This window comes from Pseudomonas sp. P4_D7 (assembly GCF_056401755.1).
Map to the genome: position 1 here is coordinate 56,116 of NZ_JBFUIR010000011.1, position 57,671 is coordinate 113,786.

Consider the following 57,671-nt stretch of genomic DNA (forward strand, 5'->3'; position numbering starts at 1 on the left):
TCTGCCGCTTGCAGTGGCGGACGGCGAGTTCGCCTTGCAGGTCGGCGAGCAGGGTTTGCAGCTGCAACAGCTCGGCCCTGACGCACCCGGGCCGGTGCGGGTCGACTTTGTTGAGGGCGGCGCTGCGCATCGTCGGCTATACGGCGGCGGCAGCGGGCAGATGATCGCCAAGGCTGTAGGCATCGCTCAGGGCGTGCGCCCGCGGGTGCTGGATGCCACGGCGGGATTGGGCAAGGATGCGTTCGTGCTGGCGAGCCTCGGTTGCGAGATGAGCCTGATCGAACGCCAGCCGCTGATCGGCGCCTTGCTGGAGGATGGTCTGGCGCGCGCGGCGGAAGATTTCGACGTGGCGCCGATTGTGGCACGGATGAAATTGCTCAAGGGCAACTCCATCGAGGTCATGCAGAACTGGGAGGGTGAGGCGCCGCAGGTGATCTACCTCGACCCGATGTTTCCGCACCGTGAGAAGACCGCGCTGGTGAAAAAGGAGATGCGTCTGTTCCGGCCGTTGGTGGGCGATGATCCGGATGCCCCGGCGTTGCTCGAAGCCGCGTTGGCGTTGGCGACGCACCGGGTGGTGGTCAAGCGACCGCGCAAGGCGCCGTGCATTGCGGGGCCGAAGCCGAGTCATGCGCTGGATGGCAAGTCCAGTCGATACGATATCTACCCGAAGAAAGCGCTCAAGCCTTAAACCGAGTTGCCCCCATTCGCGAGCAAGCTCGCTCCCACATTTGAAATGCATTCCAATGTGGGAGCGAGCTTGCTCGCGAAGGCGTCCCCTCAGACACCTTAAAAGTCAGGACCTGTAAGCACGCATAAACAAAGCCACCACTTCCTGAATATGGCTCTCCGAAGCCTCTTCGCTCAACGGTTCACCACAGCCATATAACAAACGAAAATTCCCCGCGCCCTTGATCAGGCAGAAGAAATGCTCAGCAGCATTGCGCGGCAGATCGATGCTCAGCGCGCCGGTCTCGTGGATGCGCGTCAACAGCCGTTCCATGCCCTGCACCATGCGCTGCGGACCCGCCTCGAAGAAGATCAGCGACAGCTTCGGATCCTGACTGCCGAGCGCCATGATCAAACGGTGCAGATTCACCGATTCATCGCTGTTGATCAGGTGATGAAAGCCTCGCGCAATGTTCAGCAACACATTTTCGACGGCGATGCCTTCGGGCAATTCGAAGAACAGCGGCGGTAATTGCTCCTCGCATTTGGCCACCACGGCGGCGGAGAACAGCGTCTCCTTGTCGTTGAAATGGCTGTAGACCGTCAGCTTCGACACGCCGGCCTCGCTGGCGACCGCGTCCATGCTGGTGTTGGCGTAGCCATGACTCAGAAACAGAGTTTTCGCCGCGTCGAGGATCGCTTGGCGCTTGGCCAGATCCTTGGGGCGGCCTGGGCCGTTTGGAGCTGAAAGATTGTTCGACATTCTTCGCTTTTAATACTGGACTGGTGAGTTTGCTATTAATAACATACCCGCCAGTATAATTATTCCAAGCACCATTAGCGAAAGGTCCGTCACCATGTTCCGCCATGCGTTGTCCCTCGCGTTGCCAGTGAGTCTGGCGTTCCTTTTGTCAGCATGCGGTCAGGAAGAGGCGACGCAAGTCGCCGTGCGACCAGCCATGGTGGTGCAGCCAGAGCCTTCGGCACAGGCGATGGAAAGTTATCCGGGCGAAGTGCGCGCCCGCTACGAACCGGATCTGGCATTCCGCATTGGCGGCAAAGTCAGCCGACGACTGGTCGATGAAGGTCAGCGCGTGAAGGCTGATCAGCCACTCGCCGAACTCGATCCGCAGGACGTGCGCCTGCAACTGGAAGCCACTCGCGCCCAGGTGGCTGCCGCCGAAGCCAATCTCAATCTGGTCCGCGCCGAACGTGATCGCTACAAGACCCTTATGGATCGGCAGATGGTCAGCCGCTCGGCCTACGACAACGCCGAAAACCTTTACCGTTCCGGTGAGGCCCGTCTCAAACAAATCAAAGCTGAATTCAACGTTTCGACCAATCAGGCCAGTTACGCCGTGTTGCGTGCGCCGCAGGATGGCGTGGTGGCCAAGCGTTCGGTCGAGGTTGGGCAGGTGGTTGCCGCCGGGCAAACGGTGTTTACCCTTGCCACTGATGGCGAGCGCGAAGTACTGATCAGCCTGCCGGAGCAGAGCTTCGGCCGCTTCAAGGTCGGTCAGCCTGTGACCGTCGAACTGTGGACACAGCAGAACCAGCGCTTCGCCGGGCAGATCCGCGAACTGTCGCCCGCCGCCGATCCACGCTCGCGCACTTTCGCTGCGCGCATTTCTTTCGTGAGCGGCAAAGTCCCGTCCGAACTGGGGCAGAGCGCCCGGGTGTTTGTGCAATCGGCCGATAGCGTTTCCCTCTCGGTGCCGCTCTCGGCACTCACCGCCGAAAACGGTGCGACCTACGTCTGGGTCGTCAGCGCCAACAACACCTTGAAGAAAACCCCGGTGCGCATCGGCCCGTTCGGCGAGAAAACCGTGCCGGTGCTCGAAGGCTTGAACGCCAGTGACTGGGTGGTGGCTGCTGGCGTGCATGTGTTGCTCGAAGGGCAGCAGGTGCGTCCGGTGGATCGCTCCAATCGCGTGGTCAATCTGGCGAACAAGGAGTAAGCCCCGATGCGCTTCAACCTTTCCGAATGGGCGCTGCGTAATCGCCAGATCGTACTGTTCCTGATGCTTTTGCTGGCCATCGTCGGTGCGTTGTCCTACACCAAACTCGGCCAGAGTGAAGACCCGCCGTTCACGTTCAAGGCCATGGTGATTCAAACCCGTTGGCCGGGGGCGACCGCGCAGGAAGTCTCGCGGCAGGTCACCGAGCGTATTGAAAAGAAACTGATGGAAACCGGTGAATACGAACGCATCGTGTCGTTCTCGCGCCCCGGCGAATCGCAGGTCACCTTCATTGCCCGCGATTCGATGCACTCCAAGCAAATCCCCGACCTCTGGTATCAGGTGCGCAAGAAGGTCAGTGATATTCGCCAGACCTTGCCGCCGGATATTCAGGGGCCGTTTTTCAACGATGAGTTCGGCACCACGTTCGGCAATATCTATGCGCTGACCGGGGACGGTTTCGATTACGCGGTGCTCAAGGATTACGCCGACCGCATCCAGATCCAGCTGCAACGGGTCAAGGATGTCGGCAAGGTCGACTTGCTCGGTTTGCAGGACGAGAAAATCTGGGTCGAACTGTCCAACGTCAAACTGGCGACCCTCGGCTTGCCGCTGGCGGCAGTGCAACAGGCGCTGCAAGAGCAGAACGCGGTCTCGACCGCCGGGTTCTTCGAAACCGGTAGCGAGCGCTTGCAGCTACGGGTCTCGGGGAATTTTCAGACGGTCGAGGAGATAAAGAACTTCCCGATCCGCGTCGGTGATCGCACGTTCCGCATCTCCGATGTCGCCGATGTGCGTCGCGGGTTCAATGATCCACCGGCGCCGCGCATGCGCTTCATGGGCGAAGATGCGATTGGTCTCGCGGTGGCGATGAAGGATGGCGGCGACATTCTGGTGCTGGGTAAAGCGCTGGAAGGCGAGTTCTCGCGCATCCAGAAAAACCTCCCGGCCGGCATGCAATTGCGCAAGGTTTCCGATCAGCCGGCGGCGGTGAAAACCGGAGTCGGCGAGTTCGTCCAGGTGCTGGTCGAGGCGCTGGCGATTGTCTTGCTGGTGAGCTTCTTCTCCCTCGGCGTGCGCACTGGCATGGTCGTGGCACTGACCATTCCACTGGTGCTGGCGATGACCTTCGCCTGCATGTATTACCTCGGCATCGGCCTGCACAAGATCTCCCTTGGCGCGTTGGTGCTGGCGCTGGGCTTGCTGGTGGATGACGCGATCATCGCCGTGGAAATGATGGCGATCAAAATGGAGCAGGGCTTTGACCGTATCCGCGCGGCGAGCTATGCCTGGACCAGTACCGCGTTCCCTATGCTCACCGGTACGTTGATCACCGCCGCCGGGTTTCTGCCGATTGCCACGGCGCAATCCGGCACTGGCGAATACACCCGTTCGATCTTCCAGGTGGTGACCATCGCCTTGCTCGCGTCCTGGGTGGCGGCGGTGATGTTCGTGCCGTATCTGGGGGAAAAACTCCTGCCGGATCTGGCGAAAATTCATGCGGCCAAACATGGTACCGCCGATGGTCAGGCTGATCCGTACGGCACGCCGTTTTATCAGCGCGTTCGGCGCTTGGTGGAGTGGTGCGTGGCGCACCGCAAGACCGTGATCGTGCTGACGGTGGGGCTGTTTATCGCCTCGGTGATGTTGTTCCGTTTCGTCCCGCAGCAGTTTTTCCCGGCTTCCAATCGACTGGAGTTGATGGTTGATCTGAAACTGGCTGAAGGCGCGTCGTTGGCCAATACCACTGGCGAGGTGAAACGTCTGGAGGCGATGCTCAAGGATCACGCCGGTATTGATAATTATGTGGCGTATGTCGGCACCGGATCGCCGCGCTTTTATCTGCCTTTGGATCAACAGTTGCCGGCGGCCAGTTTTGCGCAGTTTGTGGTGTTGGCGAAAACCATTGAGGAACGTGAAGCGCTGCGCAGTTGGTTGATCGAGACGCTTAACGAGCAATTCCCGGCCCTGCGTTCGCGGGTGACGCGTCTGGAGAACGGTCCTCCGGTTGGCTACCCGGTGCAGTTCCGCGTCACCGGTGAGCACATCGAAGAGGTTCGTGCGTTGGCGCGCAAGGTCGCGGCCAAGGTTCGCGAGAATCCGCATGTGGTCAATGTGCATCTGGATTGGGAAGAACCGAGCAAGGTCGTGTACCTGAACATCGATCAGGATCGCGCGCGAGCATTGGGTGTAAGCACGGCCAATCTGGCGAAATTCCTGCAGAGTTCGTTGACCGGGTCGAGTGTCAGTCAGTATCGCGAAGACAACGAATTGATCGAGATTCTGCTGCGCGGCACGGTGCATGAACGCACTGAATTGTCCTTGTTGCCGAGTCTGGCGGTGCCGACGGATAACGGCCGCAGTGTGGCGTTGTCGCAGATTGCCACGCTGGAATATGGCTTTGAGGAAGGGATTATCTGGCATCGCAATCGTCTGCCGAACGTGACCGTGCGTGCGGATATTTATGGCAAGGAGCAGCCGGCGACATTGGTGAAGCAGATCATGCCGACGCTGGATTCGATTCGCGCCGAGTTGCCCGATGGTTATCTGCTGGATGTCGGCGGTACGGTGGAGGATTCCGAGCGTGGGCAGAAGTCGGTGAATGCCGGGGTGCCGATGTTCATCGTGGTGGTGCTGACCTTGCTGATGGTGCAGTTGCGCAGTTTTTCGCGCACGGTGATGGTGTTTTTGACGGCGCCGCTGGGGTTGATCGGGGTGACGTTGTTTTTGATGGTGTTCCGTCAGCCGTTCGGGTTTGTGGCGATGCTGGGGACGATTGCGTTGTCCGGGATGATCATGCGCAATTCGGTGATTCTGGTGGATCAGATCGAGCAGGACATTGCTTCGGGGCTTAAGCCTTGGCAGGCGATTATCGAGGCTACGGTTCGACGCTTCAGGCCGATTGTGTTGACGGCGCTGGCGGCGGTGCTGGCGATGATTCCGTTGTCACGTAGTGTGTTTTTTGGGCCGATGGCGGTGGCGATCATGGGTGGGTTGATTGTTGCGACTGCGCTGACGCTGTTGTTTTTGCCGGCGTTGTATGCGGCTTGGTTCCGGGTGCGTAAGGGCGCTTGATTCTTTTGTGACGTGGCGGCCTTTGGGCCGACCATGTTCTTGGGGTTTTGGGTGTATATCCGTTTCTGCGGGTGCTGCCGCTGGCGGTTTCGCTCTTACAGCGAGTCCCTTTGGCAAACGCCCCAAAGGAACCAAAGGTCTTTGCCCTGACGTTCGGCCCGCTCGCTGGGGCTCGGGGTTCCTTCGCTCCGGGATCGATCCGGGCGCATCGCCTACGGTTTGCTTCGCTGCACCTCCTCTCGATGTGTTCGACTTCGTCGAACGGTCGCTGCGCTCCCACCCCCGGATCAATCCCTCCACTCAGCCTGCCGACGGGCCTTAAGATCAAAGGCTGCAGCCGAGCTAACGCTCATCCTGTTGAGTGGTGGGGAGCAGAAGCGATCTGCTCTCGCTTTTCTGTGGGAGTGAGCTTGCTCGCGAAGGCGGCCTGATAGCCGACCTGTTTTTGCAGATGTACGCAATCCAACTGTAGGAGCGAGCTTGCTCGCGAAGGCGGCCTGACAGCCGACCTGTTTTTTGCAGATGTACGCAATTCAACTGTAGGAGTGAGCCTGCTCGCGAAGGCGGCCTGACAGCCGACCAGGTTTTTGCAGATGTACGCAATCCAACTTTGGGAGCGAGCTTGCTCGCGAAGGCGGCCTGACAGCTGACCTGTTTTTTGCAGATGTACGCAATCCAACTGTAGGAGTGAGCCTGCTCGCGAAGGCGGCCTGACAGCCGACCTGTTTTCCGCAGATGTACCCCATCCGACTGTAGGAGTGAGCCTGCTCGCGAAAGCGGCCCGACATCCGACCTGTTTTCCGCAGGTGTACTCAATCCAAATGTAGGAGCGAGCCTGCTCGCGAAGGCGGCCTGATAGCCGACCTGTTTTTTGCAGATGTACGCAATTCAACTGTAGGAGTGAGCCTGCTCGCGATGGCGGCCTGACAGCCGACCTGTTTTTTGCAGATGTACGCAATCCAACTGTGGGAGCGAGCCTGCTCGCGAAGGCGGCCTGACAGCCGACCAGGTTTTTGCAGATGTACGCAATCCAACTGTGGGAGCGAGCCTGCTCGCGAAAGCGGCCCGACATCCGACCTGTTTTCCGCAGGTGTACTCAATCCAAATGTAGGAGCGAGCTTGCTCGCGAAGGCGGCCTGACAGCCGACCAGGTTTTTGCAGATGTACGCAATCCAACTGTAGGAGTGAGCCTGCTCGCGAAGGCGGCCTGACAGCCGACCAGGTTTTTGCAGATGTACGCAATCCAACTGTGGGAGCGAGCTTGCTCGCGAAGGCGGCCTGACAGCCGATCTGTTTTTTGCAGATGTACGCAATCCAACTGTGGGAGCGAGCTTGCTCGCGAAGGCGGCCTGACAGCTGACCTGTTTTTTGCAGATGTACGCAATCCAACTGTGGGAGCGAGCTTGCTCGCGAAGGCGGCCTGACAGCCGACCTGTTTTTTGCAGATGTACGCAATCCAACTGTAGGAGTGAGCCTGCTCGCGAAGGCGGCCTGACAGCTGACGTGTTTTTTGCAGATGTACGCAATCCAACTGTAGGAGTGAGCCTGCTCGCGAAGGCGTTCTGAAATCCAACGATCCTCTGCCTGAATGCACCCAGTTCAAATTGTGGGAGCTGGCTTGCCAGCGATGACAGCACGTCAGTCGCTACCTGTCTGTCTGAATATCCATTGCTCGCTCTGCTCCCGCGACTTCCTACATCTTTTTCAGAAACCTCTGATATTGAGCCAGAGTGCCGCTAATGCTGTACTCAAGCCTCTGCTTTTCCAGAGTCCTTGAGTCCGCCTTGATGAAAAAGCCTCCATCCTTGAAGGGCCGATCCGACCCGGTGTTCGATTTGCTGGTGCGCCCGCCCCACAAGCATCGTCTGGCGGATTATCTTGCGCTGCTCAAGCCGCTCGATGATCAAGGGCGTTATCTGCCATTTGAAGCGTTGCGTTATCGCTGGGCGGCGGGGCTGGATGCCAAACTGTGTTGGGCGTTGGTCAAGAAGGCGCGGGCGGCCCAGTACATCGACCTTCTGCCGCTGGGCGAGCCGGTGCAGTGGGGCAAGTATCTGTTGACCCCTTTGGCACAGAAAACCATCTCCATCGTCGATCGGCAGGCCAGTACGGCCGCGCTGGAATTCATGACCAGCCAGATCGGCGAGCGGGCGCATTTCAGTTATCTGCTGAACGATCTGATCGAAGACGAGGCCATCGCCAGTAGTCAGTTGGAGGGCGCGGCGACCACCACGCGCGTAGCCAAGGACATGCTCAAGCAGCAGCGTCTGCCCCGTACTCCGGATGAACGCATGGTGATGGGTAATTACCGGATGATGAATTTTGCCTGGGAGAGACGTTACGAACCCATGAGCGTGGATCTGATCGCAGCGATTCATCGGGTGGGGGTCGAGGGCATTGATGACGAGCAGTATTCCCCCGGGGTGTTCAGGATCAATGACGAAGTGGTCGTTCAGGACGGGGCGGGCAACACCGTGCACCGACCACCACCTGCAGCAGGATTGGTATTGCGGCTGGAGCGACTGTCGCAGTGGGTCAACCTGCCCGACGGCTCACCGCAAGAGAAGAGCTATCTGCATCCGCTGATCAAGGCAATTACGCTGCACTTTGCCTTGGGTTACGAACATCCCTTTCGTGACGGCAACGGGCGGGTCGCAAGGGCGTTGTTTTACTGGTTCATGTTCAAGAACGAGTTTGCGGCGTTTCGCTACGTTGCGATCAGTTTGTTACTGCGTAATGCGCCGGTGAAATACGGGCGCTCATATCTGCATACAGAGGCGGATGAGCTGGATCTGACTTATTTCATCGAGTTCCAGTGTTCGGTCATTCAGCGAGCGGTGCTCGGGTTTACGGATGTTTATCGCGAGAGCGTGGCCTACGCCGAAGAGTTCGAGCGCTGGCTGACGAATTCTGGCTGCTTCGATCAGATGACGAAAAAACAACACGCGGTGTATCAGGCGGCAAAAAACGGGGTGGCGAAGGAGTTCACAGCGAGCAATGTGGCGGAAAATTTTGTTTGCTCGCACCGCGAGGCGGCTTTGGTTCTGAAGGGGCTGGACCAGTTACAGGTTTTTGAGAAAAAGAGGATGGGACGAGAGTGGGTGTTCTTTTTACGTAGTCCCTTACGTGGAGTGAAGCACGGGAGCGAGTGGATTCGCCCCCGTGCTCTGACTGCTTAGAGCGTGCCGAATACCTTCTTCGCCAAACTGGTCGCTGCAGCAGCCGGGTTCTGGCGAATGGTTTCTTCCTGTTTGCCGATCATCTCGAACAAGCCATTCAGCGCCTGCTCGGTCACGTAAATCTCAACGTTGGCACTCTTCGCATCGACAACGCCAAACGCAGCAGCCTGACCAGCGAACGAGTTGTACTTCTGTGCTACGCCAACCTTGTCGGTCGCCTGTTTGACGATCGGCAGGAACTTGGCGCGGATCTGTTCGCGGCTGGATTTGTCGAGGTATTGCGTGGCCGAGTCCTTGCCGCCGCTGAGGATGCCTTTGGCGTCTGCCACGCTCATTTTCTTCACGGCGTCGACGAGGATGGGCTGGGCTTGAGTTACAGCGCTTTCCGCCGCTTTGTTCATCGCGGTTTCCAGTTCTTCAACCTGAGCACCCATGCCGAAGGCTTTCATTTTGCTCGCGGCTTTGCCGAGTTTGCCCGGCAGTTCGATCTTCACGTCCGGGTTGTTGCTGAAGCCGCCGGGGGTGCCCAGTTGCTTGACGGCGATTTGTGCGCCTTGGGTCAGGGCATCCTTGAGGCCGCCGGTGGCGTCTGTTTGCGACAGGTCACTGAGCGACAGGGCCAGCGCGCTGGCGGAGATCATCAGGCCTGCGCACAGGCCGGCGAAGCGAAGGGTAGGGCGGAACATGGCGGCTTCCTTGTTGCAGAAAGTGAATTAACGAACGGCGTCGACGCGGATTTTCAGCGGCTGCGGGTCGTTGCCGTCGAGTTGCACGGCATGGTTTTCGGTGGTGATGAACATCAACTCACCGTTGACTTCAATGCGCGCGCTGACCGAGTAACGGTGGCCAGGTTTGATCTGCGCTGGATCGTAGCTCAAGTGGAAGGGCAGCGGCACCTGGCCTTTGACCGGACCTTTTTGCTCGTCCAGTACCACGGCTGGCGCATCTGCCAGCGAGACGTCTTGCAGGCTGACGCTGAGGGTCGCGCTCGGAGGCAGGGCGATGCGCTGCAGGTAGAACACTTCACCGTCGAGGCCGACCTTGCCGGCAGGTGTGGTCGACTGGCAGGCGCTGATCAGTGTTGCGGCGGCGAGCAGAGTCAGTTTTTTCATGATGTTCTCCATTCAATTGTAGGAGCGGGCCTGCTCGCGATAGCGGTTTAGCATTCAACATTTCAGTTGTCTGACACTCCGTCTTCGCGAGCAGGCTCGCTCCCACAGGGTTTGCATCAGGTCTCGGGTTGAGTGATGACCTGATCGGCAGCATCTTCACTGCGATGCAGCGCAACCTGGCGGATCGACAGTCGAATTTCCGCCGGCAACACGCGTTTGGCTGCACCTTCGGCAAGCTCGCCAAGCAGTTCGTGATAACTCAGTTTGCCGGCCTCGTCGCGGCGCAGCACGTCGAGGTCGAGCATTGTCTGGATGAAGTGACGGAACAGGCTCTTGTCGAAGAACTCCGGGGCATTCAAGCCATGGAGGATCGACAGGCGCTGGGCCATGACCGTGCAGAGGTCTTCCAGTTCTTCGGCGCTGATGCTGTTCTGGCCGCTGTTGAGCAGCAAGGACACGGTCATGTAGAAGCGCTGCAAGGTCTGGGCGATGCTCTTCGACAGCAGCGTCAGCAGCACGAAATGCCGCGAACTTGGTGCCGGACGCAGATAGACGTCTTTCTCGAAACGCAACAGGCCTTGTTCGACGAACGCTTCCAGCCACTGATCGACCACACCGTCCAGTTCGTCCAGCGTCCAGCGAATGAACAGCTCAGATTGCAGGTACGGATACAGCGCGCGGGTGTAGCGCAGGATCTGTTCGCGGCTCATGCGCGAAGCGCTCTGGAAGAAGCTCGCCAGCAGTGCAGGCAACGCGAAGATGTGCAGCACGTTGTTGCGGTAGTAGGTCATCAGGACGGCATTCTGCTCGTCCAGATAGAGAATCTTGCCCAGCGCATCGTTCTGCTCGGCGAGCAGGTCCATGTCTTTCACATGCTCGATCAGCGCACGGCCGTCGCCTTCCGGCAGCGTGGTATGCGGCGAGTACGGGACTTTGCGCAGCAGCGCCAGATACAGATCCAGCACTCGCGCCATGGCGCGATCATCCAGCGCCAGACGCGTAGTCGACAGCAGTGCCAGCGCCACGAGGTTGACCGGGTTGATCGCAGCGGCTTCGTTCAAATGCTGCGCAACTTTTTCGCCGAGGCGATTGGTGGTCTCGTTGAGCCATGCCGGTTTGTACTGCGGGCCGAGTTCCTGCTGGCGCCAGTCCGGTTGCTCGGCGTCGAGGAACTCCGCCAGTTTGATCGGCTCACCGAAGTTCACCGCAACCTGACCGAAACGCTGCTTGAGCGCGCCGATGACTTTAAAAATGTCGAAGATCGATTCTTTCTTCTTGCTCGCGCCACGCAATTCGCCGAGGTAGGTGCGACCCTCCAGCACGCGCTCATAGCCGATGTACACCGGCACAAACACGATCGGCATCCGCGACGAACGCAGGAAGCTGCGCATCGTAATGGCGAGCATGCCGGTTTTCGGTTGCAGCATGCGGCCGGTGCGCGAGCGGCCACCCTCGACGAAGTATTCGACCGGGAAGCCTTTGGTGAACAGCGTGTGTAGATATTCGTTGAACACCGAGGTGTACAGCGGATTGCCCTTGAACGTGCGGCGCATGAAGAACGCACCGCCACGGCGCAGCAGGCTGCCGATCACCGGCATGTTCAGGTTGATCCCGGCGGCGATGTGCGGCGGGGTCAGGCCGTTGCGGAACAGCAGATATGAGAGCAGCAGGTAGTCGATGTGGCTGCGATGGCACGGCACGTAGATCACTTCGTGACCTTGCGCGACCTTCTGCACGCCTTCGATGTGGTTGACCTTGATGCCGTCGTAGATCTTGTTCCAGAACCAGCTCAGCACCACTTCGAGGAAGCGGATCGCGGTGTAGGTGTAGTCCGAGGCGATCTCGTTGCCATAGCGCAGGGCCTGAGCCTTGGCTTTTTCCGCGGAGATGTTTTCGCGCTCGGCTTCGTCGAGGATCGCTTGCTTGACCAGCGGCTGGTTGAGCAGGCCTTTGACGAGATTGCGGCGGTGGGAAATGTCCGGGCCGATCACCGCCGCTTTCAGATTGCGGAAGTGCACGCGCAGGATGCGCTGGGCCATGCGCACGGTGCGCTCGTGGCCCTTGTTGTGCTCGATCAATTCGCGCAGATGAATCGGCGCGGAGAACTGCACGCGAGTTTTACGCCCGAGCACGATGATGCTCAACAGGCGCCGCAGGCGCCCGGTAACCGCCCAGCTGTCGGCGAACAACAATTTCCAAGGACTGTTTTCGCTGTCCGGCGACTGGCCCCAGAACACGCTGACCGGAATGATCTGCGCGTCTTCGGCGGCGTTCTGCGTCAGGGCACTGACCAGTCGGGTCAGGGTCGGCGGTGCGCCGCGCTTGTCCTGGCGACCGAGCCAGTCCGGATCCGGCGTCAGGTAGAAAAACGCCGCCGGTTCGATCAGCGAACCCACCGACACCGGCAGCACCGGACGTGGCAGGCCGGCCTTGGTGCACTCGGTATCGACCACGGCCAGATCGGTCAGCGAAGGGTTTTGCAGGACGTAGAACACCGGACGACTGCGGTCGAGGTTGAGGGTGAGCGACGACTGGTTGATCGTTTCCGAGCGAACCCAGAGGTACAACAGTCGGCGCAAGGTGCCAAACACTAGACGGCGGAACGGGGAACGGGTCATACGGCTTCTGCGTGAGTGGATAAACCGAGCGGTTGCTCGGGAGGGCGACAGTTTGCCGTATTGGGCGAAAATCGGCAAAAAAGCGGCGAACTAATCTCCTGTTGAGACTTTCCGCACCTGTCATATACTCGGCGGTCTGTCGCCGGGGGCCTTTTATGGACGTCGGACGCAGGCTGACGTTCCGCAAAGGCTTTCCTGCGAAAAGCCTGTCCAATAATAAAAAAGGAGTATGAACAGATGGCAACACGTGAAACCGGCAACGTGAAGTGGTTCAACGACGCCAAGGGCTACGGCTTTATCCAGCGCGAAGACGGGGTGGACGTGTTCGTGCACTACCGCGCGATTCGCGGCGAAGGGCATCGGTCGCTGACTGAAGGCCAGCAGGTTGAATACGCAGTGATTACTGGCGAGAAGGGTTTGCAGGCTGAGGATGTTGTAGGCCTGTAACCTTGAAGATCAAAAGATCGCAGTCTACGGGTGTGCACATGACCCTGAAGGCGCTGCCGCAGGCTGCGATCTTTTTTGGGGCGAGAAAGTCCTGAACTCAATGCTGTATAAACAATCACCCTGTCAGTTATGACAGTAGACGTCTTTTTTTCTCACGCTTACCTTCGCGGAACAAAATCCCTGTGAATCAGAGTTTCCAGGGCGTTGTCTGTTCGAGAGGAAAGCGGCCATGTGGAAGAGTGTTTCGATTTTTCTGATAATGGGAGTTGTTGGATGCTCGGTGCAACCCACTCCCTCAGAGGTTGCGCAACCCGGCTTCCGGGCAATGACGGTTCAGTCATCACCATCACAGAACGAAACTCAGAATACGTTTGACGCGCAATCTTCGATATTCAAAGTGGTTGAAGCGCCAGTCGGTGAGTTGAACGTCGACACGCTCGGYASCGAAGCCAACGTCCAGGTCAGTTATCCGAGCCTGGCAGCGAAGGAYACYGTCGGYGTRCGCCTGACCGGTGTGGCGTTGCGTGATGCGCCGATCCAGACCGTGTCCACCGCAGGCACGCTGACCTTCAAGTTGCCCAAAGCCTGGATCAGCGAAAACAAGGGTCGTACGTTCAACCTCACTTATACCTACAAGGTAGGTGGCGCGGGCAGTCTGATTACCTCGTCGCCACTGAGCATTCGCGTGGTCAGTGCTCAGGGCCAGAACGTATTCAARGTGGTCGAAGCACCGACGGGTGAGTTGAACGTCGACACGCTCGGYACCGAAGCCAACGTYCAGGTCAGTTATCCGAGCCTGGCAGCGAARGAYACYGTCGGYGTRCGCCTGACCGGTGTGGCGTTGCGTGATGCACCGATCCAGACCGTATCCACCGCAGGCACGCTGACCTTCAAGTTGCCCAAAGCCTGGATCACCGAAAACAAGGGTCGTACGTTTAACCTCACTTACACCTACAAGGTGGGTGGCGCGGGCAATCTGATTACCTCGTCAGCGCTGCCCGTGCGGGTAATCGGTACGGAGCCGGGAGGAGATGGGCAACGCGTTGCCAATGATCTCAATGCACAGTACGCCGATACGCGACAAAATTGCGGCAGTGCTTCGCTACCAGCGGCGTTGTGCTCGGGTGTCATATTGCGGGCGACGATCAACGGTACGGCTTATCGCGCCTGGAACCCCAGTCCGCTTTCGCAGCAGAATGGAGGAGTTTCATTTTTTTACTTGCGTAAAGATGCGCACTTCAAAGGATTTCCCTCCAACTATCCAAACACCAGTGGTTTCGTCTTTTTTCCACTTCAGCAGCGCCCGGCGGGGAGTGTGGAAGTTCAGGTTCTATGCATTTTTCCCATAGACGGAGGCAGTGATATAAGGGGCGATCAGGGCTGTGGTGTATCCAGTAATTATCCGACGGTCAGTCGCTCATGCGAGCAGCAGGGAATTACCACTGCTGCAGGATGGCTCACCCATTACAACCAAGGACCCACAGGCTGGAAATACCAGCGGCAGTGTGGGTTCAATGTCCGACCCGGCCAGGGAACGCTTGCAGCCAATGCGTTTTATCAGGGAATACTGGCCATGAAGTTAATGGGGGCCGAGTCGTTCAACTCGTGGAATGAAATCCGTCTGGCGACATGGCCACAGAACATCCATACGACCATTCCAATCAAGGCATTCTTTTATACGAGTAATGGTTTGGCGGCTGCCCGGTTCAACCAGGAGGATTTTTACAAGTATTCCAGCAAGGCAATACCGATTATCAAGCTGACGATGCCCCGAACAACTGCCGATTCCGCACGGTTTGAATTCATAAAAGCCGATCAAGCGGTGGGCAACTGGAACTGAGGGAGCTATTCAGGGTGTAACTTGTAATTTCAAGGTCGAAAGATCGCTGTCCGAGACAGCGATCTTTTGCTTTCAGGCGGTTTTCCAGGTGATTTCTTCTTCACCGTCTGCGCTGATACGCATCCAGCGGTCCGCCGTCTCTTCACCTTCCTCTTCAACCCACGTCCCCGGCGCGCAACGCACTTCGACGTTTAGCGCAGCAAAGGCGGCGCGGGCGCAGGCGATGTCGTCGTCCCATGGGGTCTGGTCGCTTTCGAGGTACAGGCTGTTCCACTTGCCCACGGCTTTCGGCAGCCAGGTCACCGGCACGTTGCCGGCCGTGCATTTGTAAGTCTGGCCTTTCTGTACCCAGTCACTGCACGGGCCCAACGCTTCGCCCAGCCAGGCCGAAATGGCCTTGTGGTCGACGTCGGCGTCTTTCAGGTAAATCTCGATGTCCGGTTGGCGCATGGATGTCCTCACTGCGGGTCTGAAAAATCCATTCGCGGATTTAGCCGGCCCCGGGCACTCGCCCGAGACCAAAAGTTATTGAAGAACGAAATAATCGTAGCGCATCGACACGGTGGTCACGAACGGCTCGGCCTGTTCGATCACCGCCGCACGGCGCTCGGCACTGGCGCGCCAGCCGTGAGGTGTCATCGCCAACAGGTTGGCGCGATCCTCAGGCTTGTCCAGCGTCAGCTTGAATTCCAGGGTTTCGCTGTGCGCCAGCGTCATGCCTTCCGGCACCAGGGCCAGATGCTTGTCGTCGGTGTATTCGCGCACTTCGTCATAAAGACGTTCGCGCAACTCCATCAGGTGGCCGCTGGTCGGGCCGACTTTCATCAGACCGCCGCCGACACTGAGCAGCCGCTTGGCTTCTTCCCAGTCCAGGGGACTGAAAACGCTGGCGAGAAACTGGCAACTGCCCGACGCCAACGGCACGCGGGCCATGCTGGCGATCAACCAGGTGATCGCCGGATTACGTTTGCAGGCACGTTTGACCGCTTCGCGGGAAATGTCCAGTGCGTAGCCGTCAGCGTTCGGCAAGGCCTCGGCGATCTGCGCGGTGTAGTAACCCTCGCCACAACCGATATCGACCCAGCGATCCGGCGCATAACTCGCCGCCAGCTCGGCCAGACGCTTGGCCACCGGCGCGTAATGCCCTGCGTTCAAGAAGTCCCGGCGTGCTTCGACCATGGCCTGGTTGTCGCCAGGATCACGGCTGTTCTTGTGCTGTACCGGCAACAGGTTCAGATAACCCTGTCGCGCACGGTCGAAGCGATGGCCGGCGGGGCAGACCACGCCGTTGTCCACTGTGTTCAGCGGTTCACTGCAGATGGGGCAAGCGAGCATCAGGCGAGCAACTTGATCAGGGTCTGGTAGTAGATCTCGGTCAGCACATCGAGATCGGCGGCCAGAACGCGTTCGTTGACCTGGTGAATGGTCGCGTTGACCGGGCCCAGTTCAACCACTTGCGTGCCCATGGTCGCGATGAAACGGCCGTCGGACGTTCCGCCGCTGGTCGACGCTTTAGTCTCACGACCGGTGATGTCCTTGATGCTCGCCGACACCGCGTCGAGCAGCGCGCCTGGTTCGGTGAGGAACGGCAGGCCGGACAGTGCCCAGTCGATGTGCCAGTCCAGATCGTGCTTGTCGAGAATATCGGCCACGCGTTTCTGCAGGCCTTCGACGGTCGATTCGGTGGAGAAGCGGAAGTTGAACACCGCCACCAGATCACCCGGAATCACGTTGGTCGCGCCAGTGCCGGAATTGACGTTGGAGATCTGGAAACTGGTCGGCGGGAAGAAATCGTTGCCGTGATCCCAGTGCTCGGCAGCCAGTTCGGCCAGCGCCGGAGCGGCGAGGTGGATCGGGTTCTTCGCCAGATGCGGATAGGCCACGTGACCCTGAATGCCTTTGACGGTGAGCTTGGCACCGAGCGAGCCGCGACGGCCGTTCTTCACCACGTCGCCAACCAAAGTGGTGCTCGATGGTTCCCCAACGATGCACCAGTCCAGACGCTCGTTACGCGCAGCAAGACGCTCGACCACAGCCTTGGTGCCGTGGTGCGCCGGGCCTTCTTCGTCGCTGGTGATCAGGAACGCGACCTTGCCCTTGTGGTTCGGGTAGTCAGCGACAAAGCGCTCGGCGGCGACGGTCATCGACGCCAGGCTGCCTTTCATGTCCGCCGCGCCACGGCCGCAGAGCATGCCGTGTTCGTCGATCAGCGCGTTGAACGGGTCGATCTGCCAAGCCGTGACCGGGCCGGTCGGCACCACGTCGGTGTGGCCGGCGAAGCACAGCACCGGGCCGTCGTTGTTGCCGTGGGTGGCCCAGAAGTTATCCACATCTTCGATGCGCATCGGCTCGAGATTGAAACCGGCATCGCCCAGGCGCTGCATCATCTGCTTCTGGCAATCGGCGTCGACCGGCGTCACGGACGGACGGCGGATCAGGTCGATGGCGAGTTGGAGGGTCGGCGAAAGGTCGGCGTGGGCCGTCATGGAAAACTCCGAAGATCATGAATGTGGGCGCGGACTAACCTACAGGAATTGGGTTCGGCCAATGAGCCGAACGCCGCCAAGCCCCGCAAAATGGCGGTTATCTTAAAGCAAAACGGCGACCATTGGCCGCCGTTTAGTGCTTCGATGAGGATTTAGACGACCGGCGCCGGTTCCGCTGCAGCCGCCGGTTTCGGCAGCGACGACAGGAACGCCATGATCAGCGCCGCCAGATACGGCAGCGACTGCACCAGCAACATCACCACCCAGAAACGCATGTCGTTGCTCGGCATGCCGTTGACCAGGAAGATCCCCAGCGCCGCGCCCCACAACAGCAGCATGATGAACAGCTCTTCGCGCGCTTCGGAAATCGCCACCCAGAAACCATGGTTGTCGGCGTTTTTCGGCGTGCGGAAGAACGGAATGCTGCTGGTGAAGAAACCGTACAGCACCGCTTTGGCGATGGTATGCGACAACGCCAGCCCGGCCAGTGCCGCGCAGAAGGCATCTTTCAGGTTCACGCCGACGGCGCGACGGTAGAGGAAGATGATCTTGCCGACCTTGAACACGAACAGCGCCAGTGGCGGGATCGCGAAGATCAGCAGCGGCGGATCGACTCGTTGCGGCACGATGATCATCGCCGCCGACCACAACAGCGCGCCGACGGTGAAGAAGATGTTCATGCCGTCCGCAACCCACGGCAACCAGCCCGCGAGGAAGTGGTAACGCTGGCCACGGGTCAGCTCGGTGTCTTTGCCGCGCAGCAGGCTGCCGGTGTGGCGCTTGATGATCTGAATCGCACCGTAGGCCCAGCGGAAACGCTGCTTCTTGAAGTCGATAAACGTATCCGGCATCAGGCCCTTGCCGTAGCTGTCGTGGTAATACGCCGCCGACAGGCCTTTCTCGAACACGCGCAGACCGAGTTCGGCGTCTTCACAGATGCACCAGTCAGCCCAACCCAATTCTTCCAGCACCGAGCGGCGGGTCATGGTCATGGTGCCATGCTGGATGATCGCGTCACGGTCGTTACGAGTGACCATGCCGATATGGAAGAAGCCTTTGTATTCGGCGTAGCAGAGCTTCTTGAAGGTGCTTTCGTTCTGATCGCGATAATCCTGCGGCGACTGCACCACGGCGATTTTCGGGTCAGCGAAGTGCGGCACCATGTGCTTGAGCCAGTTCGGGTGCACGCAGTAATCGGAGTCGATTACCGCGATCACTTCAGCGTCTTTGGCGGTGTGCGGAATCAGGTAGTTCAGCGCGCCACCCTTGAAACCGGCCAGCGGCGAGACGTGGAAGAACTTGAAGCGTGGGCCGAGGGTTTCGCAGTAATCGCGCACCGGCTCCCACACCGCCGGGTCCTTGGTGTTGTTATCGATGATCAGGACTTCGTAGTCCGGATAATCGAGCGCGGCGAGGGCGTCGAGGGTCTGTTTGACCATGTCAGGCGGCTCGTTGTAGCACGGCACATGGATCGAGACTTTCGGGCGATAGCTGGAGTCGCCCTCGACCGGCAGGAACTCACGCCGCCGCTTGTGAATCCACACCGCTTCGGCCAGTTCATGCGCTTCGGTGAGCAAAACGATAAACACCCCGAGTGCACCCAGCGCCAAGAGGAAGCCGACGGTCAAACTGAACCACGTGCTGTATTGCAGGCTGTAGTCGTAACCGATCCACACCAGCACCGAACCACAGAGGAAGGCGATAAAGGTCAGGAAGATCCGCCCACGCTGACGCAATGCTGAGCCGTCGATCATCAGCAGGGTCAGCGACAACAGCGCCAGCACCACCGAACCGATCGCCAGCACGCGCCACTGCGGGATCGCGACCACCGGGCCTTCGAAGTTGAATTTCTGCTGACGCGCAGCGTTGAACACGCCCCAGTACGCGCCGACCGAGCCTTCGTCGCTGGCCTTCCATGGCTGGTCAAACGCCTCGATCACGAAGTAGTTGAAGCCTTGGCGGTTGAGCTTGTTGACCAGTGTGCGCAAGTAGATCGCCTGATCCGCCGGCGACGCATCGGCACCGCCACGCATGCGACCGTTGCTCGGCCAGCCGACCTCGGAGAGCAGCAGCGGTTTTTTCGGGAAGAGCTTTTTCAGATCGCGAGCGCGATCAAAAACGAACTGGCCGGCCTTGTCGACCGGAATGAACTCCCAGTACGGCAAAACGTGCGCAGCGATCAGGTCAACGTGTTTGGCCAGTTCCGGGTGTTCTTCCCAGACGTGCCATTGCTCGGAGGTGGTCACCGGCACTTTCACCGCTGCGCGCACGCGATCGAGCAGCACGCTCAGCTCTTGGGCGGTGATTTCCTTGCGGAAGATCGCTTCGTTACCGACCACCACGCGAACCACGCTGCGCGAGGTGTTGGCCAGTTCGATGGCACGGGTGATTTCCCGTTCGTTGCGCTCCTGATCCGGGCTGATCCAGATCCCCAGCGTCACGCGCAGGCCGAATTCTTCAGCCAGTTTCGGGATGTCTTGCAGCGAACCGTCGACCGAGTAGATGCGGATGTTATCCGTCAGCTTGCTCATGATCTCCAGGTCGCGGCGCATTTCGTCGTCAGTCGGGTACTGATCTTTTTGCGGATATTGTCCCTGCTGGAACGGCGAATAGGAGAAACCGGAGATCTGCTCCGGCCAGTTCGGCGCGGAAACCGGGCGATTGATCAGCGCCCAGAAACCGGTGAACAGGGCGGCGATTGCCAGAACCACCACCAGGTTGAGTCCAAATTTACGCGATGACATAGCTATTTCGGGTTCCAAAGGCTGTGGAACGGAGGATCGGTCGGCTATACGCCCGAGGGGCGCGCATCCTACACCGGCAGTTCGCAAGTCGTACATCAGACAGGGAAATGCCCGACATTGGGCAGCCGACTTTGACTTAAGTTCTTACACTTGTAGTTCGAAGCTTAAAACTTGTCGCTGTGTAGCCCTATAATGCGCGCCGGTTTTTGGGGTAATGGTCATGAGTACAGAAGATCCGCGGTTTGCAGGCATCGCCCGTTTGTATGGCATCGAAGGCATGGAACGCTTGCGCGCGGCCCATGTGGCGATCGTCGGCGTCGGTGGCGTCGGTTCCTGGGCGGCGGAAGCCATGGCCCGTTGTGGCGTCGGCGAAATTTCGCTGTTCGACCTTGATGACGTTTGCGTCAGCAACGCCAACCGCCAGTTGCACGCGCTGGACAGCACCGTCGGCAAGCCCAAGGTCGAAGTGATGGCCGAGCGTCTGCGCGGGATCAACCCGGATTGCACGGTGCACGCCGTGGCGGATTTCGTCACCCGCGACACCATGGCCGAATACATCACGCCGAACATCGACTGCGTGATCGACTGCATCGACGCGGTCAACGCCAAGGCTGCGCTGATTGCCTGGTGCAAGCGCCGCAAGATCCAGATCATCACTACCGGCGGTGCGGGCGGGCAGATCGATCCGACGCTGATTCAGGTGTGCGATCTCAACCGCACGTTCAACGACCCGTTGGCCTCGAAAGTGCGTTCGACGTTGCGTCGTGATTATGGTTTTTCGCGCACCGTGACCCGCCATTACAGCGTGCCGTGTGTGTTCTCCACGGAACAACTGCGTTATCCGAAGCCGGATGGCAGCATTTGTTTGCAGAAGAGTTTTGTCGGTGACGGTGTGAAGCTCGACTGCGCCGGCGGATTTGGTGCGGTGATGATGGTGACGGCAACGTTCGGCATGGTTGCGGCGACCAAGGCTGTGGACAAGATTGTCGCAGGTGTGCGGCGCCCGGCGGATCGCATTAAGCCTGAGGTTTGATGCTGGGGCTGATGGACCTATCGCGAGCAGGCTCACTCCTACAGGGGGAATGCGTTCCAATTGTAGGAGTGAGCCTGCTCGCGATGGCTGCGAAGCAGCCGCTTTAAAGTGCCAACTCATTCATCCGCTGGAGCACAGCATTCAGGCCATTGCTGCGCGATGGCGATAGCTGGCGCGACAGGCCGAGCTGATTAAACCAATCAGGCAAGTCGATTTGCTTTAAATCAGTCGCCGACAACCCGTTAACCCGCAACAGCAACAACGCCACCAACCCACGAATCATCCGCGCATCGCTGCTGGCGCTGAATTGCCAGTGACCGTCGTGCAGTTCACCAACCAGCCAGACCTGACTCTCACAGCCATGCACTCGGTTAGCCTCGCACTTGTCGGCGTCACTCAGTGGCGGCAAACGGTCACCAAACTGCATCAACAACCGCGCCCGTTGTTCCCAGCCCGCAGCATTCTGAAAAGTCTGCAGCGCCTCGGCGGCCTCGACCGGCAAACTCATCGCAACAACTCCAGCGCCTGATCCAGCGCTTCAAAGAAGCGTTCCAGATCCTCGGAATCGTTGTACAGCGCCAGCGACACCCGAATCGCCCCAGCCAGTTCGAAGCTTTTCAGCAGCGGCATCGCGCAGTGATGCCCGGCGCGCACCGCGATCCCTTGCTCGGTCAAAAGATGCGCGAGATCGGCGTTATGCACACCTTCAACGACAAAACTCGCCAGCGCCAATTGCGGATTTCCGAGCAAACGAATGCCGTTACGGGCGGCAAGGCCACGCAGCAGATAGTCATGCAGCGCAGTCTCGTGGGCGGACACCGCGTCCTGATCCAGACCGGCCAGATAATCCAGCGTCGCGCCAAGGCCGATCACACTGGCAATCGGCGGTGTGCCCGCCTCGAAGCCCAGCGGCGCCGGGCGGAAACGCGCGTCGTGATAGTTGGCTTCCAGCACCATCTCACCGCCGAACTGCCAGGGCTTCAGTTGTTCAAGCGCAGCGTTGCGTCCGAACAGCACGCCGAGGCCATCGGGGCCGTACAGCTTGTGGCTGGAAAACACGTAGAAGTCGCAACCCAGCGCCTGCACGTCATGCCGACCATGCACCACGCCTTGCGCGCCATCGACCACGGTCAGCGCGTTGTGCGCCTTGGCCATGCCCAGCAACGCCGGCAATGGCTGCCACGAACCGAGCACGTTGGACAACTGACTGACCGCCAGCAAGCGCGTGCGCGGGCCGATCAGGTGCACAGCGGCAGCAAGGTCGATCAGACCGTCGGCATCCAGCGGCAGGATCACCAGTTTGAGACTTCGCCGTTGGGCCAGTTGCTGCCACGGCAGCAGGTTGGCGTGATGCTCCAGGGCGCTGATGACAATTTCATCGCCCGGGTGGAAAAGATGTTCCAGGCCATACGCCAGGAGGTTCAGCGCACTGGTGGCGCCGTGAGTAAAGATGATTTGCCCACTGTCATCGGCATTCAGCCACTGGGCAACCTTCAGCCGACTGTCCTCGAACGCCTGCGTGGCATGAGCGCCGGGCAGGTGTTGCGCACGATGCACATTGGCCGCGCCGTTGGCGTAGTAATGCGTCAGTGCGTCGAGCAGGGCTTGGGGTTTTTGCGTGGTGGCGGCGTTGTCCAGATAGGTCTGGTCTTGCCGTTGCAGCGCGGCGATGGCCGGGAAATCGGCACGCCACGGGGAGGGAATCATCATTTGTTCAGCCCTGTGAACTTGGGCGGGATGTACACAAGACACTGTGGGAGCGAGCTTGCTCGCGAAGGCGTCCTTGAGGACGCCAAAAGCTTCGCGAGCAGGCTCGCTCCCACAGGTTATCAATGTGCTGCTTAGTTGTGAGCGTGCAGCGCTTCGTTCAGTTCGATCGCCGATTTGTGGGTTTTGCACTCCACAGCACCGGTTTCCGAATTGCGACGGAACAGCAGGTCAGTCTGACCGGCCAGCTCACGCGCTTTTACAACTTTAACCAGATTGTTGTGCTCGTCCAGCAGGGCAACCTTGGTACCGGCCGTCACGTACAGGCCCGACTCAACGGTGTTGCGGTCGCCCAACGGGATACCGATACCGGCGTTGGCGCCGATCAGGCAGCCTTCGCCGACCTTGATCACGATGTTGCCGCCGCCCGACAGGGTGCCCATGGTCGAGCAACCGCCGCCCAGGTCCGAGCCCTTGCCGACGAATACGCCAGCGGAAACGCGGCCTTCGATCATGCCCGGGCCTTCGGTGCCGGCGTTGAAGTTGATGAAGCCTTCGTGCATCACGGTGGTGCCTTCGCCCACGTAAGCACCCAGACGCAGACGCGCGGCGTCAGCGATGCGCACGCCAGCCGGTACCACGTAGTCGGTCATTTTCGGGAACTTGTCCACCGAGAACACTTCCAGCAGCTCACCACGCAGACGGGCTTCCAGTTGCATTTCCGCCAGTTCGCTCAGGTCGATGGCGCCTTGGCTGGTCCACGCTACGTTCGGCAGCAGCGGGAAGATCCCGGCCAGGCTCACGCCGTGCGGCTTGACCAGACGGTGCGACAGCAGATGCAGCTTGAGGTAAGCCTCAGGTGTCGAGGTCAGTTGCGCGTCTTCGGCCAGCAGGGTGGCGACCAGCGGCTTGTGGCTCTCGGCCAGACGCGTCAGCAGCTTGCCTTGTACGGCGTCGATGCCTTTCACGGCTTCAGCCAGTTGCGCAGCCTGCGCGGTGGTGAAGGTGATGGCCTGATTGCCTGCGGTGTAACCGAGGATCGGTGCAACGGCAGCGACCAGTTCGGCCGACGGATTGAGCAGTGGCTGGGCGTAGAACACTTCCAGCCAGGCGCCTTGACGGTTCTGAGTGCCGACACCAAAGGCGATGCTGAACAGGGAGTTGGACATGTGAATACCTCTAGCAATAAGTGACGGGCTGCTTATTTGAGCGCGGCCGCGTAGATGTCTGGCTTGAAGCCAATCAGGGTTCGGTCACCGAGATCGAGCACCGGGCGCTTGATCATCGAGGGTTGAGCGAGCATCAGTTCGATGGCTTTCGACTGGTCGAGATCGGCTTTGCGTTCGTCGTCGAGTTTGCGAAAGGTCGTGCCTGCGCGGTTCAACACCGTTTGCCAGCCGTGTTCGTCACACCATTGGGTCAGGTGTTCACGGTCGATGCCGGCGGTTTTGTAATCGTGAAAGTCGTAGCTGACAGCGTGTTCATCGAGCCAGGTGCGCGCCTTCTTCATGGTGTCGCAGGCTTTGATGCCGAAAAGGTGCAACGTTTTACTTGAAACGGTCAAGGAATCGCCCCCTTTACAGGTGCTGGAGAAAAATGGTGTCGGATTATGCCATGACCAAACCGGTTCGCGGCGCCTCAGGTCGATTTGGTAATGCAAAACCCTGTGGGAGCGAGCTTGCTCGCGAAGAGGCCCTGTCAGTCAATATCTCTGTTCGATGAACGACCGCATTCGCGAGCAGGCTCGCACCCACAATGGGCGGTGTTCCAGGCTGCGACATAGGTGCAACGGTCAGACGCATCCTAAGCGGCTAATATGGCAGTTCAACGCTGTCGATTGTCTGAGATTTCCGCTATATGCAAACTGCTTACACCGTCCTGATCCTGCTGATGCTGGTCAGCGTCTCGCGGCTGGTCGGACGGGTCATCCCGTTGCCGCTGCCATTGGTGCAGATCGCCGCCGGCGCCTTGCTCGCCTGGCCGACCCTGGGTCTGCACGTGGCCCTCGATCCCGAATTATTCCTGTTTCTGTTCCTGCCGCCCTTGTTGTTTTCCGATGGCTGGCGCATGCCCAAGCGTGAGTTCTGGCAACTGCGCGGACCGATTCTGACGCTGGCCGTCGGGCTGGTACTGTTTACCGTGGTCGGCGCCGGCTACTTCATTCATTGGTTATTGCCGTCAATTCCGCTGCCGGTGGCCTTCGCCCTGGCGGCAGTGTTGTCGCCGACGGACGCCGTGGCGGTGTCGGCCATTTCGCAAAATCGCTTGCCGACCCCGTTGATGCATATATTGCAGGGCGAGGCGCTGATGAACGATGCCTCCGGTCTGGTGACGTTCAAGTTCGCCCTGGTGGCGGCCATCACAGGCGTGTTCTCGCTGACCAATGCCAGCCTGACTTTCGTCCTGGTGGCGCTCGGCGGGTTGGCGGTCGGTGTGGCCTTGAGCTGGCTGGTCGGGCGCTTGCGGGCGTGGATGATTGCCCGTGGCTGGGATGATCCGGCGACGCACGTGGTGTTCATGTTGTTGCTGCCGTTCGCGGCTTATGTGTTGGCCGAGCGTCTTGGCGTCTCGGGCATTCTCTCGGCCGTGGCGGCGGGGATGATGCAGAGCTGGCTTGATCTGTTGCCTCGGCAGACCAGCACCCGCTTGCTCAATCGCAGCGTCTGGTCGCTGCTGGAGTTCGCTTTCAACGGTTTGATTTTCCTCCTGCTCGGCCTGCAATTGCCGGACATCATCAAAGCCGTGGTCAGTCACGAGCCGACGTTGTGGCCGACGTTGTTCTATCGCTGCCTCGATGTTGTGGCGATTTTTCTTGCGCTGGTGTTGTTGCGGTTTGTCTGGGTGCAGAGCATCTGGCGTCTATCGGTGCTGTTGCGACGCTTGCGCGGCAAGGGCGAGCTGACGCAAGTCCCGACCGCGCGCTCCTGCTGGCTGCTGACTGTCGGCGGTGTGCGCGGTGCAGTAACGCTGGCCGGCGTGATGTCGGTGCCGATGTTGATGGGGACGGACGCGTTTCCCGAGCGTGATCTGCTGATTTTCATCGCCGCCGGAGTGATTCTGCTGTCGCTGGTTTCGGCGTGTATCGCGCTGCCTCTGCTGTTGCGCGGCATCGAAAAAAGCCCGGACGACAAGCGGCGCCAGGAAGTGCGCGATGCCTGGCGCAAAACCGCGGAAGCGGCAATTCATGCGCTAGAGACAGAGGAAACCACTCCGCAGGACGCTGCTCAGGCCGCTTTGTCCGCCGAGTTGAAGGCGCGGATCATGTCCGAATATCGCCATCAACTGGATGTCTTCAACGATTCCGCCGAAGCGCAGGCCCTCGCGTTTCAGATGGATTTACTCGAGCGGCGCATGCGCCTGAAAGCGCTCAGGGCACAGCGTCTGGAGCTCTATAGCCTCAGTCGTCATCACCAGATAGGTGATGACGTCCTCAGAGAAGTGTTGGCCGATCTGGATTTGAGTGAGGCTAATCTGGGGAAGGTCAAATAACCCAGCAAGAGTCCGCACCAGATGGCTGGTGCGGACTCTTGATGATTACTGCTGGCGAGTGATGAAGGCGCGAATCCGTTCGGCGGCTTCGACGCATTCGGCCAGGGGGGCAACCAGCGCCATGCGCACACGGCCTGCGCCCGGGTTGACGCCGTCGACGTCGCGGGACAGGTAAGAACCCGGCACCACGGTCACGTGCTCTTGCTCAAACAGGTCGCGGCAGAATGCGGCGTCATCACCTTGCACGTTCGGCCACAGGTAGAAGCTGCCATCCGGACGCAGCACGTCCATCACCGGGCTGAGGATCTCCAGCACCGCATCGAATTTCTCGCGATACAGCGCACGGTTGGCGCGCACATGCACTTCGTCATTCCACGCCGCCACGCTGGCCAGTTGCGTTTGTACCGGCATCGCGCAGCCGTGGTAGGTGCGATACAGCAGGAAGCCCTTGAGGATGTCGGCATCGCCGGCAACAAAGCCAGAGCGCAGGCCCGGCAGGTTGGAACGCTTGGACAGGCTGTGAAACACCACGCAACGCTTGAAATCCTTGCGACCCAGTTCGACACAAGCCGTCAGCAGGCCTGGCGGAGGGGTTTGTTCGTCGAAGTACAACTCGCTGTAGCACTCGTCGGCGGCGATCACGAAGTCGTATTCGTCGGCCAGGGCGATCAGTTTTTTCAGGGTGTCGACCGGGATCAGCGCGCCGGTCGGGTTGCCCGGCGAGCAGAGGAACAGGATCTGGCAACGTTTCCAGATGTCCGGCGAAACGGCATCGAAATCCGGGTTGAAGCCGTTCTCGTCCAGGCACGGCAGGTAGTGCGGCTTGGCCCCGGCGAGGAACGCGGCGCCTTCGTAGATCTGGTAGAACGGGTTCGGGCTGACCACCAACGCATCGTCGCCACGGTTGACCACGGTCTGGGTGAACGCGAACAGCGCTTCACGGGTGCCATTGACCGGCAACACGTTGCGCGCCGGATCGATCCAGCCGCTTGGTACGCCGAAACGACGCTCGCACCAGCCGGCGATGGCTTCGCGCAGTGCGGGGATACCGAGGGTGGTCGGGTAGACGGCCATCTGATCCAGACTGTTGGCCAGCGCTTCGGCGACAAAGCTTGGCGAGCGATGTTTCGGCTCGCCGATCGACAGGGCGATCGGGCGTTTGTCCGGGTTCGGGGTCACGGTGCCGAGCAGGGCGCGGAGCTTTTCGAACGGGTACGGCTGGAGCTGGTTCAGAGCGTTGTTCATTGGGGCTGGGTCTCGTGCAAAGCCATTTGAATCCGGGGCGCCATCAAATACTGAGGCGCGACAGTTTGATATCGGGTTCCTGATTGACGCTCAGTTGCTCAACGATCGCATCCTGCAAACGGCTGCACAGCAACGGGTCGGACAACGGCTGGTTGTGGGCGTCGGTGATGAAAAAGACGTCCTCCACGCGCTCGCCGAGGGTCGCAATCTTGGCGTTCTGCAGCGACAGGTCGAACTCGAGGAAAATCCCGCCGATCCGTGCCAGCAGGCCCGGGCGATCAGGGGCGGTCAATTCCAGCACGGTCACCGGACGCTGCGCATCGTTGTGGATGGTGACCTGCGGCGCAAAGGCGAAATGCTTGAGCTGGCGCGGTACGCGGCGCTGGATGATCGTCGGGTAATCGTCCGGGTTGCGCAGGGCTTCGGTCAGGCCTTCGCGGATCTGCTTGACCCGTGCCGGGTTGTCGCCGATGGATTCGCCTTCGTTGTCGAGCACGATGTAGGTGTCGAGGGTGAACTGGCTGCTCGAGGTGATGACCCGGGCGTCGTGAATGTTCAGGTTGAGCTGATCCATCGCCGCCACGGTCACGGCGAAAAAATCATGCTGGTCCGGTGCATAAATGAAGATCTGCGTGCCACCCTCGAACTCGCGCTGGGTGGTTTCCTTGATCAGTACGAGCGGCCCGCCATCGACCGGTTGCTGCAGGATCGCATCGCTGTGCCAGGCCACGTCGCCGGCGGTGTGGCGCAGGAAATAGTCATCGCCCAATTGCGCCCACAGTTGCTCGACATCGTCCGGGTCGGTGCCACCACGCACCAGAATATCCAGCGCGGCGCTTTGGGTCTGGCGGATCTGCTCTTCGCGGTCCACCGGGTTTTCCAGGCCACGGCGCAAGGCGCGCTTGGTCTCGGTGTAGAGCTGGCGCAACAGGCTGGCGCGCCACGAGTTCCACAGTGTCGGGTTGGTCGCGTTGATGTCGGCCACGGTCAGCACGTAGAGATAGTCGAGGCGGGTTTCATCGCCAACGGCCAGGGCAAAGTCGTGAATCACTTGCGGGTCGGACAAGTCCTTGCGCTGCGCGGTGGTCGACATCACCAGATGGTTCTGCACCAGCCAGACAATCAGACGGCTATCCCACACCGGCAACTGATGACGCTGGCAGAACGCCTCGGCATCGACTGCGCCGATCTCCGAGTGATCGCCATGCCGGCCTTTACCGATGTCGTGGTACAGGCCCGCCATGTAGATCAGTTCGGGCTTAGGCAGTTTGGCCATGAGTTTGGCGGCCAGCGGAAATTTCTCCGAGACCTGGGTGTACTGCAATTTGCGCAGGTGCTTGATCAGGTTCAGCGTGTGCGCATCGACCGTATAGATGTGGAACAGGTCGTGCTGCATCTGCCCGACGATAAAACCGAATTCGGGCAGATAACGCCCGAGAATGCCGTAACGGTTCATCCGGCGCAGGTTGCGGTGGATGCCGATCTTGCACTTGAACAGCTCGATGAACAGGCTGGTGTTACGGATATCGTTGCGGAAGTTGTCGTCGATCAGGTGACGGTGCTCGCGCAGCAGACGAATGGTGTCGGCGCGCACGCCTTTGATTTCTGGCTGCTGAGCCATCAGCACGAAGATTTCGAGCATGGCGAACGGCGTGCGGCGGAACACGTTGTCGTTGCGTGCCTCGATATAGCCGTCATGCAGTTGGAAGCGCGAGTTGATCGGCTGTGGCGGCGCTTCGTCTTCCGGGGCGAGGATGACTTCCTCGAAGTGCTGGATGATCAGGTCGCTGAGCTGGGCGATGCTCATGACCACGCGGAAATATTGCTGCATGAAGTTTTCGACGGCCTGTTTGGCGTCGTCGCCTTCAAAGCCGAGCAATCCGGCGATGGTGCGCTGATGATCGAACAGCAAGCGGTCTTCTGAGCGGCCCGCCAGCATGTGCAGGGCGTAGCGCACTTTCCAGAGGAATTCCTGAGAGGAGGCGAGCAGGGCGTTTTCGCTTTCGACCAGGAAGCCTTCGCCGGCGAGGGCGCGCAGGTTCAGGGTGCCGTATTGACGCCGGGCCACCCACAGAATCGTCTGGATATCCCGCAGGCCACCGGGCGAGCCTTTGACGTTGGGTTCCAGGTTGTATTCGGTGTCGTTGTATTTGTGRTGACGGGCTTTTTGCTCGGCGCGCTTGGCCAGGAAGAACTCTTTGGCCGGCCACATGTGTGCGGTGCTGGTGACATCGAGCATGCGCTGACGCAGACGCTCGGGACCGCAGATGGTGCGGCTTTCCATCAGGTTGGTGACGACGGTCAGGTCAGCACGGGCCTCTTCGGCGCATTCGTCGACTGAGCGCACACTCTGACCGACTTCCAGGCCGATGTCCCACAGCAGCGTCAGAAAACGCTCGATGGAGTCGCGGAAAACTTCGTGGTCGGCGCTGTCCAGCAGGATCAGCAGATCGATATCGGAATAAGGGTGCAGCTCACCGCGACCGTAGCCGCCGACCGCGACCAGCGCGATGTCGGCGTCTTCGCTCCAGTTGAACTGCTCCCAGGCCTTTTGCAGGATGTTGTCGACGAACCAGGCGCGGTCTTCGATCAGGCGGCGGATGTCGCGGCCATTGCGAAAACGCGTGTCGAGCACCTCGCGAGCCTGGCGGATCGCCTTCTTGAACGCCGCGATAGGACTCGCTTTCAGGGCCAGTTCAGCCTGGAACTGGCCGCGGTCGAAGAGTTCGGGATCCACCTGCGGCATCGATTGGCTTTCCTTCTATAAGGCTGGGAGCGTTGTGTGGATCAGGCCGAGACGCGCGGGATGGTGTCATCGGCGCGCAGGGTGAAGATCTCGTAGCCGGTGTCGGTGACCAGCAGGGTGTGTTCCCACTGTGCCGAGAGCTTGCGATCCTTGGTGATCGCGGTCCAGCCGTCGCCCAGTACTTTGGTGTCGGCCTTGCCTTGGTTGATCATCGGCTCGATGGTGAAGGTCATGCCGGCCTTCAGTTCCATGCCGGTGCCCGCGCGGCCGTAGTGGAGGATCTGCGGCTCTTCGTGGAAGACCTTGCCGATGCCGTGACCGCAGAACTCGCGAACCACGGAGAAGCCGTTCTTCTCGGCGTGCTTCTGGATCACTTCGCCGATGTCGCCGAGGCGGCAGCCGGGTTTGACGATCTCGATCGCCTTGTACATGCATTCCTGGGTGATCTGCGACAGACGCTCGGCCCAGACCGGCACTTCGCCGACGTGGAACATGCGGCTGGTGTCGCCGTGGTAACCGTCCTTGATCACGGTGACGTCGATATTCAGGGTGTCACCGTTTTTCAGCGGCTTGTCGTTCGGGATGCCATGGCAGACCACATGGTTGATCGAGGTGCAGATCGACTTCGGGTAGCCCTTGTAGTTGAGCGGGGCAGGGATGGCTTGCTGCACGTTGACGATGTAGTCGTGGCAGATCTGGTTCAGCTCATCGGTGGTGACGCCCGGCTTGACATGTTCGGCAATCATTTCCAGCACATCGGCGGCCAGTTTGCCGGCGACGCGCATGCCAGCGATGTCCTCGGGAGTTTTGAGGTTGACGGTCATACAGGCTCTCTCTGCGCTCGGCGGCGCTTGCTGATACGAATAGGGTGGCGAGTGTTCGATTGGCGACCCTGAAAAACGCGATTCTAACAGACGCACGGCGCAATTCAGCGCCCGCGTGCATCGCTTCTCTCTATACAATGGTGCGTTCGGGGCCGATTCCAAGGGGGCTGCGCCCATGTCCTTGGTGCGAATACAGATTCCGGGTTCCGTTTCTGCGCACCCTGTGGTATAAAATGCGCCGCTTTCCGGGGATACCCCGAAAAGCTTAAATCCACACACGTGTCGACACGATGACCTGGGTGCTTTTGGCTTTATGCCACTGGTTGGTCATTGGGATACGTGGAGGCCAAACCCGACTTATTAAGGAACTATCATGTCCCAAGTCAACATGCGCGATATGCTGAAGGCCGGTGTGCACTTCGGTCACCAAACCCGTTACTGGAATCCGAAAATGGGTAAGTACATTTTCGGCGCGCGTAACAAGATTCACATCATCAACCTTGAAAAAACCCTGCCAATGTTCAACGAAGCTCTGACTTTCGTAGAGCGTCTGGCCCAGGGCAAAAACAAGATTCTGTTCGTCGGCACCAAGCGTTCCGCTGGCAAGATCGTTGCTGAAGAAGCAGCACGTTGCGGTTCGCCGTACGTCGATCACCGCTGGTTGGGCGGCATGCTGACCAACTTCAAAACCATTCGTGCTTCCATCAAGCGTCTGCGTGACCTTGAAGTTCAAGCCGAAGACGGTACTTTCGCCAAGCTGACCAAGAAAGAAGCGCTGATGCGCTCCCGTGACCTGGAAAAGCTGGATCGTTCGCTGGGCGGCATCAAGGACATGGGCGGTCTGCCAGACGCACTGTTCGTGATCGACGTTGACCACGAGCGCATCGCGATCACCGAAGCCAACAAGCTGGGCATCCCGGTAATCGGCGTTGTCGACACCAACAGCAGCCCGGAAGGCGTTGACTACATCATCCCAGGCAACGATGACGCAATCCGCGCTATCCAGCTGTACATGGGTTCGATGGCTGACGCAGTGATCCGTGGTCGCAACAATGTTGCTGGCGGCACTGTAGAATTCGCAGCTGAAGAAACTCAGGCTGCAGCTGAGTAATTAACGCCCTGGCGTTGACTCAGTAAGCAAAAAGGGGGCTTGGCCCCCTTTTTGCCACCTCGAAAACCATTTGTCGGCGGCGCAGCTACAGCTCCTGTAACGTGCAGCAGCTACAAGGTGGGGCTCGGGACGAATTGAACGCCCGTTCGATCGGGTGGAATGGTTGAAAACCTATCCAAGAGGAATTTGAAAATGGCAGCAATTACTGCAGCGTTGGTTAAAGAACTGCGCGAGCGTACCGGCGAAGGCATGATGGACTGCAAGAAAGCCCTGGAAAAGGCTGACGGCGACATCGAAAAAGCCATTGATGACATGCGTGCTTCGGGCGCGATCAAGGCTGCGAAAAAGGCTGGCAACGTTGCCGCTGAAGGCGCAATCGCAATCAAGGACGACGGTAAAGCTGCCGTTATCCTGGAAGTGAACTCGCAGACCGACTTCCTGGCCCTGCAAGACGACTTCAAAAACTTCGTTGCTGCCAGCGTTGAAAAAGCCTTCGCTGACAAGCTGACCGACGCTGCTCCGCTGATCGCTTCGCAAGAAGCTGCTCGTGAAGCACTGGTTGCCAAAGTAGGCGAGAACGTCAACATCCGTCGTCTGACCCGTATCGAAGGCGACGTTGTAGGTTCGTACCTGCACGGCAACAAGATCGGTGTTGTTGTGGCTCTGAAAGGCGGTGACGTCGAGCTGGCCAAAGACATCGCGATGCACGTCGCTGCCAGCAACCCTGAGTTCCTGCTGCCTTCGCAAGTTTCGGCTGAAGCGATCGAGCGTGAAAAAGCTGTGTTCCTGCAGCTGAACGAAGAGAAGATCAAAGGCAAGCCAGAAAACATTGTTGAGAACATGGTCAAAGGCCGTATCAGCAAGTTCCTGGCAGAAGCAAGCCTGGTTGAGCAGGCGTTCGTCAAGAACCCTGAAATCAAGGTTGGCGAGCTGGCCAAGAAAGGCGGCGCAGAAATCGTTTCCTTCACTTACTACAAAGTAGGCGAAGGCATCGAGAAGCCGGTCGACAACTTCGCTGAAGAAGTTGCTGCCCAGCTGGCTGCCGCCAAGCAATAAGACGGTTTTTCAACTGTCGCCCGAAAGAGGCTGCCCGCTTACGCGCGCAGCCTCTTTTCAGATGGGGTTGCCAATTTTTAATTGGTTTCCACTTGGAACTGACTTACAAAGCCATGTTCCGATGGCGCTGAAGCAGCGCCAAGCTAGAGTGAACGCCAGCTGTAAACAGCTCGCAAAGAATTTTTAAATACGCCGCAGGAGAGATTCGCAATGGCTCAGCAGGGCAGTGGTTATCAGGCTCGCTATAAACGCATTCTACTCAAGCTTAGCGGCGAGGCCCTGATGGGCTCGGAAGAGTTCGGGATCGATCCAAAAGTGCTGGATCGGATGGCGCTGGAAGTCGGCCAACTGGTCGGCATCGGCGTACAGGTCGGTCTGGTGATCGGTGGTGGCAACCTGTTCCGTGGCGAAGCGTTGAGCAAAGCCGGTATGGATCGGGTGACAGGTGACCACATGGGCATGCTGGCCACTGTGATGAACGCCCTGGCCATGCGCGACGCGCTGGAGCGTGCCAATATCTCGGCCATCGTGATGTCGGCCATTTCCATGGTGGGCGTGACCGATCACTATGATCGCCGCAAAGCCATGCGCCACCTGAACTCCAAAGACGTGGTGATTTTCGCGGCCGGTACCGGTAATCCGTTCTTCACCACGGATTCGGCAGCCTGCCTGCGTGCAATCGAAATCGATGCCGATGTCGTGCTTAAGGCGACCAAGGTCGATGGCGTCTACACCGCTGACCCGTTCAAAGACCCGCATGCCGAGAAGTTCGATCATCTGACTTATGATGAAGTACTGGATCGCAAGCTGGGTGTGATGGATCTGACCGCTATTTGCCTGTGCCGCGACCACAAGATGCCGCTGCGCGTATTCAACATGAACAAGCCCGGTGCCCTGCTGAACATCGTCCATGGCGGCGCTGAAGGCACCCTGATCGAGGAAGGTCAACAATGATCAACGAAATCAAAAAAGACGCTCAAGAGCGCATGCAGAAATCCCTGGACTCTCTGACCCACGCCTTTGGTCAGATTCGTACCGGCAAGGCTCACCCAAGCATTCTGGGTAGCGTGATGGTGCCGTACTACGGCGCAGACACCTCCATCACTCAAGTGGCGAACATCACCGTTAAGGACTCGCGTACCCTGCAAGTCGTTGCGTTCGAGCGCAACATGCTCGCCGCAGTCGACAAGGCAATCCAGAGCGCTGGCCTGAACCTCAACCCGACCAACCTGGGCGAGTTGTTGCTGATCTCCATGCCGGCCCTGACTGAAGAAACCCGCAAGGGCTTCACCAAGCAGGCGCGCAGTGCTGCCGAAGACGCGCGAGTTGCCGTGCGCAACATTCGTCGTGATGCCTTGGGTGAGCTGAAGAAGCTGGTCAAAGACAAAGAAATCAGCGAAGACGAAGAGCGTCGTGCTGCTGCCGATATTCAGAAAATCACCGACAAGGCTGAAGCTGATATCGACGCGGCTACCAAGCAAAAAGAAGCGGATCTGATGGCCGTATAAGGTTCGAGCTTTTAATGGACAAGACCAAGCAGACTGCGCCGTCCGCGGTGCCGCGCCATGTCGCGATCATCATGGATGGCAACAATCGCTGGGCGAAAAAACGCTTTATGCCGGGTGTCGCCGGGCATAAAGCGGGCGTGGATGCTGTGCGGGCCGTCATCGAGGTGTGCGCCGAGGCCAAGGTCGAGGTGCTCACCCTGTTCGCGTTTTCCAGTGAAAACTGGCAGCGCCCGGCCGATGAAGTCAGTGCCTTGATGGATCTGTTCTTCAAGGCATTGCGTCGTGAGGCCAAGCGCCTCAACGACAACAACATCAGCCTGCGCATCATCGGCGATCGTTCACGCTTTCATCCGGAGCTTCAGGCAGCAATGCGTGAAGCTGAAGCGATGACGGCCGGTGCCAACCGTTTCATCCTGCAGATCGCCGCCAATTATGGCGGTCAGTGGGATATTGCACAGGCTGCCCAGCGTCTGGCGCGTGAAGTCCAGGCCGGGCACCTGCGCCCGGAAGACATCACCCCGGATCTGTTGCAAACCTGTCTGGCGACCGGCGATCTGCCATTGCCGGACCTGTGCATCCGTACCGGTGGCGAACACCGCATCAGCAACTTCTTGCTGTGGCAACTGGCTTACGCCGAGTTGTACTTCTCCGACCTGTTCTGGCCGGACTTCAAACACGATGCCATGCGTAATGCGCTGGCCGATTTCGCTTCGCGCCAGCGTCGCTTCGGTAAAACGAGCGAACAGGTCGAAGCTGGAGCCCGGGTTTAATGCTTAAACAACGAATCATCACTGCGCTGATCCTGCTGCCGATCGCCTTGTGCGGTTTTTTCCTGCTCGAAGGTTCGGGTTTTGCCCTGTTCATCGGTCTGGTCGTGAGTCTGGGCGCCTGGGAATGGGCGCGTCTGGCGGGCTTTACCGCTCAATCGTTCCGCGTCGGGTATGCCGCGGTCGTCGCATTGATGTTGTTCGTCATGTATGTGCTGCCGGGCCTGGCACCTTGGGTGCTGGGGGCTTCGGTGCTCTGGTGGGCGGTGGCGACTTATCTGGTGCTGACATATCCGCGTTCCAGCGAGCATTGGTCCACGGCTGCCACCAAACTGGTCATTGGCTTGCTGATTCTGTTGCCGGCCTGGCAAGGTCTGGTGCAGATCAAGCAGTACCCGCTGGGTAACTGGCTGATCATGGCGGTGATGGTCTTGGTCTGGGGTGCCGATATTGGTGCTTACTTCTCCGGGCGCAAATTCGGCAAGCGCAAGCTCGCCCCGCAAGTCAGTCCGGGGAAAAGCTGGGAAGGCGTGTACGGTGGTCTGGTGCTGAGTCTGCTGATTACCGCCATTGTCGCGTTTGTCCGCGACTGGACCGTCGCCGAGTTGCTTAAAGGCTTGATTGGCGCTGCGCTGATCGTCTTCATCTCCGTGGTTGGCGATCTGACCGAAAGCATGTTCAAGCGTCAGTCCGGTATCAAGGACAGCAGTAATCTGCTGCCCGGTCATGGCGGCGTGCTTGATCGTATCGACAGTCTGACCGCGGCCATTCCGGTATTCGCCGTGCTGCTGTGGATGGCTGCACCGTGAGTCGCCCACAACAGATTACCGTTTTGGGTGCGACGGGCTCGATCGGCCTGAGCACGCTTGATGTCATTGCCCGTCATCCTGAGCGTTATCAGGTTTTCGCGTTGAGTGGTTTCACGCGTTTGAGCGAGCTTTTCGCCTTGTGCGTGCGCCACGTGCCGCAATTCGCTGTGGTGCCCGAGGCAGCTGCCGCGCGCAGTTTGCAGGACGATTTGCGTGCCGCCGGTTTGCCGACCCGCGTATTGGTAGGGGAAGAGGGCCTGTGTCAGGTCGCTGCTGCTCCGGAAGTCGATGCGGTGATGGCAGCAATCGTGGGTGCAGCAGGGCTGCGTCCGACCTTGGCGGCCGTTGAAGCAGGCAAGAAGATTCTTCTGGCCAATAAAGAGGCGCTGGTGATGTCCGGCGCCTTGTTCATGCAAGCGGTGCGCAAGAGCGGTTCAGTGCTGCTGCCGATCGACAGCGAACACAACGCGATTTTCCAGTGCATGCCACCGGATTTTGCTCGTGGATTGAGCTCGGTCGGTGTCCGTCGGATTTTACTCACAGCCTCTGGTGGTCCGTTCCGACAGACGCCCATGAGTGAATTGGCGCATGTTTCACCTGATCAGGCGTGTGCGCACCCGAACTGGTCCATGGGGCGCAAGATTTCGGTCGATTCGGCCAGCATGATGAATAAAGGTCTTGAGCTGATCGAGGCTTGTTGGTTGTTCGATGCAAAGCCTTCGCAGGTCGAGGTGGTGATTCACCCGCAGAGCGTGATTCACTCGCTGGTCGATTATGTCGACGGTTCGGTACTGGCGCAGTTGGGCAATCCCGATATGCGTACGCCGATTGCCAATGCCCTGGCCTGGCCGGAGCGCATTGATTCCGGTGTAGCACCACTGGATCTGTTCGCCGTCGCGCGTCTGGATTTCGAGGCGCCGGATGAAGAACGCTTCCCTTGCCTGCGTCTGGCGCGGCAAGCTGCCGAGGCTGGCGACAGCGCTCCGGCGATGCTCAATGCGGCCAATGAAGTGGCGGTGGCGGCGTTTCTCGACGGACGGGTCCGTTACCTGGAAATCGCGAGTATCATCGAGGAAGTCTTGAGCCTCGAGCCGGTTGTTGCATTGGCAGATCTCGAGGCCGTGTTTACGGCTGATGCCAAGGCGCGAGTCCTGGCTGAGCAATGGTTGAAGCGTCACGCTCGATAAAATTTGCAACACAATGGCTACACGCGGCACTGAACAGGATTGCGGAGAAAGTAGATGAGCGCGCTCTATATGATTGCCGGCACCCTGATCGCCTTGGGTGTGCTGGTCACCTTTCACGAATTCGGCCATTTCTGGGTCGCGCGTCGCTGTGGCGTCAAGGTTCTGCGCTTTTCCGTAGGCTTCGGCATGCCGTTGCTGCGCTGGCATGACAAGCAAGGCACCGAATTTGTAATCGCGGCGATACCGTTGGGTGGCTACGTCAAGATGCTCGATGAGCGCGAAGGCGAAGTGCCAGTCGATCAGCTTGACCAGTCATTCAACCGCAAATCCGTGCGTCAGCGTATCGCCATTGTTGCCGCCGGCCCGATTGCCAACTTCCTGTTGGCGTTGGTGTTCTTTTGGGTATTGGCCATGCTCGGCAGCGAGCAGATTCGCCCGGTCATTGGTGCAGTTGAATCCGGCAGTATCGCCGCCACTGCCGGTTTGAACGCTGGTCAGGAAATTGTTGCTGTCGATGGTGAGCCGACTACCGGTTGGGCTGCCGTCAATCTGCAATTGGTCCGGCGCCTTGGTGAAAGCGGTTCCCTGCAGTTGCTGGTGCGCGAACAGGGCACGACTGTCGATTCGCCGCGTGAGCTGAAGCTGGATAACTGGCTCAAAGGCGCAGATGAGCCGGATCCGATCCGCTCCCTGGGGATTCGCCCGTGGCGCCCGGCCTTGCCGCCGGTACTCGCCGAACTTGATCCGAAAGGTCCGGCCCAGGCGGCCGGCCTGAAGACCGGCGATCGTCTGTTGGCGCTCGACGGTCAGGCGTTGAATGACTGGCAGCAAGTGGTTGATACGGTACGTACGCGTCCTGATACCAAAATCATGCTGCGTATCGAGCGCGACAATGCTCAAATCGACGTCCCTGTGACCCTGGCAGCGCGCGGTGAAAGCAAATCGCCCAGCGGATATCTGGGGGCGGGCGTAAAAGCTGTCGACTGGCCACCGGAGATGATCCGCGAGGTCAGTTACGGGCCGTTGGCTGCTATTGGCGAGGGTGCCCGTCGCACTTGGACCATGAGCATTCTGACGCTCGATTCACTGAAGAAAATGCTGTTCGGCGAGCTCTCGGTAAAAAACTTGAGTGGACCGATAACCATTGCTAAAGTGGCGGGCGCTTCTGCCCAGTCGGGCGTCGCTGATTTCCTGAATTTCCTTGCTTATCTGAGTATTAGCCTGGGGGTTCTGAATTTGCTGCCCATTCCTGTACTGGATGGGGGGCATTTGTTGTTTTATCTGATCGAGTGGGCGCGTGGTCGCCCCTTGTCGGATCGGGTGCAAGGTTGGGGGATACAGATCGGTATCAGTTTGGTGGTCGGGGTGATGTTGCTTGCTCTGGTCAACGATCTGGGTCGTCTGTAACGCTTCGCTGAATTGCGAATCTGCCGCATTTTGCGGCAGTTTGTTTATTGCCAGTTGGAATAAGAAAGGACTTCATGAAACGTCTGCTGCTAACTGCGGTTCTCACCGTATTGATGATCGCCGAAGTTCACGCCGAGTCCTTCACTATCTCTGATATTCGCGTCAATGGCCTCCAGCGGGTCTCCGCGGGTAGCGTCTTTGGTGCCTTGCCGTTGAACGTCGGTGAGCAGGCGGATGATCGTCGCCTGGTGGAATCCACTCGTGCGTTGTTCAAAACCGGTTTCTTTCAAGATATCCAGCTGGGCCGCGAAGGCAACGTTCTGGTAATCACGGTCGTTGAACGCCCGTCGGTCGCCAGTATCGAGATCGAAGGCAACAAGGCGATCTCCACTGAAGACTTGATGAAAGGTCTCAAACAGTCCGGTCTGGCCGAAGGCGAGATCTTCCAGCGTGCCACCCTTGAGGGAGTGCGTAACGAACTGCAACGTCAGTACGTCGCGCAAGGTCGCTACTCGGCTACCGTTGATACCGAAGTGGTATCGCAGCCGCGTAACCGCGTGGGCCTGAAGGTGAAGATCAACGAAGGCACCGTTGCGGCCATTCAGCACATCAACGTGGTAGGCAACACGGTTTTCCCCGAGGAAGACCTGACCGACCTGTTCGAGTTGAAAACCACCAACTGGCTGTCGTTCTTCAAGAACGATGACAAGTACGCCCGTGAAAAACTGTCCGGTGACCTGGAGCGTCTGCGTTCCTACTACCTGGACCGTGGCTATATCAACATGGATATCGCTTCGACCCAGGTGTCCATCACCCCGGACAAGAAGCACGTCTACATCACTGTCAACGTCACTGAGGGCGAGAAGTACACCGTTCGTGACGTCAAGCTCAGTGGTGATCTGAAAGTCCCTGAAGATCAGGTCAAGTCCCTGCTGTTGGTGCAGAAGGGGCAGGTGTTCTCGCGCAAGCTGATGACTACCACATCCGAGCTGATCACCCGTCGTCTGGGTAATGAGGGTTACACCTTCGCCAACGTCAACGGCGTACCTCAGCCACACGATGATGATCACACTGTAGACATCCTGTTCGCTGTTGATCCGGGCAAGCGTGCCTACGTCAACCGCATCAACTTCCGTGGCAACACCAAGTCCGAAGACGAAGTGCTGCGTCGTGAAATGCGTCAGATGGAAGGCGGCTGGGCTTCGACTTACCTGATCGACCAGTCTAAAACCCGTCTTGAGCGTCTGGGCTTCTTTAAAGAAGTCAACGTTGAAACCCCGGCTGTTCCGGGTGTCGACGATCAGGTTGACGTGAACTACGCCGTCGAAGAACAGGCTTCCGGTTCGATTACCGCCAGCGTCGGTTTCGCCCAGAGTGCCGGTCTCATCCTTGGTGGTTCGATCACCCAGAACAACTTCCTCGGTACCGGTAACCGCGTCAGCGTTGGCCTGACCCGAAGCGAATACCAGAGCCGCTACAACTTCGGCTACGTTGACCCGTACTGGACCGCCGATGGCGTCAGCCTGGGTTACAACGCGTTCTATCGCACCACTGACTACAAAGACCTCGACGTCGACGTAGCAAGCTATGCGGTAGACAGCCTGGGTGCCGGCGTGAACGTTGGTTACCCGATCAGCGAAACTTCGCGTCTGACCTTCGGCCTGTCCGCTCAACAAGACACGATCAAGACCGGTACCTATACCGTTGACGAAATTTTCGACTTCGTTAACAAGGAAGGCGACAAGTACCTGAACTTCAAGGCGTCGGCCGGCTGGTCCGAATCGACCCTGAACAAAGGCGTGTTGCCGACCCGTGGCCGTTCCCAGAGCCTGACTCTGGAATCCACCATTCCTGGCAGTGACCTGTCGTTCTACAAACTTGATTACCGCGGTCAGCTGTTCCAGCCGATCAGCGAGAACTACACCCTGCGTCTGCACACCGAATTGGGTTATGGCGACGGTTACGGTTCGACCGACGGCTTGCCGTTCTATGAAAACTACTATGCTGGTGGTTTCAACTCGGTTCGTGGCTTCAAGGACAGTACCCTCGGCCCGCGCAGTACGCCGAGCCGTGGTACCAACCCGGGCACGCTGGCTGACCCGGACCAGGATCCACTGCCGTTCGGTGGTAACGTCCTGATCCAGGGTGGTGTCGAGGTTCTGTTCCCGCTGCCATTCGTAAAAGACCAGCGTTCCCTGCGCACTTCGGTATTCTGGGATGTGGGTAACGTATTTGACTCGCAGTGCAAGGACACTACCAATGCGAATGGCTCGACGTCGAACACCAAGTGTAACGACATCAGCCTGAGCAACATGGCCAGTTCCGTGGGTGTTGGCGTGACCTGGGTCACCGCACTGGGTCCTCTGAGCTTCGCGCTGGCCATGCCGGTCAAGAAGCCGGATGACGCTGATACTCAAGTGTTCCAATTCTCCCTCGGCCAGACGTTCTAAGCGTCTGACCCAAGATAACGACAATGGATTTTGTAGGAGTGCATCGTGCGTAAGTTGACTCAATTGGTTCTCCTGGCCTCCTTGATGGTGGCAGGCCCGGCATTTGCCGACATGAAAATTGCCGTTCTGAACTATCAGATGGCCTTGCTGGAATCCGACGCGGCGAAGAAATACGCCGTTGATGCCGAGAAGAAGTTCGGTCCGCAACTGACCAAGCTGAAGACGCTGGAAAGCAGCGCCAAGGGCATTCAGGACCGTCTGATGGCCGGTGGCGACAAAATGCAGCAAGGTGAGCGCGAGCGCCTGGAGCTGGAATTCAAGCAAAAGGCCCGTGACTTTCAGTTCCAGTCCAAGGAACTGAACGAAGCCAAAGCCGTTGCCGACCGCGAAATGCTCAAGCAACTGAAGCCGAAACTGGATAGCGCAGTGGAAGAAGTCATCAAGAAAGGTGGTTTTGACCTGGTGTTCGAGCGTGGCGCAGTGATCGATGTCAAGCCTCAGTACGACATCACGCGCCAGGTAATCGAGCGCATGAATCAGCTGAAGTAACCCATGACCGTGACTATCAAGCTCGGCCAGTTGGCCGAGTTCCTCGGCGCCACCCTGCGTGGCGACCCTGAGAAGCAAATTACTGGGCTAGCCACTTTGCAAGAGGCTGGCCCAGCTCAGTTGAGCTTTCTGGCAAATCCTCAATATCGCAAATACCTGACGGGCTCGCAGGCGGCAGCACTGTTGCTCAAAGAGGCCGACGCCGAAGGTTTTGCCGGTAATGCTTTGGTGGTGCCTGATCCTTACCTGGCGTACGCGCGCATCTCCCACCTGTTCGATCCGAAGCCAAAAGCCTCTGCGGGTATCCATCCGTCAGCGGTGATTGCGCCGGACGCGGTGGTTGATCCAAGCGCCAGCATCGGCCCCTTTGTGGTGATCGAAGCCGGTGCGCGAATTGGCGCGCAGGTGACACTGGGCGCACATTGCGTTGTTGGTGCCCGCAGCGAAATCGGTGAAGGCGGCTGGCTCGCCCCACGCGTGACGCTGTATCACGATGTGCGTATCGGCAAGCGTGTGGTGATCCAGTCCGGTGCCGTGCTTGGTGGTGAAGGCTTCGGCTTCGCCAACGAAAAAGGTATCTGGCAGAAGATCGCCCAGATCGGTGGCGTGACCATCGGCGACGATGTCGAGATTGGCGTGAATACCGCCATCGACCGCGGCGCGCTGGCCGATACCGTCATTGGCAATGGCGTGAAGCTCGACAACCAGATCCAGATCGCCCACAACGTTCAGGTCGGTGATCACACTGCTATGGCGGCCTGCGTCGGGATCTCCGGCAGCACCAAAATCGGCAAGCATTGCATGCTGGCCGGCGGTGTTGGCCTGGTAGGCCATATTGATATTTGCGACAACGTTTTCCTGACCGGAATGACCATGGTGACTCACTCGATTACCGAGCCGGGTGCCTATTCTTCCGGTACAGCCATGCAACCGGCGGCCGAATGGCGCAAAAGCGCGGCCCGCATCCGTCAGCTCGATGACATCGCGCGACGTTTGAAACAGCTGGAAAAGCGCGTAGGGGAAGTGACCCCTGACGGCAATGCTTCATCAGATGGCTGATACCATTTCCATATCAAGTGTGCACAGCCTCTAGACTGCCTCCTTGATTTGCTAGAGGAGTGCGCGTCAGTCGCGCTCCCAATCTTTACATAGGCTTCCCCCCGAAATGATGGACATCAACGAGATTCGCGAATACCTGCCTCACCGTTACCCGTTCCTGCTGGTGGACCGGGTGGTGGAACTGGACACTGAAGGCAAGCGCATTCGCGCCTACAAGAATGTCAGCATCAATGAACCGTTCTTCAATGGTCACTTCCCTGCGCATCCAATCATGCCGGGCGTACTGATCATCGAAGCGATGGCTCAGGCTGCCGGGATCCTCGGTTTCAAAATGCTTGATGTGAAGCCTGCCGACGGCACGCTGTATTACTTCGTCGGTTCCGACAAGCTGCGCTTCCGCCAGCCAGTCTTGCCGGGCGACCAGTTGATCCTCGAAGCCAAGTTCATCAGCTGCAAGCGTCAGATCTGGAAATTCGAGTGCCAGGCTTCGGTCGATGGCAAGCCGGTCTGCTCGGCTGAAATCATCTGCGCGGAACGCAAGCTATGAGTTTGATTGACCCTCGCGCAATCATCGATCCGTCGGCCGTTCTGGCTGATGGCGTCGAGGTCGGCCCGTGGTCGATCATCGGCGCAGGTGTGGAAATCGGCGAGGGTACCGTGATCGGGCCGCATGTAATCCTCAAAGGCCCGACCCGCATCGGCAAGCACAATCGCATCTACCAGTTTTCCTCGGTAGGCGAAGACACGCCTGATCTGAAGTACAAGGGTGAAGAAACTCGCCTGGTGATCGGTGACCACAACGTCATCCGTGAAGGCGTGACCATTCACCGTGGCACCGTGCAAGACCGTTCGGAAACCACGCTGGGCGATCACAACCTGATCATGGCTTATGCCCACATCGGGCATGACAGCGTCATCGGCAACCACTGCATTCTGGTCAACAACACCGCGTTGGCCGGGCATGTGCACGTGGATGACTGGGCGATCCTTTCCGGATTCACCCTGGTTCACCAGTATTGCCACATCGGCGCTCACAGCTTTTCCGGTATGGGCACTGCGATCGGCAAGGACGTTCCTGCGTTCGTCACCGTGTTCGGCAACCCTGCCGAAGCGCGCAGCATGAACTTCGAAGGCATGCGCCGTCGCGGTTTCAGCGAAGACGCGATTCATACCCTGCGTCGCGCTTACAAAACCGTCTATCGCCAAGGTCTGACGGTTGAGCAGGCGCTGGCCGAACTGGCTGAACCTGCTGCGCAATACCCGGAAGTTGCGATATTCCGCGACTCCATCCAGTCGTCGACTCGCGGCATCACGCGCTGATCATGGCCAATCTGCGTATTGCGCTGGTGGCGGGTGAAGCTTCCGGTGACATTCTCGGTGCCGGCCTCATGCGCGCGCTCAAGGCTCAGCATCCGGCGGTCGATTTCATCGGCGTCGGTGGCCCGTTGATGCAGGCTGAAGGCCTGACTTCCTACTTTCCCATGGAGCGCTTGTCGGTCATGGGCCTGGTGGAAGTCCTCGGTCGTTTGCGCGAATTGCTCAAGCGCCGCAAAGACCTGATCGCGACGCTGATCGCCGAGAAGCCGGATGTGTTCATCGGCATCGACGCGCCGGACTTCAACCTCAATATCGAACTCAAGCTGCGTCAGGCCGGGATCAAGACCGTGCATTACGTCAGCCCGTCGGTGTGGGCGTGGCGGCAGAAGCGTGTGCTGAAGATTCGCGAAGGCTGCGACCTGATGCTGACGCTGCTGCCGTTCGAAGCAAAATTTTACGAAGAAAAGGGCGTGCCGGTGCGGTTCGTCGGCCACACGCTGGCCGATACCATTCCGCTGGAAGCTGATCGCGCTGCGGCGCGTGCCGAGCTGGGCCTGCCCGACGGCCCGCTGGTGGCGTTGATGCCCGGCAGTCGCGGCGGCGAAGTCTCCCGTCTGGGCGCGCTGTTCCTCGACACCGCCGAACGTCTGCGTGCGATGCACCCGGGTTTGCGCTTTGTCATCCCGTGCGCCAACCCTGAACGCCGCGCGCAACTTGAAGAGCTGCTCGCCGGGCGTGATCTGCCGGTGACCTTGCTCGACGGCAAATCCCATCTGGCCCTGGCAGCGTGCAATGCCGTGTTGATTGCCTCCGGCACCGCGACCCTCGAAGCGCTGTTGTACAAGCGGCCGATGGTGGTGGCGTACCGCTTGGCGCCGTTGACGTTCTGGATTCTCAAACGCATGGTCAAGAGCCCGTACGTGTCCTTGCCGAACCTGCTGGCCCAGCGCCTGCTGGTCCCGGAATTGTTGCAGGATGATGCGACAGTCGATGCGCTGGCACAGACCCTGTCGCCACTGATCGAAGGTGGCGAAGAACAGACCCGTGGTTTCGACGAGATCCACCGCACGTTGCGGCTGGATGCCTCCAATCAGGCGGCGGACGCCGTCCTTAACCTGATCGGTCAAACGCGATGAGCAAGACAAGCATGCAGATGGGCCTGGATTTCACCCTGGTCGCCGAAGTTGAAGAGCTGGTGGCCGGCGTTGATGAAGTCGGTCGTGGCCCGTTGTGCGGTGCGGTGGTGACGGCGGCGGTGATCCTCGATCCGAACCGGCCGATCCTCGGTCTCAACGACTCGAAGAAACTCACTGAGGCCAAGCGCGAAAAGCTTTACGACGAAATCATCGAAAAGTCCTTGAGCTGGTGTATTGCGCGCGCCGAAGTGGAAGAAATCGACGAGCTGAACATCTTGCACGCGACCATGCTGGCCATGCAGCGCGCCGTCGCCGGCCTGCACATTCAGCCGAAACTGGCGATGATCGACGGCAACCGCTGCCCGCAACTGCCGATGCGTGCCGAAGCGGTGGTGCAGGGCGACGGCAAGGTGCCGGCGATTGCTGCTGCGTCGATTCTGGCCAAAGTCAGTCGCGACCGCGAAATGGCTGCATTCGAATTGATCTATCCGGGTTACGGCATCGGCGGCCATAAAGGCTACCCGACGCCCGTTCATCTGGAAGCCTTGTCGCGTCTTGGCCCGACGCCGATTCACCGGCGCTCGTTCGCCCCGGTGCGTCTGGCTTACGAAGCGCTGGAAGGTCTGACGCAGGTTTAGTCGCAAGGCTGATGTTTTGTTCGAGGCCCGGTACAATCCGGGCCTTGTTGTCTCTATGTAACTGGACAGGATCACTATGCCGGCTTCATTCGTTCATCTACGCCTGCACACTGAATACTCCCTGGTCGACGGGCTGGTGCGGATCAAGCCGCTGGTCAAGGCACTGACGGCCATGAACATGCCGGCGGTCGCGGTCACCGACCAGAACAACATGTGTTCCCTGGTCAAATTCTACAAAAACACCATGGGCGCGGGCATCAAGCCGATCTGCGGCGCCGACCTGTGGCTGTCGAACAAGGACCCGGACGCACCGCTGAGCCGGCTCAGCCTGTTGGTGATGAACGCCAAGGGCTATCGCAACCTCACCGAGTTGATCTCGCGCGGCTTCATCGAAGGCCAGCGCAACGGAATGATCATCGTCGAGCGCGAGTGGGTTGCTGAAGCCAACGAAGGCCTGATCATGCTGTCCGCCGCCAAAGAAGGCGAGATCGGCATGGCCATGATCGGCGGCAACCCGGCTGAAGCTGAAGCCTTGGCGCGCGAATGGATGGCGGTATTCCCGGATCGTTTCTATCTGGAAATCCAGCGCACCAATCGCCCTAACGATGAAGAACAGCTGCACGGTGCCGTTGCACTCGCCGACAAGCTCGGCGCGCCGCTGGTGGCGACCAACGATGTGCGTTTCATCAAGCAGGAAGACTTCGCCGCCCACGAAACCCGCGTGTGCATCGGTGAGGGCCGTGCCCTCGACGATCCGCGGCGCTCGAAGAATTATAGCGATCAGCAATACCTGAAAAGCGCCGAGGAAATGATCGAGCTGTTCAGCGATATTCCCGACGCCATCGAAAACACCGTCGAAATCGCCAAGCGCTGCAATATCGAAGTGAAGCTGGGCACTCACTTCCTGCCTAACTTCCCGATTCCCGATGGCATGACCATCGACGAGTATTTCCGCAAAGTCTCCTTCGACGGTCTGGAAGAACGCTTGTCGGTGCTGCTGCCCAAGGACACCACCGAAGACTACGAAGCCAAGCGTCAGGTCTACGTCGACCGGCTGAATTTCGAGCTGGATATCATTATCCAGATGGGTTTCCCCGGTTACTTCCTGATCGTGATGGACTTTATCCAGTGGGCCAAGAACAACGGCGTGCCGGTAGGTCCGGGCCGTGGGTCGGGTGCCGGTTCGTTGGTGGCTTATGTACAGAAGATCACCGACCTCGATCCGCTGGAATACGACCTGCTGTTCGAACGATTCCTTAACCCGGAACGGGTCTCCATGCCCGACTTCGACGTCGACTTCTGCATGGATGGTCGCGACCGCGTTATCGATTATGTGGCCGAAAAATACGGTCGCAACGCGGTAAGCCAGATCATCACCTTCGGTTCCATGGCGGCCAAGGCTGTGGTGCGTGACGTGGCGCGGGTGCAGGGCAAGTCCTACGGCCTGGCGGATCGTCTGTCGAAGATGATTCCGTTCGAAGTCGGCATGACCCTGGAAAAAGCCTACGAGCAGGAAGAAATCCTCCGTGACTTCATCAAGGTTGATGAAGAAGCTGCGGAAATCTGGGAAATGGCACGCAAGCTCGAAGGCGTTGTGCGTAACGTTGGTAAACACGCCGGTGGTGTGGTTATTGCGCCGACCAAACTGACGGACTTCTCGCCAATCTATTGCGATGAAGCCGGTGACGGTCTGGTGACCCAGTTCGACAAGGACGACGTTGAAGCGGCTGGTCTGGTGAAGTTCGACTTCCTCGGTCTGCGGACCCTGACGATCATCGACTGGGCGCTGAAAACCATTAACCGCGACCGCGCCAAGGTCAACGAGCCGCCGCTGGATATCGCGTTTATCCCGCTGGACGACAAACCGACCTACTCGTTGTTGCAGAAAGCTGAAACCACCGCGGTGTTCCAGCTTGAATCGCGCGGCATGAAAGAGCTGATCAAAAAGCTCAAGCCCGACTGCCTGGAAGACCTGATCGCACTGGTGGCCCTGTTTCGTCCGGGCCCGCTGCAGTCCGGCATGGTGGACGACTTCATCAACCGTAAGCACGGCCGCGCCGAACTGGCCTACCCGCACTCGGATTACCAGTACGAGGGTTTGAAGCCTGTTCTGGCGCCGACTTACGGCATCATCCTGTATCAGGAACAGGTGATGCAGATTGCTCAGGTCATGGCCGGTTACACCCTTGGCGGTGCAGACATGCTCCGTCGGGCGATGGGTAAGAAAAAACCCGAGGAAATGGCCAAGCAGCGCGGCGGTTTCATTGAAGGTTGCGCGACCAACAACATCGACGCCGACCTTGCCGGTAACATTTTCGACCTGGTAGAAAAATTCGCCGGTTACGGCTTCAACAAATCCCACTCCGCCGCCTACGGCCTGGTCTCGTACCAGACTGCGTGGCTGAAAGCCCACTACCCGGCGCCGTTCATGGCTGCGGTACTGTCGGCGGACATGCACAACACCGACAAGGTCGTGACCTTGATCGAGGAAGTGCGCACGATGAAGCTGCGCCTCGATGCGCCGGACGTGAACACTTCGGAGTTCAAGTTCACGGTGAACGACGACGGCCGCATCGTCTACGGCCTGGGCGCGATCAAAGGTGTTGGTGAAGGCCCGGTTGAGGCGATCACCGAGGCGCGTCAGGAAGGTCCGTTCAAGGATCTGTTCGACTTCTGCGCGCGGGTCGACCTCAAGCGCATCAACAAACGTACCCTCGACGGCTTGATCCGCAGCGGTGCGCTGGATCGTCTGGGGCCGTACTTCCATGACGAACAGAAGGCTTATCAGGCCAACATCGACCGCAACCGCGCCGTGCTGCTGGCAGCGATGGAAGAGGCGATCAAGGCGGCCGAGCAGACCGCGCGTACCCACGACTCTGGTCACGCCGACCTGTTTGGCGGGCTGTTTGTCGAGGAAGACGCCGACGTGTATGCGTCGCACCGCAAGGCCAAGGAGCTGACGCTTAAGGAGCGCCTCAAAGGTGAGAAAGACACCTTGGGCCTGTACCTGACCGGTCACCCGATCGACGAATACGAAGGCGAGATCCGCCGTTTCGCCCGTCAGCGCATCATCGACCTGAAGCCGGCGCGCGATACGCAAACCGTGGCGGGGATGATCATTGCCCTGCGGGTGATGAAGAACAAGAAGGGCGACAAGATGGGTTTCATCACCCTCGACGACCGTTCGGGGCGGATTGAGGCGTCGCTGTTTGCCGATGCGTTCCACTCTGCGCAGTCGTTGTTGCAGACCGACGCGATGGTGGTGGTCGAAGGCGAAGTCAGCAACGATGACTTCTCCGGTGGCCTGCGCCTGCGCGTCAAGCGGGTGATGAGCATGGAAGACGCGCGCACCAATCTGGCCGAAAGCCTGCGCCTGAAGCTGCAAACCCAGGATCTGAAAGGCGATCAGCTACGCTGGTTGGGGGATTTGCTCAAGCGTCATCGCGGCGCGTGCCCGATCACCATGGAGTACACCAGTCCGGATGCGAAGACCTTGCTGCAGTTCGGCGAGACCTGGCGGATTGATCCGGCGGATGCGTTGATTCAAGCCCTGCGTGACCAGTTCGGGCGAGACAACGTCTTCCTCCAATACCGTTGACCGGCAAGTGCCATCATGGCGCTTGCCCGCAACCTGAATTTTTAATCTCGACCTCAGCGCGCCTCTCCCTTAAGGTAGGGCGCGAATAGACAACCGGCCGGCCCAAGCTCATTTGGGACACGACCCAAGACGGACGCCTATGAACCCGAATTTTCTAGATTTCGAACAGCCGATCGCCGACCTGCAAGCCAAGATCGAAGAGTTGCGCTTGGTCGGTAATGACAATTCGCTGAATATCGGCGATGAGATCTCCCGCCTGCAGGACAAGAGCAAAACGCTGACCGAAGACATCTTTGGCAAGCTGACCAGCTGGCAGATCGCACGTCTGGCGCGTCACCCGAAACGCCCGTACACCCTCGATTACATCGAGCACATCTTCACCGAGTTCGACGAACTGCACGGCGACCGTCACTTCTCTGACGACGCGGCCATCGTTGGCGGTATCGCCCGTCTGGAAGACCAGCCGGTGATGATCATCGGTCACCAGAAGGGTCGTGAAGTCCGCGAGAAGGTGCGCCGTAACTTCGGCATGCCGCGTCCGGAAGGCTACCGCAAGGCTTGCCGTCTGATGGAGATGGCCGAGCGTTTCAAAATGCCGATCCTGACCTTCATCGACACCCCGGGTGCCTATCCTGGCATCGACGCTGAAGAGCGTAACCAGAGCGAAGCGATCGCCTGGAACCTGCGCGTGATGTCGCGCCTGAAGACCCCGATCATCGCCACCGTTATCGGTGAGGGTGGTTCCGGTGGTGCACTGGCCATTGGCGTCTGCGACCAGCTGAACATGCTGCAGTACTCGACCTACGCGGTAATCTCGCCGGAAGGTTGCGCTTCGATTCTGTGGAAAACCGCCGAAAAAGCGCCGGATGCTGCTGAAGCAATGGGCATCACTGCCGAGCGTCTGAAAGGCCTCGGCATTGTCGACAAGGTGATCAGCGAGCCTCTGGGCGGCGCCCACCGTGATCCGGCAGCTGCCGCTGCGTCGATCCGTGCCGAGCTGAGCTCGCAACTGGCGATGCTGAAGAAGTTCGATAACGAAGCGTTGCTGAAGCGCCGTTATGATCGACTGATGAGCTACGGTCTCTGATCGAACGCCGATTCAGCTGACAATGCAAAACACTGTGGGAGCGAGCTTGCTCGCGAAGGCGTTATAACAGGCAACGAAAATGTTGAATGTTGAACCGCTTTCGCGAGCAAGCTCGCTCCCACATTGGTTTCGGTGAAGGTGAAAAAATGAGTCAGCTCTCGATTGATTTGCCTTCCCGGTTATTACTGAGCCTTGAGCCTTGGCGCAACGCCACTCATTGGCGTATTGCATTCTCCGGTGGTCTCGATTCCACTGTTCTGCTGCATCTGCTCGCCTATCTCGCAAAATCCGAATCCCTCCCTCCACTCAGCGCTATTCATATTCACCACGGCCTCCAGGCTGCGGCTGACGCGTGGCCGCAGCATTGCCAGTCCGTGTGTGATGCGCTGGGAGTGCCGTTGCTGATCGAGCATGTGACGGTGCAACCAGGCGCGAGTCTGGAGCGGGCGGCGCGGGATGCGCGTTACGCCGTGTTCAGTGCGCTGACCCAAGCTAATGAGGCGTTAATCACTGGTCAGCACCGTGATGATCAGGCGGAAACACTGCTGTTCCGGCTGCTGCGTGGAGCGGGAGTGCGCGGATTGTCGGGAATGCCGCAGCAAAGGCCAGTGGGGCAGGGCATGTTGATTCGCCCGTTGCTGGATGTCACTCGAGCCGAGCTGGAACGTTACGCACAGGCTCACTCGTTAAGCTGGATCGAAGACCCGTCAAATCAGGATCGACAGTTCTCGCGCAATTACCTGCGCCATCAGGTCATGCCGGTGCTGAGCGAGCGCTGGCCGCAAGCGCAGGCGAACATGGCCCGCAGCGCCGCGCATCTGCGTGAAGCTCAGGGGCTGCTCGATGAGTTGGCGCAGATCGATCTGGCGCAAGCCGCGACTGCTCATGATTATGAATGGCTGGTTTTACCGTCGCTGGAACTGGCGCCACTCGCCGCACTGTCTGCTGCCCGGCAACGAAACGCGATCAGCCATTGGCTCGAACCCTTCACGCAACTGCCAGATACCGACCACTGGTCGGGTTGGAAAAATCTGTGCGATGCCGTTCACGATGCTTCACCGGTATGGCGTCTGGCCGATGGCGAGCTTCATCGCAGCGCCGGGCGTCTGTGGTGGCTGAGTGGCAACTGGTTGCGCACGCCAGTGATCGGCGTCGAGTGGCAGAGCCCGGCGTCAGCGCTACGCTTGGCCGATAACGGACATGTCACGTTCAGCGGGCAGACTCCCGTCGGGCCTTTGCGCATTGCCTATCGTCAGGGCGGTGAAGTCATGCAGCTGGCGGATCGCGGCCACCGTGACCTCAAGCGCCTGCTCAATGAGCGCGCGGTCCCGGGCTTCATGCGTGGCAGATTGCCGCTGCTGTTTCGCGGCGATGAATTGCTCGCGGTGGCGAATCTGCCGGGACTTGATGGTCATGCACAGGATGGCTGGAAATTGCATTGGCTGCCAACAGACGAAGATCAAGGTTTGAGCTGAAAGGAGCATTCCGGTAGACTACGCTCCCTTCTTGATACAACTTCTGTGGATTCGCCTGAATTGCAGGAGTTGCCGATTACCAAGCAGTCTTTGCTGGGCGATTCCAAAAAATGTGTAGCGAGCAACGTACCGGTGTTTCACCTGCCGGTCTGTCCCAACGCGGCGGTTTTTTTGAAAGGTGCACTGTGATTAATGCAGGTGATCGGGGGCTTCGGCCTTCCTTCGCTTTCCCCGGCGGCTCGTACCGCTTTAACGCAGACTTCTAGGGTTTTTCATGACGCGCTACATATTCGTCACGGGCGGTGTTGTTTCTTCATTGGGGAAAGGCATTGCATCGGCTTCATTGGCAGCCATCCTGGAGGCGCGGGGACTTAAGGTCACCATGCTGAAGCTGGATCCGTACATCAACGTCGATCCGGGCACCATGAGCCCGTTCCAGCACGGTGAAGTGTTCGTCACCCACGACGGCGCCGAGACCGACCTGGACCTGGGGCACTACGAGCGGTTCATCCGCACGACCATGACCCAGAACAACAACTTCACCACCGGCCGTGTCTACGAGCACGTGCTGCGCAAAGAGCGCCGTGGTGACTACCTGGGTGCAACCATCCAGGTGATTCCGCACATCACCGACGAAATCAAGCGCCGCATCATCAAGGGTGCCGGTGACGCTGACGTGGCGATGGTTGAAATCGGTGGCACCGTCGGTGACATCGAGTCGCAACCGTTCCTCGAAGCCATCCGTCAACTGCGTTTCGAAGTCGGCGCCAAGCGCGCGATGCTGATGCACCTGACACTGGTGCCGTACATCGCCACCGCTGGCGAGACCAAAACCAAGCCAACCCAGCACTCGGTAAAAGAACTGCGTTCGATCGGCCTGCAGCCAGACGTGCTGGTGTGCCGTTCCGATCACCCGATCGACATCTCGTCGCGTCGCAAGATCGCTCAGTTCACCAACGTTGAAGAACGTGCGGTGATCGCGCTGGAAGACGCCGACACCATCTACAAGATCCCGGGCATCCTGCACTCGCAGGGTCTGGACGATTTCGTCGTTGAGCGTTTCGGTCTGCAATGCGGCAGCGCGGATCTGTCCGAGTGGGACGCCGTGGTTGACGCCAAGCTGAACCCGGAACACGAAGTGACCATCGCCATGGTCGGCAAGTACATGGAGCTGCTGGACGCCTACAAGTCGCTGATCGAAGCGATGAGTCACGCCGGCATCAGCAACCGCACCAAGGTCAACCTGCGTTACATCGATTCCGAAGACATCGAAAACCAGGGCACTGCGCTGCTCGAAGGTGTCGACGCGATCCTCGTACCGGGCGGCTTCGGTCTGCGCGGCGTGGAAGGCAAGATCACTGCCGTTCAGTACGCTCGCGAAAACAAGGTTCCATACCTGGGTATCTGCCTGGGCATGCAAGTGGCGGTCATCGAGTTCGCCCGTAACGTGATGGGCTGGAAAGACGCCAACTCCACCGAGTTCGATCGCGCCAGCGGTCATCCGGTGGTCGGTTTGATCACCGAGTGGGAAGACGCGACCGGTGCCGTTGAAGTACGTACCGAATCGTCCGATCTGGGCGGCACCATGCGCCTTGGCGCTCAGGACTGCCTGCTTGAAGCCGGTTCCAAGGTCCACGACTGCTACGGCAAGGACGTGATCGTCGAGCGTCACCGTCACCGTTACGAAGTGAACAACAACCTGCTGCCACAGCTGATCGAAGCGGGCCTGAAAATCTCCGGTCGCTCCGCTGATGCGGCGCTGGTTGAAGTGGTTGAAGCGGCCGATCACCCATGGTTCGTCGCTTGCCAGTTCCACCCTGAGTTCACCTCGACACCACGTGATGGCCATCCGCTGTTCAGCGGTTTTGTCAAAGCAGCGTTGGCTCAACACCAGAAGAAGGCGTAACCCCGATGGCACAGAAGATCATCCGCGTCGGCGACATCGAAATTGCCAACGACAAACCCATGGTGCTGTTCGGCGGCATGAACGTGCTGGAAAGCCGTGACATGGCCATGCAGGTTTGCGAAGAGTACGTAAAGGTCACCGAAAAACTCGGTATCCCTTACGTGTTCAAGGCCAGTTTCGACAAGGCTAACCGTTCTTCTGTGACCTCTTATCGCGGTCCTGGCCTGGAAGAGGGCATGCGCATCTTCCAGGACATCAAACAAGCCTTTGGCGTGCCGATCATCACCGACGTCCACGAGCCTGATCAGGCTGCGGTCGTCGCAGAGGTCTGCGACATCATTCAACTGCCGGCCTTCCTGTCGCGCCAGACCGATCTGGTCGTCGCGATGGCCAAGACCAATGCAGTGATCAACATCAAGAAAGCCCAGTTCCTCGCGCCTCAGGAAATGAAACACATCCTGAACAAGTGCGTGGAAGCGGGTAACGATCAATTGATCCTCTGCGAGCGTGGTTCGAGCTTCGGCTACAACAACCTCGTGGTCGACATGCTCGGCTTCGGCATCATGAAGCAGTTCGAGTACCCGGTATTCTTCGACGTGACCCATGCGCTGCAAATGCCGGGTGGTCGTGCCGACTCCGCCGGCGGTCGCCGTGCCCAGGTTCTGGATCTGGCCAAGGCGGGCATGAGCCAGTCGTTGGCAGGTCTGTTCCTCGAAGCGCATCCGGATCCGGACAACGCCAAATGCGATGGCCCTTGCGCCTTGCGTCTGGACAAACTGGAGCCATTTCTGGCCCAGCTCAAGGCTTTGGACGAACTGGTGAAGAGTTTTCCGACGGTAGAAACCGCGTAAACCTCAATTCTCCGGTAAAGTACCGCACGATTTGTCGCTCATGCCCTCGGGCATGAGCGTTATCGTCTGCAAGCCTGCCCGCTGCACACCCCTTGCCGACGGTAAAAAGATTTCCTCTAGCTGCGTCGTTTTCGTCAACTTTGGAGTGTTTACAACAATGGCAAAAATCGTCGACATCAAAGGTCGTGAAGTTCTCGACTCCCGTGGCAATCCCACCGTGGAAGCGGACGTGCTTCTCGACAACGGCATCATCGGCAGCGCTTGCGCGCCGTCCGGTGCATCCACTGGCTCGCGTGAAGCACTCGAGCTGCGTGATGGCGACAAGAGCCGTTACCTGGGCAAGGGCGTGCTCAAAGCGGTAGCCAACATCAACGGTCCGATCCGCGATCTGCTGCTGGGCACCGACCCAAGCGACCAGAAAGCCCTGGATCACGCGATGATCAAGCTCGACGGTACCGAAAACAAGGCAACCCTGGGCGCCAACGCCATCCTCGCCGTGTCCCTGGCTGCGGCCAAGGCTGCTGCGCAGGACCAGGACCTGCCGCTGTACGCACACATCGCTAACCTCAACGGTACTCCGGGTGTCTACTCGATGCCGGTGCCGATGATGAACATCATCAACGGTGGCGAGCACGCTGATAACAACGTCGACATCCAGGAATTCATGGTACAGCCGGTTGGCGCCAAGTCTTTCTCGGAAGGTCTGCGCATGGGCACCGAGATTTTCCATCACCTCAAAGCTGTGCTGAAGGCCCGTGGCCTGAGCACTGCCGTTGGCGACGAAGGCGGTTTCGCACCGAACCTGGCCTCCAACGAAGACGCGCTGAAAGTGATCTCCGAAGCAGTAGCCAACGCTGGTTACAAGCTGGGCACCGACGTGACCCTGGCCCTGGACTGCGCGGCCAGCGAATTCTACGAAGACGGCAAGTACAACCTGTCCGGCGAAGGTCAGGTGTTCACCGCTGAAGGTTTCGCCGATTACCTCAAAGGCCTGACCGAACGTTATCCGATCATCTCGATCGAAGACGGTCTGGACGAGTCCGACTGGGCTGGCTGGAAGATCCTCACCGACAAGATCGGCGAGAAGACTCAGCTGGTGGGCGACGACTTGTTCGTAACCAACACCAAGATCCTGAAAGAAGGCATCGATAAAAAGATCGCCAACTCGATCCTGATCAAGTTCAACCAGATCGGCACCCTGACCGAAACGCTGGAAGCCATCCAGATGGCCAAGGCTGCCGGTTACACTGCAGTGATCTCGCACCGTTCGGGCGAAACCGAAGATTCGACCATTGCCGACCTGGCTGTGGGCACCTCGGCTGGCCAGATCAAGACCGGCTCGCTGTGCCGTTCCGACCGCGTTTCCAAGTACAACCAACTGCTGCGTATCGAAGAGCAGTTGAATGGCAAGGCCAAGTACAACGGTCGCAGCGAGTTCCGCGGCTAAGTACAAATCGATGGAAGGACACCGGATTGTGTCGAAAAAGTCGTGACAGCGATGGATTTGCCACTAATCTGATGCCTTAACAGCACAAGCCTGGGTCTTCCAGGCTTCGTGCTATCAGATGCTTCAAAGTTTTGGCGTGGCTGTCTTTTTTCACTGGATACCTGATATTCGATGCGCAGTCCTTACTGGTTGTTTCTCGTTTTGCTCTTGCTACTGGCCGGTTTGCAGTACCGCCTGTGGGTGGGCAATGGCAGTCTGGCGCAAGTCGCCGAGCTGAATCAGCAGATAGCTGATCAACACGCCGAGAACGAAGGTTTGCTGGAGCGCAATCGCGTGATGGACGCTGAAGTCAGCGAGTTGAAAAAGGGCATGGAGACCGTTGAAGAGCGGGCTCGTCACGAACTGGGCATGGTCAAGGACGGCGAAACCCTTTACCAGTTGGCCCAATGATCAATTCCCTGCCGGCCTTCTGGGCCGTGATTCCTGCTGCGGGCATTGGTGCCCGAATGGCCGCGGACCGTCCCAAGCAATACCTGCAACTGGGCGGACGCACAATTCTCGAACACAGCCTCGGCTGTTTCCTCGATCACCCAAGCCTCAAGGGCCTGGTGGTCAGTCTTGCTGTTGATGATCCTTATTGGCCGAACCTGGCGTGCGCTGGCGACTCGCGTATTCAGCGCGTCGAGGGCGGCGCCGAGCGTTCCGGTTCGGTGCTCAATGCTTTGCTGCATTTGCATGCGCAGGGTGCCGATGATGAGGATTGGGTGCTGGTGCACGATGCGGCACGACCGAATCTGAGTCGCGAAGATCTCGACAAGTTACTGGATGAACTGGCGGACGATCCGGTCGGCGGCCTGCTCGCCGTCCCGGCGCGCGACACCTTGAAGCGGGTCGACAAGCATGGTCGTGTGCTGGAAACCGTCGATCGCAGCGTGATCTGGCAGGCGTATACGCCGCAGATGTTTCGCCTCGGCGCGTTGCATCGGGCGTTGGCGGACAGTCTGGTGGCGGATGCTGTGATCACTGATGAAGCTTCTGCGATGGAGTGGGCGGGGCTTAAGCCTCGTCTGATTGAAGGGCGGGCGGATAACCTCAAGGTGACCCGGCCGGAAGATCTGGAGTGGTTGCGTCAGCGTTGGGC

General features: G+C 59.0%; 46 protein-coding genes (2 of these 46 only partly in view). 31 read left to right on the top strand and 15 right to left on the bottom strand.

Features of this window, described 5'->3' with window-relative positions:
• Positions 1–691: the 3' portion of a class I SAM-dependent methyltransferase gene (locus tag AC1DVF_RS10030; RefSeq protein WP_116254674.1), read on the top strand. It extends 92 nt beyond the left edge of the window; only the last 691 of its 783 coding nucleotides appear in the window; the start codon falls outside the window, past its left edge; the stop codon is at positions 689–691.
• 105 nt (positions 692–796) lie between these two features.
• On the opposite strand, the gene AC1DVF_RS10035 is transcribed toward AC1DVF_RS10030, so the two are convergent.
• Entirely contained in the window at positions 797–1,432 is a 636-nt protein-coding gene (locus AC1DVF_RS10035; protein WP_477782399.1) for a TetR/AcrR family transcriptional regulator, read from the bottom strand.
• A 94-nt stretch (positions 1,433–1,526) separates the two neighbouring features.
• Between AC1DVF_RS10035 and AC1DVF_RS10040 the strand changes: the two genes are divergently transcribed.
• The 3 genes from AC1DVF_RS10040 to AC1DVF_RS10050 all read left to right on the top strand — a co-directional run bounded on the left by AC1DVF_RS10040 (position 1,527) and on the right by AC1DVF_RS10050 (position 8,881).
• Positions 1,527–2,627, top strand: coding sequence for an efflux RND transporter periplasmic adaptor subunit (locus AC1DVF_RS10040; RefSeq protein ID WP_460130971.1), 1,101 nt, complete (start codon positions 1,527–1,529; stop codon positions 2,625–2,627).
• A 6-nt stretch (positions 2,628–2,633) separates the two neighbouring features.
• Positions 2,634–5,702: an efflux RND transporter permease subunit gene (locus AC1DVF_RS10045; RefSeq protein WP_093436655.1), complete on the top strand. Its 3,069-nt coding sequence runs from the start codon at positions 2,634–2,636 to the stop codon at positions 5,700–5,702.
• A 1,787-nt stretch (positions 5,703–7,489) separates the two neighbouring features.
• The gene (locus tag AC1DVF_RS10050) at positions 7,490–8,881 is read left to right on the top strand and encodes a Fic family protein (protein ID WP_099758116.1); all 1,392 of its coding nucleotides are present in this window, start codon (positions 7,490–7,492) and stop codon (positions 8,879–8,881) included.
• Here AC1DVF_RS10050 and AC1DVF_RS10055 read toward each other — a convergent pair.
• From AC1DVF_RS10055 to plsB, 3 genes are all read right to left on the bottom strand, one after another.
• Positions 8,878–9,567, bottom strand: a complete 690-nt coding sequence (locus AC1DVF_RS10055) for a DUF4197 domain-containing protein (RefSeq protein WP_477782400.1) — start codon at positions 9,565–9,567, stop codon at positions 8,878–8,880. The two genes, AC1DVF_RS10050 and AC1DVF_RS10055, sit on opposite strands and share 4 nt — an antisense overlap.
• Positions 9,568–9,594: 27 nt before the next feature.
• Positions 9,595–9,993: a YbaY family lipoprotein gene (locus AC1DVF_RS10060; protein ID WP_477782401.1), complete on the bottom strand. Its 399-nt coding sequence runs from the start codon at positions 9,991–9,993 to the stop codon at positions 9,595–9,597.
• A 116-nt stretch (positions 9,994–10,109) separates the two neighbouring features.
• Complete coding sequence (gene plsB / locus AC1DVF_RS10065) at positions 10,110–12,611, bottom strand: glycerol-3-phosphate 1-O-acyltransferase PlsB (protein ID WP_460089989.1); 2,502 nt, start codon at positions 12,609–12,611, stop codon at positions 10,110–10,112.
• A 237-nt stretch (positions 12,612–12,848) separates the two neighbouring features.
• Between plsB and AC1DVF_RS10070 the strand changes: the two genes are divergently transcribed.
• Together AC1DVF_RS10070 and AC1DVF_RS10075 are read left to right on the top strand one after the other, a co-directional pair.
• Positions 12,849–13,058 (top strand): cold-shock protein, encoded by a 210-nt coding sequence (locus AC1DVF_RS10070; protein ID WP_007908870.1) that lies wholly within the window; start codon positions 12,849–12,851, stop codon positions 13,056–13,058.
• Between the two features lie 229 nt (positions 13,059–13,287).
• On the top strand, positions 13,288–14,898 hold the full coding sequence (locus AC1DVF_RS10075; protein WP_477782402.1) for a hypothetical protein: 1,611 nt from the start codon (positions 13,288–13,290) through the stop codon (positions 14,896–14,898).
• A gap of 72 nt (positions 14,899–14,970) precedes the next feature.
• On the opposite strand, the gene AC1DVF_RS10080 is transcribed toward AC1DVF_RS10075, so the two are convergent.
• The 4 genes from AC1DVF_RS10080 to AC1DVF_RS10095 all read right to left on the bottom strand — a co-directional run bounded on the left by AC1DVF_RS10080 (position 14,971) and on the right by AC1DVF_RS10095 (position 20,128).
• Entirely contained in the window at positions 14,971–15,348 is a 378-nt protein-coding gene (locus AC1DVF_RS10080) for a hypothetical protein (protein WP_093436628.1), read from the bottom strand.
• A 75-nt stretch (positions 15,349–15,423) separates the two neighbouring features.
• Complete coding sequence (locus AC1DVF_RS10085; RefSeq protein ID WP_477782403.1) at positions 15,424–16,233, bottom strand: putative RNA methyltransferase; 810 nt, start codon at positions 16,231–16,233, stop codon at positions 15,424–15,426.
• Positions 16,233–17,384, bottom strand: a complete 1,152-nt coding sequence (gene dapE, locus AC1DVF_RS10090; protein WP_093436622.1) for a succinyl-diaminopimelate desuccinylase — start codon at positions 17,382–17,384, stop codon at positions 16,233–16,235. The genes AC1DVF_RS10085 and dapE overlap by 1 nt, the downstream gene beginning before the upstream one ends.
• 152 nt (positions 17,385–17,536) lie before the next feature.
• Positions 17,537–20,128, bottom strand: a complete 2,592-nt coding sequence (locus AC1DVF_RS10095; protein ID WP_093436619.1) for a glycosyltransferase — start codon at positions 20,126–20,128, stop codon at positions 17,537–17,539.
• Positions 20,129–20,342: 214 nt separating this feature from the next.
• Here AC1DVF_RS10095 and tcdA point away from each other — a divergent pair, with 214 nt between their 5' ends.
• Positions 20,343–21,161, top strand: a complete 819-nt coding sequence (tcdA, locus tag AC1DVF_RS10100; protein WP_093436616.1) for a tRNA cyclic N6-threonylcarbamoyladenosine(37) synthase TcdA — start codon at positions 20,343–20,345, stop codon at positions 21,159–21,161.
• 103 nt (positions 21,162–21,264) lie between these two features.
• On the opposite strand, the gene AC1DVF_RS10105 is transcribed toward tcdA, so the two are convergent.
• The 4 genes from AC1DVF_RS10105 to AC1DVF_RS10120 form a co-directional block, all read right to left on the bottom strand.
• The gene (locus tag AC1DVF_RS10105) at positions 21,265–21,669 is read right to left on the bottom strand and encodes a SufE family protein (protein ID WP_257357104.1); all 405 of its coding nucleotides are present in this window, start codon (positions 21,667–21,669) and stop codon (positions 21,265–21,267) included.
• Entirely contained in the window at positions 21,666–22,871 is a 1,206-nt protein-coding gene (locus tag AC1DVF_RS10110) for an aminotransferase class V-fold PLP-dependent enzyme (protein WP_477782404.1), read from the bottom strand. Before AC1DVF_RS10110 ends, AC1DVF_RS10105 begins: the two co-directional genes overlap by 4 nt.
• 131 nt (positions 22,872–23,002) lie before the next feature.
• Positions 23,003–24,037: a 2,3,4,5-tetrahydropyridine-2,6-dicarboxylate N-succinyltransferase gene (dapD, locus tag AC1DVF_RS10115; protein WP_093436607.1), complete on the bottom strand. Its 1,035-nt coding sequence runs from the start codon at positions 24,035–24,037 to the stop codon at positions 23,003–23,005.
• Between the two features lie 32 nt (positions 24,038–24,069).
• Complete coding sequence (locus AC1DVF_RS10120; protein ID WP_003222107.1) at positions 24,070–24,432, bottom strand: ArsC family reductase; 363 nt, start codon at positions 24,430–24,432, stop codon at positions 24,070–24,072.
• A gap of 293 nt (positions 24,433–24,725) precedes the next feature.
• Here AC1DVF_RS10120 and AC1DVF_RS10125 point away from each other — a divergent pair, with 293 nt between their 5' ends.
• The gene (locus AC1DVF_RS10125; protein WP_116254572.1) at positions 24,726–26,357 is read left to right on the top strand and encodes a Na+/H+ antiporter; all 1,632 of its coding nucleotides are present in this window, start codon (positions 24,726–24,728) and stop codon (positions 26,355–26,357) included.
• Positions 26,358–26,402: 45 nt separating this feature from the next.
• On the opposite strand, the gene dapC is transcribed toward AC1DVF_RS10125, so the two are convergent.
• Genes dapC through map form a run of 3 tightly spaced genes read right to left on the bottom strand, consistent with a single transcriptional unit; the run spans position 26,403 to position 31,172 of the window.
• Entirely contained in the window at positions 26,403–27,602 is a 1,200-nt protein-coding gene (gene dapC / locus AC1DVF_RS10130; RefSeq protein ID WP_477782405.1) for a succinyldiaminopimelate transaminase, read from the bottom strand.
• A gap of 43 nt (positions 27,603–27,645) precedes the next feature.
• Positions 27,646–30,348 carry a [protein-PII] uridylyltransferase gene (locus tag AC1DVF_RS10135; protein WP_477782406.1) on the bottom strand — a complete coding sequence of 901 codons (2,703 nt, stop codon included), beginning with the start codon at positions 30,346–30,348 and terminating at the stop codon, positions 27,646–27,648.
• A 41-nt stretch (positions 30,349–30,389) separates the two neighbouring features.
• Positions 30,390–31,172: a type I methionyl aminopeptidase gene (gene map / locus AC1DVF_RS10140; RefSeq protein ID WP_007908857.1), complete on the bottom strand. Its 783-nt coding sequence runs from the start codon at positions 31,170–31,172 to the stop codon at positions 30,390–30,392.
• A gap of 373 nt (positions 31,173–31,545) precedes the next feature.
• Between map and rpsB the strand changes: the two genes are divergently transcribed.
• The 23 genes from rpsB to ispD form a co-directional block, all read left to right on the top strand.
• The gene (gene rpsB / locus AC1DVF_RS10145; protein ID WP_003222119.1) at positions 31,546–32,283 is read left to right on the top strand and encodes a 30S ribosomal protein S2; all 738 of its coding nucleotides are present in this window, start codon (positions 31,546–31,548) and stop codon (positions 32,281–32,283) included.
• Between the two features lie 192 nt (positions 32,284–32,475).
• Positions 32,476–33,339: a translation elongation factor Ts gene (gene tsf, locus AC1DVF_RS10150; protein ID WP_093436595.1), complete on the top strand. Its 864-nt coding sequence runs from the start codon at positions 32,476–32,478 to the stop codon at positions 33,337–33,339.
• Between the two features lie 210 nt (positions 33,340–33,549).
• On the top strand, positions 33,550–34,293 hold the full coding sequence (pyrH, locus tag AC1DVF_RS10155) for a UMP kinase (RefSeq protein ID WP_003222124.1): 744 nt from the start codon (positions 33,550–33,552) through the stop codon (positions 34,291–34,293).
• The gene (frr, locus tag AC1DVF_RS10160; RefSeq protein WP_034156333.1) at positions 34,290–34,847 is read left to right on the top strand and encodes a ribosome recycling factor; all 558 of its coding nucleotides are present in this window, start codon (positions 34,290–34,292) and stop codon (positions 34,845–34,847) included. Before pyrH ends, frr begins: the two co-directional genes overlap by 4 nt.
• A gap of 14 nt (positions 34,848–34,861) precedes the next feature.
• Positions 34,862–35,617 carry a polyprenyl diphosphate synthase gene (gene uppS, locus AC1DVF_RS10165; RefSeq protein WP_007908854.1) on the top strand — a complete coding sequence of 252 codons (756 nt, stop codon included), beginning with the start codon at positions 34,862–34,864 and terminating at the stop codon, positions 35,615–35,617.
• Positions 35,617–36,423 carry a phosphatidate cytidylyltransferase gene (locus AC1DVF_RS10170; RefSeq protein WP_093436592.1) on the top strand — a complete coding sequence of 269 codons (807 nt, stop codon included), beginning with the start codon at positions 35,617–35,619 and terminating at the stop codon, positions 36,421–36,423. Before uppS ends, AC1DVF_RS10170 begins: the two co-directional genes overlap by 1 nt.
• Entirely contained in the window at positions 36,420–37,610 is a 1,191-nt protein-coding gene (gene ispC / locus AC1DVF_RS10175) for a 1-deoxy-D-xylulose-5-phosphate reductoisomerase (protein WP_093436589.1), read from the top strand. Before AC1DVF_RS10170 ends, ispC begins: the two co-directional genes overlap by 4 nt.
• 54 nt (positions 37,611–37,664) lie before the next feature.
• A complete protein-coding gene (gene rseP, locus AC1DVF_RS10180; protein ID WP_093436586.1) occupies positions 37,665–39,017 on the top strand; it encodes a sigma E protease regulator RseP in 1,353 nt (450 codons plus the stop codon).
• Positions 39,018–39,091: 74 nt separating this feature from the next.
• On the top strand, positions 39,092–41,467 hold the full coding sequence (bamA, locus tag AC1DVF_RS10185) for an outer membrane protein assembly factor BamA (RefSeq protein WP_093436583.1): 2,376 nt from the start codon (positions 39,092–39,094) through the stop codon (positions 41,465–41,467).
• A 45-nt stretch (positions 41,468–41,512) separates the two neighbouring features.
• The gene (locus AC1DVF_RS10190; protein WP_007908849.1) at positions 41,513–42,016 is read left to right on the top strand and encodes an OmpH/Skp family outer membrane protein; all 504 of its coding nucleotides are present in this window, start codon (positions 41,513–41,515) and stop codon (positions 42,014–42,016) included.
• Between the two features lie 3 nt (positions 42,017–42,019).
• A complete protein-coding gene (lpxD, locus tag AC1DVF_RS10195) occupies positions 42,020–43,075 on the top strand; it encodes a UDP-3-O-(3-hydroxymyristoyl)glucosamine N-acyltransferase (RefSeq protein ID WP_099758127.1) in 1,056 nt (351 codons plus the stop codon).
• A 106-nt stretch (positions 43,076–43,181) separates the two neighbouring features.
• Positions 43,182–43,622, top strand: coding sequence for a 3-hydroxyacyl-ACP dehydratase FabZ (fabZ, locus tag AC1DVF_RS10200; RefSeq protein ID WP_003222142.1), 441 nt, complete (start codon positions 43,182–43,184; stop codon positions 43,620–43,622).
• Positions 43,619–44,395 carry an acyl-ACP--UDP-N-acetylglucosamine O-acyltransferase gene (gene lpxA / locus AC1DVF_RS10205; RefSeq protein ID WP_038357910.1) on the top strand — a complete coding sequence of 259 codons (777 nt, stop codon included), beginning with the start codon at positions 43,619–43,621 and terminating at the stop codon, positions 44,393–44,395. Before fabZ ends, lpxA begins: the two co-directional genes overlap by 4 nt.
• 2 nt (positions 44,396–44,397) lie before the next feature.
• The gene (gene lpxB, locus AC1DVF_RS10210) at positions 44,398–45,528 is read left to right on the top strand and encodes a lipid-A-disaccharide synthase (protein WP_099758128.1); all 1,131 of its coding nucleotides are present in this window, start codon (positions 44,398–44,400) and stop codon (positions 45,526–45,528) included.
• 11 nt (positions 45,529–45,539) lie between these two features.
• Positions 45,540–46,166, top strand: coding sequence for a ribonuclease HII (gene rnhB / locus AC1DVF_RS10215; protein WP_093436573.1), 627 nt, complete (start codon positions 45,540–45,542; stop codon positions 46,164–46,166).
• 76 nt (positions 46,167–46,242) lie between these two features.
• Positions 46,243–49,764: a DNA polymerase III subunit alpha gene (gene dnaE, locus AC1DVF_RS10220; RefSeq protein WP_038357916.1), complete on the top strand. Its 3,522-nt coding sequence runs from the start codon at positions 46,243–46,245 to the stop codon at positions 49,762–49,764.
• Between the two features lie 139 nt (positions 49,765–49,903).
• Positions 49,904–50,851 (top strand): acetyl-CoA carboxylase carboxyltransferase subunit alpha, encoded by a 948-nt coding sequence (locus AC1DVF_RS10225; protein ID WP_108225216.1) that lies wholly within the window; start codon positions 49,904–49,906, stop codon positions 50,849–50,851.
• A gap of 146 nt (positions 50,852–50,997) precedes the next feature.
• The gene (tilS, locus tag AC1DVF_RS10230; RefSeq protein ID WP_477782407.1) at positions 50,998–52,326 is read left to right on the top strand and encodes a tRNA lysidine(34) synthetase TilS; all 1,329 of its coding nucleotides are present in this window, start codon (positions 50,998–51,000) and stop codon (positions 52,324–52,326) included.
• Positions 52,327–52,600: 274 nt separating this feature from the next.
• On the top strand, positions 52,601–54,232 hold the full coding sequence (locus AC1DVF_RS10235; protein ID WP_093436570.1) for a CTP synthase: 1,632 nt from the start codon (positions 52,601–52,603) through the stop codon (positions 54,230–54,232).
• A gap of 5 nt (positions 54,233–54,237) precedes the next feature.
• Positions 54,238–55,083: a 3-deoxy-8-phosphooctulonate synthase gene (gene kdsA, locus AC1DVF_RS10240; RefSeq protein WP_016985082.1), complete on the top strand. Its 846-nt coding sequence runs from the start codon at positions 54,238–54,240 to the stop codon at positions 55,081–55,083.
• Between the two features lie 157 nt (positions 55,084–55,240).
• Entirely contained in the window at positions 55,241–56,530 is a 1,290-nt protein-coding gene (gene eno, locus AC1DVF_RS10245) for a phosphopyruvate hydratase (RefSeq protein WP_093436567.1), read from the top strand.
• A gap of 171 nt (positions 56,531–56,701) precedes the next feature.
• Positions 56,702–56,980: a cell division protein FtsB gene (gene ftsB / locus AC1DVF_RS10250; RefSeq protein WP_007908838.1), complete on the top strand. Its 279-nt coding sequence runs from the start codon at positions 56,702–56,704 to the stop codon at positions 56,978–56,980.
• Positions 56,977–57,671 carry the 5' portion of a 2-C-methyl-D-erythritol 4-phosphate cytidylyltransferase gene (ispD, locus tag AC1DVF_RS10255; RefSeq protein WP_220558173.1) on the top strand. 13 nt of this gene lie beyond the right edge of the window, so 695 of the gene's 708 nt are visible here — the first part of the coding sequence; it begins with the start codon at positions 56,977–56,979; the stop codon falls past the right edge of the window. The genes ftsB and ispD overlap by 4 nt, the downstream gene beginning before the upstream one ends.

Excerpts from the sequence above, each read along its gene's own strand:
- AC1DVF_RS10035 (WP_477782399.1), bottom strand. The coding sequence starts at position 1,432 with ATGTCGAACAATCTTTCAGCTCCAAACGGCCCAGGCCGCCCCAAGGAT.
- AC1DVF_RS10040 (WP_460130971.1), top strand. The coding sequence starts at position 1,527 with ATGTTCCGCCATGCGTTGTCCCTCGCGTTGCCAGTGAGTCTGGCGTTC.
- AC1DVF_RS10045 (WP_093436655.1), top strand. The coding sequence starts at position 2,634 with ATGCGCTTCAACCTTTCCGAATGGGCGCTGCGTAATCGCCAGATCGTA.
- AC1DVF_RS10050 (WP_099758116.1), top strand. The coding sequence starts at position 7,490 with ATGAAAAAGCCTCCATCCTTGAAGGGCCGATCCGACCCGGTGTTCGAT.
- AC1DVF_RS10055 (WP_477782400.1), bottom strand. The coding sequence starts at position 9,567 with ATGTTCCGCCCTACCCTTCGCTTCGCCGGCCTGTGCGCAGGCCTGATG.
- AC1DVF_RS10060 (WP_477782401.1), bottom strand. The coding sequence starts at position 9,993 with ATGAAAAAACTGACTCTGCTCGCCGCCGCAACACTGATCAGCGCCTGC.
- plsB (WP_460089989.1), bottom strand. The coding sequence starts at position 12,611 with ATGACCCGTTCCCCGTTCCGCCGTCTAGTGTTTGGCACCTTGCGCCGA.
- AC1DVF_RS10070 (WP_007908870.1), top strand. The coding sequence starts at position 12,849 with ATGGCAACACGTGAAACCGGCAACGTGAAGTGGTTCAACGACGCCAAG.
- AC1DVF_RS10080 (WP_093436628.1), bottom strand. The coding sequence starts at position 15,348 with ATGCGCCAACCGGACATCGAGATTTACCTGAAAGACGCCGACGTCGAC.
- AC1DVF_RS10085 (WP_477782403.1), bottom strand. The coding sequence starts at position 16,233 with ATGCTCGCTTGCCCCATCTGCAGTGAACCGCTGAACACAGTGGACAAC.
- dapE (WP_093436622.1), bottom strand. The coding sequence starts at position 17,384 with ATGACGGCCCACGCCGACCTTTCGCCGACCCTCCAACTCGCCATCGAC.
- AC1DVF_RS10095 (WP_093436619.1), bottom strand. The coding sequence starts at position 20,128 with ATGTCATCGCGTAAATTTGGACTCAACCTGGTGGTGGTTCTGGCAATC.
- tcdA (WP_093436616.1), top strand. The coding sequence starts at position 20,343 with ATGGTCATGAGTACAGAAGATCCGCGGTTTGCAGGCATCGCCCGTTTG.
- AC1DVF_RS10105 (WP_257357104.1), bottom strand. The coding sequence starts at position 21,669 with ATGAGTTTGCCGGTCGAGGCCGCCGAGGCGCTGCAGACTTTTCAGAAT.
- AC1DVF_RS10110 (WP_477782404.1), bottom strand. The coding sequence starts at position 22,871 with ATGATGATTCCCTCCCCGTGGCGTGCCGATTTCCCGGCCATCGCCGCG.
- dapD (WP_093436607.1), bottom strand. The coding sequence starts at position 24,037 with ATGTCCAACTCCCTGTTCAGCATCGCCTTTGGTGTCGGCACTCAGAAC.
- AC1DVF_RS10125 (WP_116254572.1), top strand. The coding sequence starts at position 24,726 with ATGCAAACTGCTTACACCGTCCTGATCCTGCTGATGCTGGTCAGCGTC.
- dapC (WP_477782405.1), bottom strand. The coding sequence starts at position 27,602 with ATGAACAACGCTCTGAACCAGCTCCAGCCGTACCCGTTCGAAAAGCTC.
- map (WP_007908857.1), bottom strand. The coding sequence starts at position 31,172 with ATGACCGTCAACCTCAAAACTCCCGAGGACATCGCTGGCATGCGCGTC.
- rpsB (WP_003222119.1), top strand. The coding sequence starts at position 31,546 with ATGTCCCAAGTCAACATGCGCGATATGCTGAAGGCCGGTGTGCACTTC.
- tsf (WP_093436595.1), top strand. The coding sequence starts at position 32,476 with ATGGCAGCAATTACTGCAGCGTTGGTTAAAGAACTGCGCGAGCGTACC.
- pyrH (WP_003222124.1), top strand. The coding sequence starts at position 33,550 with ATGGCTCAGCAGGGCAGTGGTTATCAGGCTCGCTATAAACGCATTCTA.
- frr (WP_034156333.1), top strand. The coding sequence starts at position 34,290 with ATGATCAACGAAATCAAAAAAGACGCTCAAGAGCGCATGCAGAAATCC.
- uppS (WP_007908854.1), top strand. The coding sequence starts at position 34,862 with ATGGACAAGACCAAGCAGACTGCGCCGTCCGCGGTGCCGCGCCATGTC.
- AC1DVF_RS10170 (WP_093436592.1), top strand. The coding sequence starts at position 35,617 with ATGCTTAAACAACGAATCATCACTGCGCTGATCCTGCTGCCGATCGCC.
- rseP (WP_093436586.1), top strand. The coding sequence starts at position 37,665 with ATGAGCGCGCTCTATATGATTGCCGGCACCCTGATCGCCTTGGGTGTG.
- bamA (WP_093436583.1), top strand. The coding sequence starts at position 39,092 with ATGAAACGTCTGCTGCTAACTGCGGTTCTCACCGTATTGATGATCGCC.
- lpxD (WP_099758127.1), top strand. The coding sequence starts at position 42,020 with ATGACCGTGACTATCAAGCTCGGCCAGTTGGCCGAGTTCCTCGGCGCC.
- fabZ (WP_003222142.1), top strand. The coding sequence starts at position 43,182 with ATGATGGACATCAACGAGATTCGCGAATACCTGCCTCACCGTTACCCG.
- lpxA (WP_038357910.1), top strand. The coding sequence starts at position 43,619 with ATGAGTTTGATTGACCCTCGCGCAATCATCGATCCGTCGGCCGTTCTG.
- lpxB (WP_099758128.1), top strand. The coding sequence starts at position 44,398 with ATGGCCAATCTGCGTATTGCGCTGGTGGCGGGTGAAGCTTCCGGTGAC.
- rnhB (WP_093436573.1), top strand. The coding sequence starts at position 45,540 with ATGCAGATGGGCCTGGATTTCACCCTGGTCGCCGAAGTTGAAGAGCTG.
- dnaE (WP_038357916.1), top strand. The coding sequence starts at position 46,243 with ATGCCGGCTTCATTCGTTCATCTACGCCTGCACACTGAATACTCCCTG.
- AC1DVF_RS10225 (WP_108225216.1), top strand. The coding sequence starts at position 49,904 with ATGAACCCGAATTTTCTAGATTTCGAACAGCCGATCGCCGACCTGCAA.
- tilS (WP_477782407.1), top strand. The coding sequence starts at position 50,998 with ATGAGTCAGCTCTCGATTGATTTGCCTTCCCGGTTATTACTGAGCCTT.
- AC1DVF_RS10235 (WP_093436570.1), top strand. The coding sequence starts at position 52,601 with ATGACGCGCTACATATTCGTCACGGGCGGTGTTGTTTCTTCATTGGGG.
- kdsA (WP_016985082.1), top strand. The coding sequence starts at position 54,238 with ATGGCACAGAAGATCATCCGCGTCGGCGACATCGAAATTGCCAACGAC.
- eno (WP_093436567.1), top strand. The coding sequence starts at position 55,241 with ATGGCAAAAATCGTCGACATCAAAGGTCGTGAAGTTCTCGACTCCCGT.
- ftsB (WP_007908838.1), top strand. The coding sequence starts at position 56,702 with ATGCGCAGTCCTTACTGGTTGTTTCTCGTTTTGCTCTTGCTACTGGCC.